This window comes from Janthinobacterium sp. GW823-FHT06H09, from assembly GCF_058794735.1.
Map to the genome: position 1 here is coordinate 56,406 of NZ_JBXAHC010000005.1, position 55,425 is coordinate 111,830.

The 55,425-nt window shown below is 62.2% G+C and carries 56 protein-coding genes, 1 tRNA gene and 1 pseudogene (2 of these 58 running past the window's edge); 21 read left to right on the forward strand and 37 right to left on the reverse strand.

Annotated features, from left to right (window positions below):
- Together AC1Q6X_RS09375 and mscL are read right to left on the reverse strand one after the other, a co-directional pair.
- Window positions 1–564, reverse strand: partial view of a Do family serine endopeptidase gene (locus tag AC1Q6X_RS09375; protein ID WP_071650259.1) — the 5' end (the start) only. The gene continues 597 nt to the left of window position 1, outside the view; the window shows 564 of its 1,161 coding nt (coding positions 1–564); its start codon is at window positions 562–564; its stop codon lies off the left edge, out of view.
- A gap of 41 nt (window positions 565–605) precedes the next feature.
- On the reverse strand, window positions 606–1,055 hold the full coding sequence (gene mscL, locus AC1Q6X_RS09380) for a large conductance mechanosensitive channel protein MscL (protein WP_070223752.1): 450 nt from the start codon (window positions 1,053–1,055) through the stop codon (window positions 606–608).
- Window positions 1,056–1,467: 412 nt separating this feature from the next.
- Here mscL and petA point away from each other — a divergent pair, with 412 nt between their 5' ends.
- The 9 genes from petA (at window position 1,468) to AC1Q6X_RS09425 (ending at window position 7,589) form a co-directional block, all read left to right on the forward strand.
- The gene (gene petA / locus AC1Q6X_RS09385) at window positions 1,468–2,076 is read left to right on the forward strand and encodes a ubiquinol-cytochrome c reductase iron-sulfur subunit (RefSeq protein WP_070313043.1); all 609 of its coding nucleotides are present in this window, start codon (window positions 1,468–1,470) and stop codon (window positions 2,074–2,076) included.
- 2 nt (window positions 2,077–2,078) lie between these two features.
- Window positions 2,079–3,491: a cytochrome b gene (locus AC1Q6X_RS09390; protein WP_070223764.1), complete on the forward strand. Its 1,413-nt coding sequence runs from the start codon at window positions 2,079–2,081 to the stop codon at window positions 3,489–3,491.
- Between the two features lie 36 nt (window positions 3,492–3,527).
- Window positions 3,528–4,292, forward strand: coding sequence for a cytochrome c1 (locus tag AC1Q6X_RS09395; RefSeq protein ID WP_070223750.1), 765 nt, complete (start codon window positions 3,528–3,530; stop codon window positions 4,290–4,292).
- Between the two features lie 120 nt (window positions 4,293–4,412).
- Entirely contained in the window at window positions 4,413–5,024 is a 612-nt protein-coding gene (locus AC1Q6X_RS09400) for a glutathione S-transferase N-terminal domain-containing protein (RefSeq protein ID WP_010394154.1), read from the forward strand.
- Window positions 5,025–5,249: 225 nt separating this feature from the next.
- On the forward strand, window positions 5,250–5,762 hold the full coding sequence (locus AC1Q6X_RS09405) for a ClpXP protease specificity-enhancing factor (RefSeq protein WP_070223748.1): 513 nt from the start codon (window positions 5,250–5,252) through the stop codon (window positions 5,760–5,762).
- A gap of 26 nt (window positions 5,763–5,788) precedes the next feature.
- Window positions 5,789–5,864: transfer RNA gene (locus AC1Q6X_RS09410), tRNA-Thr, on the forward strand.
- A gap of 133 nt (window positions 5,865–5,997) precedes the next feature.
- The gene (locus tag AC1Q6X_RS09415; RefSeq protein ID WP_230504143.1) at window positions 5,998–6,303 is read left to right on the forward strand and encodes a colicin E3/pyocin S6 family cytotoxin; all 306 of its coding nucleotides are present in this window, start codon (window positions 5,998–6,000) and stop codon (window positions 6,301–6,303) included.
- Entirely contained in the window at window positions 6,296–6,622 is a 327-nt protein-coding gene (locus AC1Q6X_RS09420; protein WP_230504145.1) for a hypothetical protein, read from the forward strand. The genes AC1Q6X_RS09415 and AC1Q6X_RS09420 overlap by 8 nt, the downstream gene beginning before the upstream one ends.
- Complete coding sequence (locus tag AC1Q6X_RS09425; protein ID WP_230504147.1) at window positions 6,615–7,589, forward strand: ImmA/IrrE family metallo-endopeptidase; 975 nt, start codon at window positions 6,615–6,617, stop codon at window positions 7,587–7,589. The genes AC1Q6X_RS09420 and AC1Q6X_RS09425 overlap by 8 nt, the downstream gene beginning before the upstream one ends.
- A gap of 14 nt (window positions 7,590–7,603) precedes the next feature.
- Here the strand turns inward: AC1Q6X_RS09425 and AC1Q6X_RS09430 are convergent.
- Window positions 7,604–8,186: pseudogene (locus tag AC1Q6X_RS09430) on the reverse strand (recombinase family protein).
- 324 nt (window positions 8,187–8,510) lie between these two features.
- Here AC1Q6X_RS09430 and AC1Q6X_RS09435 point away from each other — a divergent pair.
- The 3 genes from AC1Q6X_RS09435 to AC1Q6X_RS09445 all read left to right on the forward strand — a co-directional run bounded on the left by AC1Q6X_RS09435 (window position 8,511) and on the right by AC1Q6X_RS09445 (window position 11,135).
- Entirely contained in the window at window positions 8,511–9,281 is a 771-nt protein-coding gene (locus AC1Q6X_RS09435; RefSeq protein ID WP_492496604.1) for a KilA-N domain-containing protein, read from the forward strand.
- Window positions 9,282–9,792: 511 nt separating this feature from the next.
- Window positions 9,793–10,419 (forward strand): NYN domain-containing protein, encoded by a 627-nt coding sequence (locus AC1Q6X_RS09440; protein ID WP_230504151.1) that lies wholly within the window; start codon window positions 9,793–9,795, stop codon window positions 10,417–10,419.
- 509 nt (window positions 10,420–10,928) lie between these two features.
- A complete protein-coding gene (locus AC1Q6X_RS09445) occupies window positions 10,929–11,135 on the forward strand; it encodes a dodecin (protein ID WP_034753599.1) in 207 nt (68 codons plus the stop codon).
- Window positions 11,136–11,150: 15 nt separating this feature from the next.
- Here the strand turns inward: AC1Q6X_RS09445 and AC1Q6X_RS09450 are convergent, their stop codons facing one another.
- Window positions 11,151–11,462 (reverse strand): hypothetical protein, encoded by a 312-nt coding sequence (locus AC1Q6X_RS09450; protein ID WP_070289468.1) that lies wholly within the window; start codon window positions 11,460–11,462, stop codon window positions 11,151–11,153.
- A 150-nt stretch (window positions 11,463–11,612) separates the two neighbouring features.
- Here AC1Q6X_RS09450 and AC1Q6X_RS09455 point away from each other — a divergent pair, with 150 nt between their 5' ends.
- Both AC1Q6X_RS09455 and AC1Q6X_RS09460 read left to right on the forward strand, forming a co-directional pair.
- Window positions 11,613–11,987 carry a hypothetical protein gene (locus AC1Q6X_RS09455; protein WP_070289467.1) on the forward strand — a complete coding sequence of 125 codons (375 nt, stop codon included), beginning with the start codon at window positions 11,613–11,615 and terminating at the stop codon, window positions 11,985–11,987.
- A gap of 199 nt (window positions 11,988–12,186) precedes the next feature.
- On the forward strand, window positions 12,187–13,173 hold the full coding sequence (locus tag AC1Q6X_RS09460; protein WP_230504154.1) for an EDSAP-1 family PEP-CTERM protein: 987 nt from the start codon (window positions 12,187–12,189) through the stop codon (window positions 13,171–13,173).
- A 70-nt stretch (window positions 13,174–13,243) separates the two neighbouring features.
- Here AC1Q6X_RS09460 and AC1Q6X_RS09465 read toward each other — a convergent pair whose 3' ends face one another.
- The 14 genes from AC1Q6X_RS09465 to AC1Q6X_RS09530 all read right to left on the reverse strand — a co-directional run bounded on the left by AC1Q6X_RS09465 (window position 13,244) and on the right by AC1Q6X_RS09530 (window position 26,374).
- Window positions 13,244–14,314: a LytR C-terminal domain-containing protein gene (locus tag AC1Q6X_RS09465; RefSeq protein ID WP_070219075.1), complete on the reverse strand. Its 1,071-nt coding sequence runs from the start codon at window positions 14,312–14,314 to the stop codon at window positions 13,244–13,246.
- A gap of 13 nt (window positions 14,315–14,327) precedes the next feature.
- On the reverse strand, window positions 14,328–15,266 hold the full coding sequence (locus tag AC1Q6X_RS09470) for a type II secretion system F family protein (RefSeq protein WP_070289464.1): 939 nt from the start codon (window positions 15,264–15,266) through the stop codon (window positions 14,328–14,330).
- Between the two features lie 120 nt (window positions 15,267–15,386).
- Window positions 15,387–16,364, reverse strand: a complete 978-nt coding sequence (locus AC1Q6X_RS09475; RefSeq protein ID WP_070219073.1) for a type II secretion system F family protein — start codon at window positions 16,362–16,364, stop codon at window positions 15,387–15,389.
- A 12-nt stretch (window positions 16,365–16,376) separates the two neighbouring features.
- Complete coding sequence (locus AC1Q6X_RS09480; protein ID WP_436542763.1) at window positions 16,377–17,723, reverse strand: TadA family conjugal transfer-associated ATPase; 1,347 nt, start codon at window positions 17,721–17,723, stop codon at window positions 16,377–16,379.
- Between the two features lie 50 nt (window positions 17,724–17,773).
- Window positions 17,774–18,943 carry a CpaE/TadZ family protein gene (locus tag AC1Q6X_RS09485; protein ID WP_070219071.1) on the reverse strand — a complete coding sequence of 390 codons (1,170 nt, stop codon included), beginning with the start codon at window positions 18,941–18,943 and terminating at the stop codon, window positions 17,774–17,776.
- 55 nt (window positions 18,944–18,998) lie between these two features.
- On the reverse strand, window positions 18,999–19,607 hold the full coding sequence (locus AC1Q6X_RS09490) for a TadE/TadG family type IV pilus assembly protein (RefSeq protein ID WP_070219070.1): 609 nt from the start codon (window positions 19,605–19,607) through the stop codon (window positions 18,999–19,001).
- The gene (locus tag AC1Q6X_RS09495; RefSeq protein ID WP_070313047.1) at window positions 19,597–20,079 is read right to left on the reverse strand and encodes a TadE/TadG family type IV pilus assembly protein; all 483 of its coding nucleotides are present in this window, start codon (window positions 20,077–20,079) and stop codon (window positions 19,597–19,599) included. The genes AC1Q6X_RS09490 and AC1Q6X_RS09495 overlap by 11 nt, the downstream gene beginning before the upstream one ends.
- The gene (locus tag AC1Q6X_RS09500; RefSeq protein WP_070289461.1) at window positions 20,076–21,503 is read right to left on the reverse strand and encodes a pilus assembly protein TadG-related protein; all 1,428 of its coding nucleotides are present in this window, start codon (window positions 21,501–21,503) and stop codon (window positions 20,076–20,078) included. The genes AC1Q6X_RS09495 and AC1Q6X_RS09500 overlap by 4 nt, the downstream gene beginning before the upstream one ends.
- Window positions 21,493–21,801, reverse strand: a complete 309-nt coding sequence (locus AC1Q6X_RS09505) for a hypothetical protein (RefSeq protein ID WP_230504157.1) — start codon at window positions 21,799–21,801, stop codon at window positions 21,493–21,495. Before AC1Q6X_RS09505 ends, AC1Q6X_RS09500 begins: the two co-directional genes overlap by 11 nt.
- A gap of 16 nt (window positions 21,802–21,817) precedes the next feature.
- On the reverse strand, window positions 21,818–23,266 hold the full coding sequence (locus tag AC1Q6X_RS09510; protein ID WP_230504158.1) for a type II and III secretion system protein family protein: 1,449 nt from the start codon (window positions 23,264–23,266) through the stop codon (window positions 21,818–21,820).
- A 20-nt stretch (window positions 23,267–23,286) separates the two neighbouring features.
- Window positions 23,287–24,141, reverse strand: coding sequence for a Flp pilus assembly protein CpaB (cpaB, locus tag AC1Q6X_RS09515; RefSeq protein ID WP_070289459.1), 855 nt, complete (start codon window positions 24,139–24,141; stop codon window positions 23,287–23,289).
- Complete coding sequence (locus AC1Q6X_RS09520; protein ID WP_492496611.1) at window positions 24,138–25,511, reverse strand: ATP-binding protein; 1,374 nt, start codon at window positions 25,509–25,511, stop codon at window positions 24,138–24,140. The genes cpaB and AC1Q6X_RS09520 overlap by 4 nt, the downstream gene beginning before the upstream one ends.
- Window positions 25,512–25,604: 93 nt before the next feature.
- A complete protein-coding gene (locus tag AC1Q6X_RS09525; protein ID WP_070219065.1) occupies window positions 25,605–26,138 on the reverse strand; it encodes an A24 family peptidase in 534 nt (177 codons plus the stop codon).
- 53 nt (window positions 26,139–26,191) lie between these two features.
- The gene (locus AC1Q6X_RS09530; RefSeq protein ID WP_034752975.1) at window positions 26,192–26,374 is read right to left on the reverse strand and encodes a Flp family type IVb pilin; all 183 of its coding nucleotides are present in this window, start codon (window positions 26,372–26,374) and stop codon (window positions 26,192–26,194) included.
- A 481-nt stretch (window positions 26,375–26,855) separates the two neighbouring features.
- Between AC1Q6X_RS09530 and AC1Q6X_RS09535 the strand changes: the two genes are divergently transcribed.
- The gene (locus AC1Q6X_RS09535) at window positions 26,856–27,902 is read left to right on the forward strand and encodes a GGDEF domain-containing protein (RefSeq protein ID WP_070219064.1); all 1,047 of its coding nucleotides are present in this window, start codon (window positions 26,856–26,858) and stop codon (window positions 27,900–27,902) included.
- On the opposite strand, the gene AC1Q6X_RS09540 is transcribed toward AC1Q6X_RS09535, so the two are convergent.
- The gene (locus AC1Q6X_RS09540) at window positions 27,899–29,125 is read right to left on the reverse strand and encodes an HD-GYP domain-containing protein (protein ID WP_409027407.1); all 1,227 of its coding nucleotides are present in this window, start codon (window positions 29,123–29,125) and stop codon (window positions 27,899–27,901) included. The genes AC1Q6X_RS09535 and AC1Q6X_RS09540 overlap by 4 nt on opposite strands.
- Window positions 29,126–29,263: 138 nt before the next feature.
- Here AC1Q6X_RS09540 and AC1Q6X_RS09545 point away from each other — a divergent pair, with 138 nt between their 5' ends.
- The 3 genes from AC1Q6X_RS09545 (at window position 29,264) to AC1Q6X_RS09555 (ending at window position 35,249) form a co-directional block, all read left to right on the forward strand.
- Complete coding sequence (locus AC1Q6X_RS09545; protein ID WP_492496945.1) at window positions 29,264–30,193, forward strand: LysR substrate-binding domain-containing protein; 930 nt, start codon at window positions 29,264–29,266, stop codon at window positions 30,191–30,193.
- A 74-nt stretch (window positions 30,194–30,267) separates the two neighbouring features.
- Window positions 30,268–31,410: a hypothetical protein gene (locus AC1Q6X_RS09550; protein WP_492496614.1), complete on the forward strand. Its 1,143-nt coding sequence runs from the start codon at window positions 30,268–30,270 to the stop codon at window positions 31,408–31,410.
- Window positions 31,411–31,652: 242 nt separating this feature from the next.
- Complete coding sequence (locus AC1Q6X_RS09555) at window positions 31,653–35,249, forward strand: indolepyruvate ferredoxin oxidoreductase family protein (RefSeq protein WP_492496616.1); 3,597 nt, start codon at window positions 31,653–31,655, stop codon at window positions 35,247–35,249.
- Window positions 35,250–35,280: 31 nt separating this feature from the next.
- Here the strand turns inward: AC1Q6X_RS09555 and AC1Q6X_RS09560 are convergent, their stop codons facing one another.
- Window positions 35,281–36,291: a substrate-binding domain-containing protein gene (locus tag AC1Q6X_RS09560; protein WP_230504166.1), complete on the reverse strand. Its 1,011-nt coding sequence runs from the start codon at window positions 36,289–36,291 to the stop codon at window positions 35,281–35,283.
- Window positions 36,292–36,726: 435 nt separating this feature from the next.
- Between AC1Q6X_RS09560 and AC1Q6X_RS09565 the strand changes: the two genes are divergently transcribed.
- Window positions 36,727–37,059: a hypothetical protein gene (locus tag AC1Q6X_RS09565; protein ID WP_070219120.1), complete on the forward strand. Its 333-nt coding sequence runs from the start codon at window positions 36,727–36,729 to the stop codon at window positions 37,057–37,059.
- Between the two features lie 6 nt (window positions 37,060–37,065).
- Here AC1Q6X_RS09565 and AC1Q6X_RS09570 read toward each other — a convergent pair whose 3' ends face one another.
- Window positions 37,066–38,109 (reverse strand): MBL fold metallo-hydrolase, encoded by a 1,044-nt coding sequence (locus AC1Q6X_RS09570; protein ID WP_492496619.1) that lies wholly within the window; start codon window positions 38,107–38,109, stop codon window positions 37,066–37,068.
- A gap of 151 nt (window positions 38,110–38,260) precedes the next feature.
- Between AC1Q6X_RS09570 and AC1Q6X_RS09575 the strand changes: the two genes are divergently transcribed.
- Window positions 38,261–38,884: a TetR/AcrR family transcriptional regulator gene (locus AC1Q6X_RS09575; protein WP_070219059.1), complete on the forward strand. Its 624-nt coding sequence runs from the start codon at window positions 38,261–38,263 to the stop codon at window positions 38,882–38,884.
- Here AC1Q6X_RS09575 and AC1Q6X_RS09580 read toward each other — a convergent pair.
- Window positions 38,857–39,966: a WD40/YVTN/BNR-like repeat-containing protein gene (locus AC1Q6X_RS09580; RefSeq protein ID WP_492496621.1), complete on the reverse strand. Its 1,110-nt coding sequence runs from the start codon at window positions 39,964–39,966 to the stop codon at window positions 38,857–38,859. The genes AC1Q6X_RS09575 and AC1Q6X_RS09580 overlap by 28 nt on opposite strands.
- A 2-nt stretch (window positions 39,967–39,968) precedes the next feature.
- Complete coding sequence (locus AC1Q6X_RS09585; protein WP_409027413.1) at window positions 39,969–40,238, reverse strand: MoaD/ThiS family protein; 270 nt, start codon at window positions 40,236–40,238, stop codon at window positions 39,969–39,971.
- Window positions 40,239–40,340: 102 nt separating this feature from the next.
- Between AC1Q6X_RS09585 and AC1Q6X_RS09590 the strand changes: the two genes are divergently transcribed.
- A complete protein-coding gene (locus AC1Q6X_RS09590) occupies window positions 40,341–40,652 on the forward strand; it encodes a hypothetical protein (protein WP_070219056.1) in 312 nt (103 codons plus the stop codon).
- A gap of 18 nt (window positions 40,653–40,670) precedes the next feature.
- On the opposite strand, the gene AC1Q6X_RS09595 is transcribed toward AC1Q6X_RS09590, so the two are convergent.
- The 14 genes from AC1Q6X_RS09595 to AC1Q6X_RS09660 form a co-directional block, all read right to left on the reverse strand.
- The gene (locus AC1Q6X_RS09595; RefSeq protein WP_492496624.1) at window positions 40,671–42,347 is read right to left on the reverse strand and encodes an outer membrane protein assembly factor BamB family protein; all 1,677 of its coding nucleotides are present in this window, start codon (window positions 42,345–42,347) and stop codon (window positions 40,671–40,673) included.
- Between the two features lie 116 nt (window positions 42,348–42,463).
- Window positions 42,464–42,766, reverse strand: a complete 303-nt coding sequence (locus AC1Q6X_RS09600; RefSeq protein ID WP_409027415.1) for a 2Fe-2S iron-sulfur cluster-binding protein — start codon at window positions 42,764–42,766, stop codon at window positions 42,464–42,466.
- Between the two features lie 16 nt (window positions 42,767–42,782).
- Window positions 42,783–43,931 (reverse strand): Gfo/Idh/MocA family protein, encoded by a 1,149-nt coding sequence (locus AC1Q6X_RS09605; protein ID WP_492496627.1) that lies wholly within the window; start codon window positions 43,929–43,931, stop codon window positions 42,783–42,785.
- Window positions 43,932–43,940: 9 nt separating this feature from the next.
- Window positions 43,941–44,993, reverse strand: a complete 1,053-nt coding sequence (locus AC1Q6X_RS09610; protein ID WP_492496629.1) for a sugar phosphate isomerase/epimerase family protein — start codon at window positions 44,991–44,993, stop codon at window positions 43,941–43,943.
- Between the two features lie 93 nt (window positions 44,994–45,086).
- Window positions 45,087–46,055 carry a substrate-binding domain-containing protein gene (locus tag AC1Q6X_RS09615; RefSeq protein ID WP_492496630.1) on the reverse strand — a complete coding sequence of 323 codons (969 nt, stop codon included), beginning with the start codon at window positions 46,053–46,055 and terminating at the stop codon, window positions 45,087–45,089.
- A gap of 61 nt (window positions 46,056–46,116) precedes the next feature.
- Window positions 46,117–47,124 (reverse strand): ABC transporter permease, encoded by a 1,008-nt coding sequence (locus tag AC1Q6X_RS09620; protein ID WP_492496632.1) that lies wholly within the window; start codon window positions 47,122–47,124, stop codon window positions 46,117–46,119.
- The gene (locus AC1Q6X_RS09625; protein ID WP_492496634.1) at window positions 47,105–48,592 is read right to left on the reverse strand and encodes a sugar ABC transporter ATP-binding protein; all 1,488 of its coding nucleotides are present in this window, start codon (window positions 48,590–48,592) and stop codon (window positions 47,105–47,107) included. Before AC1Q6X_RS09625 ends, AC1Q6X_RS09620 begins: the two co-directional genes overlap by 20 nt.
- A complete protein-coding gene (locus AC1Q6X_RS09630) occupies window positions 48,592–49,617 on the reverse strand; it encodes a LacI family DNA-binding transcriptional regulator (RefSeq protein WP_492496636.1) in 1,026 nt (341 codons plus the stop codon). The genes AC1Q6X_RS09625 and AC1Q6X_RS09630 overlap by 1 nt, the downstream gene beginning before the upstream one ends.
- A 160-nt stretch (window positions 49,618–49,777) precedes the next feature.
- Entirely contained in the window at window positions 49,778–50,374 is a 597-nt protein-coding gene (locus AC1Q6X_RS09635; protein ID WP_492496638.1) for a hypothetical protein, read from the reverse strand.
- Window positions 50,375–50,402: 28 nt separating this feature from the next.
- A complete protein-coding gene (locus AC1Q6X_RS09640; protein ID WP_070219046.1) occupies window positions 50,403–51,314 on the reverse strand; it encodes a glycerophosphodiester phosphodiesterase in 912 nt (303 codons plus the stop codon).
- Entirely contained in the window at window positions 51,289–52,929 is a 1,641-nt protein-coding gene (locus tag AC1Q6X_RS09645) for a hypothetical protein (protein ID WP_492496640.1), read from the reverse strand. Before AC1Q6X_RS09645 ends, AC1Q6X_RS09640 begins: the two co-directional genes overlap by 26 nt.
- Before the next feature lies 1 nt (window position 52,930).
- Complete coding sequence (locus AC1Q6X_RS09650; RefSeq protein WP_492496642.1) at window positions 52,931–53,788, reverse strand: hypothetical protein; 858 nt, start codon at window positions 53,786–53,788, stop codon at window positions 52,931–52,933.
- 28 nt (window positions 53,789–53,816) lie between these two features.
- Window positions 53,817–54,842: a hypothetical protein gene (locus AC1Q6X_RS09655; protein ID WP_492496644.1), complete on the reverse strand. Its 1,026-nt coding sequence runs from the start codon at window positions 54,840–54,842 to the stop codon at window positions 53,817–53,819.
- Window positions 54,839–55,425: the 3' portion of a hypothetical protein gene (locus AC1Q6X_RS09660; protein WP_492496646.1), read on the reverse strand. 178 nt of this gene lie beyond the right edge of the window; the window shows 587 of its 765 coding nt (coding positions 179–765); its start codon lies beyond the right edge, outside the window — the gene reads right to left on this strand; its stop codon occupies window positions 54,839–54,841. The genes AC1Q6X_RS09655 and AC1Q6X_RS09660 overlap by 4 nt, the downstream gene beginning before the upstream one ends.

Sequence of the window (55,425 nt, forward strand, 5' to 3'; positions counted from 1 at the left end):
GATGGCCAGCACCACGTCGCCCACGCGCGCCAGTTCCGACTGGCCCAGCACGATGACGGGCAGCTTGTCGAGGTTGATCTTGATCACGGCCAGGTCCGTTTCCGGGTCCAGGCCCACCACCTTGGCGGGCGCCTTGCGGCCATCCGTGAGCACCACTTCGATTTCGTCGGCGCCTTCGACCACGTGGTTGTTGGTCAGCACATAGCCCTCATGGCTGACGATGACGCCCGAGCCGAGGCTGTTTTTCAAGTCCTCGTCATCCTCGCCGTCCGGGTCGCGGTCGCCGAAGAAACGTTTAAAGAAGGGATCGCGCGCCAGCGGATGGGCGCCGCGCTTGGGCACTTGCAGGGTGAGGATGTTGACGACGGCGGGCATGGCGCGCGCCGCCGCGTCGCGGTAGGAACCGGGCGCCAGGCTGCTCGACGCCGTTTCCACCACGGGCACCGGCTTGGCGGGAGAGCCCAGCTGCTGTACCCGGCTGGCCGGGCGCAGCGCGCCGTACACAAAGTACAGCGCCAACGCGATCGTCACGGTTTGCGCAAACAATAACCAGAATCGTCGCATACAGTTCTCTGCCCAGGTCAGCCGGCCGGTGCCGGAACGGCTTATTTTGCCAGATTGTTGCTGTTGCGTGCGTTCTGCTGCAGGGAGTCGCGGATTTCACGCAGCAGCACGATGTCTTCCGGCGTGGCCGGTGCCGGGGCCGGCGCGACCGGTTCGCTGCGGCGGGCCTTGTTCATCAGGCGCACCATCTGGAAGATGATAAAGGCAAGAATGATGAAGTTGAGCAAAATGGTGAGGAAGTTACCGTAGGCCAGCACGGCGCCCGCTTTTTTCGCTTCCACCAGGGTCATCGTCGTCGCCTGTCCATTCAGGGGCAGATAGTAATTGGCGAAATCGAGGCCGCCGAAAATACGGCCGATAGGCGGCATGATCACGTCTTGCACCAAGGAATCGACAATCTTGCCGAAGGCGCCGCCGATAATGACACCGACCGCCAGATCGACGACGTTGCCTTTCATTGCAAATTCTTTAAATTCCTTCATCATTGCCATGAATTTCTCCTTCGGATAGATATAAAAACATGCCGATCATACTATTGATTCCTGGGGATACCAACTTGTGGTTGCCGGCAGGACCAATTCGTGCACAGCCGCGCGCATCTAGTTCGAAAGAACTAGCCACCTCCTGCAAAAGTATATAAATTATGGTACAAGCAACGTTTTTGTTTTATTCGTTGTTTGCTTCACTTATAATTTGCGGTTGCCAGAAGTGGCTTTTTCACTTCCGGATAATCAACAAGAAACTGGCACGGGCTGCGCCATAGTCCGAAGTTCCGCAGGGATGTTGCCACTTTACCGTACAAAGATGCGGGTTGCGGCAATCAGTGGGATAGAGCTTCGGCGACGGGTTTTTCGCGGCTGCCACTCATAATAAAGATTCGCATTTTGACTGATTGGGGTTTGCATGAGTAACGAAAAGCAGGTCGATTCAGGCCGTCGCGGCTTGCTCGTCGCCACGTGCGCGGCGGGCAGTGTAGTTGGATTGGCAACCGCGGGAGCCTTGGTAAGCACCTTCCAGCCGTCGGAGCGCGCGAAAGCGGCTGGCGCGCCGGTCGAAGTAGACATCACCACCTTGCAACCCGGCGAAATGCGCACCGTCGAATGGCGCGGCAAGCCGGTCTGGATCCTCAAGCGCACGCCGGAAATGGTCGCGTCGCTGAAAAAGACCGACGGCAAAGTCGCCGACGCCAATTCCCAGCGCAACCCCGCCGAATTCACGCCGTCGTATTGCATGAACGAATGGCGCTCGATCAAGCCTGAAATTCTCGTCGCCGTCGGCATCTGCACCCATCTGGGCTGCTCCCCTTCCTCGAAATTTGCCCCCGGCCCGCAACCATCGCTGCCCGATGACTGGGAAGGCGGCTTCCTGTGCCCTTGCCACGGCTCCACCTTCGACATGGCAGGCCGCGTGTTCAAGAACAAGCCGGCGCCGGACAACCTGCAAGTGCCGCGCCATATGTACCTGAGCGACACCAAATTGCTGATAGGTAAAGACGAGAAAGGCGAGGCTTGATCATGGCTGCTTTCAAAGAAACGAAGTTCCCGGCAGACGCTCCCGCCGCCGAAAAAGCGCTGGGCTGGGTCGATGACCGCTTTCCCCTGACCAAGCTGTGGAACGACCAATGGGGCAAGTACTACGCTCCGAAAAACTTCAATTTCTGGTACATCTTCGGCTCGCTGGCCATGCTGGTGCTGGTCTTGCAGATCGTCACCGGCATCTTCCTGACCATGCACTACAAACCGGATGCGGCCCTGGCCTTCAATTCCGTCGAGTACATCATGCGCGAAGTGCCGTGGGGCTGGCTGGTGCGCTACATGCACTCGACGGGCGCCTCCGCCTTCTTCATCATCGTCTACCTGCACATGACGCGCGGCCTGCTGTACGGTTCGTACCGCAAGCCACGTGAACTGATCTGGCTGTTCGGTTTCGCCATCTTCCTGTGCCTGATGGCCGAAGCGTTCTTCGGCTACCTGCTGCCATGGGGCCAGATGTCGTACTGGGGCGCGCAAGTGATCGTCAACCTGTTCGGCGCCATCCCGTTCATCGGCCCTGACCTGTCGTTGTGGATCCGCGGCGACTACGTGGTGTCCGACGCCACCCTGAACCGCTTCTTCGCCTTCCACGTGATCGCCATCCCGCTGGTACTGCTGGGCTTGGTTGCAGCGCACTTGATCGCCCTGCACGAAGTCGGCTCGAGCAATCCGGACGGCATCGAAGTGAAGGAAAACCTGGGCGCCGATGGCCACCCCGTCGATTCGATCCCTTCGCATCCTTACTACACCGTGCACGACCTGTTCGGCGTCTCGATCTTCCTCGTCATTTTCAGCGCCGTCGTCTTCTTCGCGCCGGAAATGGGCGGTTACTTCCTGGAATACAACAATTTCCTGCCGGGCGACTCGCTGAAAACCCCGCTGCACATCGCGCCAACCTGGTACTTCACGCCGTTCTACTCGGTGCTGCGTGCCACCACGGCCGACTTCATGTACGTGCTGATGGGTGCCGTGGCCGCCTACGTGGTGTTCATCTGGCTCAAGTCGCGCCTGTCGACGACGGTCAAGTCCATCATCGCCGGCATCGCCATCGTCGCCATCATCGGCATGCTGCCGCAGGTGCTTGATGCGAAATTCTGGGGCGTGGTGTTCTTCGGCGGTTCCGTCGTGATCCTGGCCTTCCTGCCATGGCTCGACCATTCGCCCGTGAAATCGATCCGCTACCGTCCGAACTGGCACAAATATGTGTACGCCATCTTCGGCCTGTCGTTCCTGATCCTCGGCTACCTCGGGACCCAGCCGCCAACGGACTTCAGAACCATCGTGTCGCAAGTGTGCACCCTGATTTACTTCAGCTTCTTCCTGCTGATGCCATGGTGGAGTGCCATGGGCAAGTTCAAGACCGTGCCGTCGCGTGTGACGTTTCACCCGCACTAAGCCGCTCTCACGCCACGCTCAAAGGACATACATCATATGAAGATTGCAAAAAAACTGCTCGCCATCCTGGCACTCGTGCCCGCCATGGCTCTCGCCAGCGAAGGCGGCTTTCCGCTGGACAAGGCGCCTGACCGCCAGACCAACATGGCAGCGCTGCAACATGGCGCCAAATTGTTCGTCAATTATTGCTTGAATTGCCACGCCGCCGTGTCGATGCGCTACAACCGCCTGCGCGACCTGGGCTTGACGGAAGACCAGATCAAGCAGAATCTGTTGTTCTCCGGCGATAAAGTCGGCGACTTGATGACGACCAGCCTGGCGCCGCAGGACGCCAAGGCCTTCTTTGGTGTCGTACCGCCGGATTTGTCGGTAATTTCGCGCGCGAAATCATCTTCCGCTGGCACAGGCGGCGACTACCTGTATACTTACCTGCGTACGTTCTATAAAGACGACACTCGTCCGACCGGCTGGAACAATATGGTCGTGCCGAATGTTGCCATGCCGCATGTATTATGGGAATTGCAAGGTGTCCAGACTGCCAAGTTCGTGGAAGAGAACGATCCGCACGAAGCTGGCAAGAAGATCCACAAATTTACCGGCTTCGAGCAGGTCAAGCCAGGTACGTTGAACAAGATCGAGTACGACAATGCGGTAGCCGACCTGGTCGGCTACATGGAGTGGATGGCCGAACCGGCACAGCAGACACGCAAGCGCCTGGGCGTTTGGGTGCTGCTGTTCCTGTCGGTCTTTGCTCTGCTGGCATGGCGCCTTAACGCGTCGTTCTGGAAGGAAGTCAAATAAGTGAGGCGCCGGCCTTAGGCCGGTTTATGCCTGTTTCTGCGTTGTCCGCATGAGTGGACAAGCGACCTGGGGTGAGCCGTTCGCGGCTTCACCCCCTTTGTTTCTAAGGAACTATAAAAAATGATGGTTCTCTATTCGGGTACAACCTGCCCATTTTCGCAACGCTGCCGCCTGGTCCTGTTTGAAAAAGGCATGGACTTTGAAGTGCGCGACGTCGACCTGTTCAACAAACCGGAAGACATTTCGACCATGAACCCGTATGGCCAGGTGCCCATCCTGGTCGAACGCGAACTGATCCTGTATGAATCGAACATCATCAACGAGTACATCGATGAGCGCTTCCCGCATCCGCAACTGATGCCGGCCGATCCGCTGATGCGTGCCCGCGCGCGCCTGATGCTGTTCAATTTCGAAAAAGAACTGTTCGTGCACGTGCACGTGCTGGAAAGCGAACGCGCCAAGAGCAACGACAAGGCCCACGACAAGGCACGCGCGGAAATCCGCGACCGCCTGACCACCCTGGCGCCACTGTTCCTGAAAAACAAGTACATGCTGGGCGACGAATTCTCGATGCTCGACGTGGCTGTCGCGCCGCTGCTGTGGCGCCTGGACCACTACGGCATCGAACTGTCGAAGACGGCTGCACCGCTGATGAAATACGCCGAACGCATCTTCTCGCGTCCTGCCTACATCGAAGCGCTGACGCCATCCGAAAAAGTCATGCGCCGCTAAAAGATATCCCCATAAAGCTGCTGCGCAGCCCGCTCTCGACTAGGCGTTACCCGCCGTACTGAAGTACGGCTGCGTTACTCAAGCCGATATCGGGCTTGCTCGCGACGCTTTCTGGGGCATCTTGGGCCACGTGTTAAAGTTGTTTTTTGCGCTGTCCCAGTCTTTTGAACTACCGGTGCGCCCGCCTCATGCTGACGGGGGCGCTCCCGCCTCACAGTGCCTATCATGTCTGAAATCTCAACCAAACCTTATATGCTGCGCGCCATCTACGAATGGTGCACCGACAGCGGCTACACGCCTTATCTCGCGGTCAAAGTCGATTCGCGCACCACGGTACCGATGGAATACGTGAAAAAGGGCGAAATCGTGCTCAACATCAGCTTCGGCGCCACCAGCGGCCTGAAGATGGACAACGACGCCATCCGCTTCCACGCCCGCTTTGGCGGCGTCTCGCGCGAAATCTACGTGCCGGTCGACAACGTGATGGCCATCTACGCCAACGAAAACGGCCAGGGCATGGCCTTCGAGCCCGTGCTGGGCAACGATGATCCCGACGCGCAACCGACGGACAGCCCCGCTTCCGCCGACGTGCCGCCGCCCGTGCTCGCCCCCGCCGCCAGCGGCCCGACCCTGTCGTCCGTGCCGGCCAGCTCCCCCGAACAACGCGACAACGCCACGCCCGGCGACGACGAGCCACCAAAAAAAGGCGGCCGCCCGACCCTGACACGCATTAAATAGCGTATAATTCGCAACGCGCAGTTTTTGCCGACTTAGCTCATTTGGTAGAGCAGTTGATTTGTAATCATCAGGTGGCCAGTTCGAAACCGGCAGTCGGCACCAGAATTCAGTAGGAAATCAAAGGGTTACATGCTTCTGCTTGTAGCCCTTTGTCATTTTTCTTTGGCATACCATAGATTGCGTAGGCGCCATGTAGGCATTTTCCGTCGTTACGGTACGCGGATGTCGGATTGACTTGTTTACCTTGCAAGTTAATCGCGATAGAATATATTTCAGCTTACAACTGGGCGCCCTTGAGCGCGTTTTAATGGTACAAATCCCTAAACCAGTACCATCATTTCTCGACAGTTGCGACAAGATCAAAGTTCAAGGGGCCCAACAAGTATGGGCTAGCAAAGACAGAAACAACTACTACACCTGGGACTCTCTCCACGGAGAAATCGAAGGTTTCGATAAGCGCGGCCGCCATCTGGGCGCATTCCATGCTCAATCTGGCGAACAAACAAAAGAAGCAGTTAAAGGGAGGAAGATAAATGTCTAACATGTCATTCATTGACCGCTGCGTTCGTGGTACCGCGTTGCCAGACCAGATTGATGACTACGTAGAGCAGTGGCACGAAGGTCAGATTGGCCAAGATTTGGAACTCCGCGAGTTGCTCGGGATGAATAAACACGAGTATGCAGTGTGGATGCGGGATGCAAACGCAATATATGGCATTGTTGCGGCCAAACGAACTAAGCGTCCTATAGAGGACTTCACTGAAGATTACTTTTCCATGCCCCTAGCTGCTCGTGCTGGGAGTACAGACGACGCTAAGAGAGTAACAGATTGGCTAAGAAAGTTGGGCAAGCTTGATTGACCGCTGGCCTGAAGTTGCGATTGCCCGGCTAATTGCAGAGCGGCATGGATTTACGCCAGGTGAAAGCTTACTTGATTTGGTTTCAGTCTATGCAGATGTCGACTTCTTGCCAATTCCTGTTCAGCAAGTCGACGGAGTATCGCTTCACCTGAAGGCAAAATTGCGACGACCATCGATAATTGTAAATTCACAAATCGCTGCCACTAGAGCTAAATTTACTTTAGCCCATGAGTTCGGTCACGTCCTGATCCCTTGGCATTCCGGTACAATTTTCTCCTATAGTGACTCGGTGAAGCACACAGAAGATGCCGATCACGCTTATTGGGAGATGGAGGCTGAGGCAAATCGATTCGCTGCAGAATTATTAATGCCGCGAGATTGGCTTCGCGACCAAATTCTTACTCAAAAAGACCCGACGAGCGTTATCAGGATGACCCTCGACCTATGCGGTACATCGATGGCCGCCGCAACTATCGCACTGAACAATGCTCTTCCTCCTGGCTATGTTTACGCTCGCACAAATGACGAAGGGTTCGTGGCTACCTCAATAAGTTCGCAAGGCACCTTAGTTAGGCCTTTCGCACAGGGTGAGAAATTCGCTGGCTCGATACGAGTTGAGGAGAGCTCAGCTTGCTACAGTATGGATTTCAAGGGGACGCACCATTGGCTGTATTTTGGCGAAGAAAACGTTCCTGACCAGATTGCGGATGAACGTCCTTGGAGGGAAATATTCGATGAAATTATTCAAGATACTGATGCCATTGCAATTCAAGAGAACATAAAACATAGCGTTAACGCAATTATCTCGGCTTGTAATAAGAAGGATACTTCCGCTGCACTCTTCTTTACCAATGTGCGTCATCGAATGGCCGGACGCACTGAGGTTTATGACAAGATTCTTATGCATCCACTCTTCAACGTTTTCTTGCAAAAGAAGGTTTCAGACTTAATTTCTCGTCGTGCATGAAAAGCTAAGCTAATTCAAGCTGGTTTTACCACCCACAAAATATTAGCGCGCGATATCTCGTACATCCGTGCCAGTGCACTAACGCTCTCACCCTGCTCGTACTTGGCGACAATCTCGGTGCGCTGCTCAGCTGTCGTCTTCGATGGCAGCCCCAGCGTCTTGCCTTCGCTCTTTGCCAGGGCCAGACCTGACTGTGTACGCTCCACAAGCAAATCCCTCTCCATCTCTGCCACCGCAGCCAGCATAGTCAACATCATCTTGCCTGCGGCGGATGCCAGGTCCAGTTTGCCGAGCTGTAGCACGATAACCGAAATTTTCCGGGCGGCCAGGATAATTCCCCAACAGCTTGACGGTGGCACCGACGTCCTGCGCGTCGCGGCCCAAGCGGTCGAGCTTTGACACCACCAGCATTTCCCGGTTGCGAATCTGGGCCAACAGCGTAGCGAACTGCGGACGCTGGGTGGCGCTGGTCTTGCCACTGATGATGTCGGAGAACCAGTAATCGACTTGGTGGCCTGCACCCTCTATTTCGAGACGCTGATTGTCAGCGGTCTGTTCTTTGGTGCTGACGCGGCCGCATACGAAGGTTGCCATAATGATTTCCCGGCAAGTGGTGTTAGAAAAGACTGTTAGAATATCCCTGCCTGTTAGAAATTGTAATCGCTATATTTCCAACATGGATAATCGTTGACTTTGATAGATGTTGAAAAACGGTCGTTTTGTAACAGACAAAAGCAAGTATTGTAGACGGAGTGATATTCCGAGAGAATTTCCTAGTTGCATCACTATATTATGTAGTCGTTATGGAAGATGCTGCTATAGATTTTAAGCCTACGGCAAACACAAGCCAAATTGCAGACACTGAAATAATGTTTTTATATCAATAAAATGCGATTACGTTACCTATACTGAAAGTATTACATGTCGAACCAACTTGCACTTGCACTTATCCCTCACGAAGCCGACGGGTCTATAATTGACCAGCGCGCTGTCGATGGGTACATCAACGCAACTGCCTTATGTAAGGCAAGTCAAAAAAACTGGAGCGATTACAGGCGCAATAGCAATACGATAGCGTTTTTAGTTGAGTTAGAAGCTGACCTAAAAATTCCCGCAGCGCTCCTCATACATACGAACACTGGCGGTGATGTACGCACTCAAGGCACATGGGTCCATCCACAGGTTGCTATCAATCTTGGTCAGTGGCTTTCCGCGAAGTTTGCAGTTCAGGTTACAAAATGGGTATATGAGTGGATGTCTGGCGGCGTTCGTGCTGGGACGCCCAATAGCATGCCAGTTCATCTACAACGCTACATGGCAAATCGCGCGGAAATCCCAGCAACCCATTTCTCGATGCTGAACGAACTGATTTTCGGATTAATCGCCCCCTTGGAAACGGAGGGATATACATTGCCCGAAGGTATGGTTCCAGACATTTCGGAGGGCAAGATGTTTTCGGTGTGGATAAGAAAGGAAAAAGGGGTCAATCCCTCTGACTTCCCTTCGTATCAACACAAATATACCGATGGGCGAGTTGTTAGTGCCAGGCTGTACCCGAATGAATATTTAGCTGATTTTCGAGCCCATTTTAACAACGTGTGGTTACCGCAAAAGGCCACCCAATATTTCGCAGAACGAGATGTGCAGGCGTTGTCTTATTTGCCTAAATTGCTGTCTAGCCCTAAACATTAAATGTTTAAAGTAAGAATCGCAGTTCGCGCGGCACAAAGCGCCAGCGGCATGTGAAAGCGACACAAGATTTCTGGTGTCTGTCTAGATGACAATCCGCTCAAAACTGAGCAGGTCGCCGTAGTTACAGTTGACCAACGCCAGCAACTGGCAATCCACGAAGGCGCTCATTTTCCCCCGAAGATACTCATATAATTCACTAAGCACCTTCGGAATTTTTTGAGCACCATCGGAAATTCGCCTCCCACAGTCGCCAAGCCCAGCCTTCTTCATACCTCCTTTGATTGCCGCCTATAAGTAACAACCTCCGTATAACAGAATGTTGCAACAAAGTAAAATTTCACTCGTAAATAGTTCCCCCTTTTAGGGGACTCTGTTGAGAGATACGAGCAATTTTTTTATCTTTATTTCGGAATTTTACTCGCCACAGCAGATACTTAGAATAGTCAAAAAAATTCAACAATTACGCATGCATAAATAAAAAATACTATATTTATAAATTAATAGGAAAAACATGAGCCAAAAAGTAATTGGTTTTGTAGATGGTGAGAATATGATTTTTAGATTTCAAGACATGGTTAAAGATGGTGCTATAAAAAATAAAGACGTTGTCCACGAAGAAAACCTACTTGTCTGGCATCCAAAAATAACAGAAGAATTTTTCGCTGACTTCGCAAGGATTTCTTACTATCAAACCTTCGTGGGAGATCATAATGCTCTGGATAATGCACGAAAAAAGATATGCGAAACATCTTATACATATGCAGAAAGTGACAAAATTAAAGGGACCGGGTATCTCCAACCTAGAGTATTCAAAAAAGAAGGCAGAACGGCAAAATCAAAAAGTGTTGATATTAATCTTACTGTAGATATGATGCGACACTCATACGATAGAAACTTCGATACCCTATTAATAATTGGTGGTGACGGTGATTACTTACCTCTAATAGAAGAAGTTGCTCGACATGGAAAACAAGTCTGGCTCGCCGCATTTTCTAAAGGGTTAAGCCCATTATTAAAATATTCCGCCGATCAATTTATCGATCTGGATAAAATATTCTTCCGTCAGCCAGCAAAACCTAGAGTGTTAAGGAAACCTGTTGCTCCATCGAAAAACAATGTTGCCATATCTAAGGAATGAAATTTCCACATAAATTAACTACCATTTAAGTTATCATGAAAATAGCATAGTTTTGTTCGCATCTTCTTTAGCCACTTTGAAATCCTGCTAATTTCTCGGCAAGACTATCAAAGCCAAAGCATTGACATTAGATAATTCGGCTAGTACTAGCTACCACTGAACTTCTAGCTAACTTGTAGACGTGACAAACAGGCTACCAATTCCCCGAGAACATCGCTTTGGCATCCCACTTAATGTAGAATGTTCAATCATCAAGTACCAATTCGAAACCGCTAGTCGGCACCAGAATTCAGTAGGAAATCAAGGGGTACAGGCCTATGCTTGTAGCCCTTTTTTCTTTTCTCCCGCCGGGGAGACACTCCCGGAATCCTTGAAACCCATCGAGGCAAGCCGCCCGCATGACGCATGCTGCACCGCGCAATGACTATCAGCACGTTTAGGCGCAAGATGAGCACGTGCTTGCGCAAAGCAGGCTCCCGATGTCTGGCTTGCCTACCTGGGGAAATATCATGTCCGCACACACTTACAAGCTGATCGAACTGGTCGGCACGTCGACCGAGAGCAGCGATCAGGCGATACGCGATGCCATTGCCAAGGCGGCGCTGACGGTCAAGCATATGGACTGGTATGAAGTGACGGAATCGCGCGGCCATATCGTCGATGGCAAGGTGGCGCACTTCCAGGTCACGCTGAAGGTCGGCTTCCGGCTCGAATAGCGTACTGCGGCGCATTCACCGCCGCCCGGCTACTGCCCGGCTCTCCAGCCACTCCCGGCCGCCGGCCTCCAGCGCGGCCTCGATAACCTTTTCCGGCAAGCTGTAGACGGTCGCCCAGCTGGCGCGGCCGTCCTGCGTATTCGCGGGGAAGCTGTGCGTTTCAATCGGCCAGTGGTATTTGCGTTTCAGCGCTTTCACGATGGCGGCCAGCGAGACGCGGCCTTGCAGCGGTTCGGCGCCGGACTGGTCGCGGTTCGACAGCAGCACGGCCAGGACCTGGCCGCGGCCCGTGCGTGCGCCGGGGAAGGTGGGGGTTTTGTTTGCCATGGCCTATTTTACCGGGCAAGCCATGATGTGCCGCACCTTTGATCTGGCGCAAGCGCCGCAGCGGCGTTGCGGCCACGATGAGCATTTCGCCAGGCGTGCCGGCGCCCCTCCGGCAGCCTGGGCTAGCGACAAGGGGCACAGGAGAACATCATGCACAGCCTGAACATCCACGCCATGCAATGGCAGCCCGTCGCCGATATTTCCGCCGTCGATCCGCTGCTGCCCGACGACCTGGCGTGTTTTCGCGAACTGCGCGACGTGCTGCAGCGCTATGGCGCGCTCGACCGCTTCGGCATTTCCCTGATCCACCGCCATTTCGACATCGCCGACGACGAGGAGCTGATGGAGTACACGGATGCGGCCGCCCGCACGTTGACGGTGAAGCCTGTCAAGAAAAGCGACATCGACTGGCAGCACACGACGATTACCAACTGGAAATTGACGGAAGGCGAGGAAGTGGCGCGCATCGGCTGCGGCTGCGCGCGCAATTCGGGTGGCCACCTGGGTTATCACCGGGGCACCTGAAAGCGGCGTCGGCCTTTCTTACACTTTGCTTCCACCGGCTCAGTCTGCTTTACGCAAGCACTTGATTCCATGTGCTTTTTTTGTGTGGCATACAAGCTGCTTATCACTGTCTACGAGATGAATTCAGACAAGTCATTCTGGACATTCTGGATTCTTTCTCCCCCGGATTTCCCGAGACTGACTACGATAAGAGGCTGCGATGAACGTCGATCACACACGAAACAAGACCCTGGGTTGGCTGGGCGCACTGGCGGCGGCAAGTCTGCTGGCCAGTGGTCAGGCGCAGGCAGGTGCCTACGGCCTGGCCGTCAACGAGTTGAACAATTTCCGTATCACCACCAGCGCTGGCGCGCTGTCGCTGGCTGGCGCCAACCGCAATGCCAGCGACAGCGCCTTTTTCCAGGGCGGCGTGGCCGTCAATCCGCGCGCCGTCAATACGGGTCCGGCTGCCAACGCCGACGTGCTGCAAGTGTGCTCCGGCACCGGCTGCAGCGCCTCGCCGCAAAACCACTACGCGCCCACCGCTGCACTGGAGTTCGCGCGCGGCGATGCGCATTCCTTCGGCAATATGCTCACTGCCGCCGGCTCCACCGTCAGCGCCGTGTCAGAAGCGCAGCGCAACACGGTGGGGGCGGCGTCCTCCACGGCCGGCGACACGCTGACCGGCTCCGTCAACCTGACCCTGTCGAGCGCCGGCTTCATCACCTTCAGCTTCATGGGCCGACGCGACCTGCGCACCAGCGTGACGACCATGGGCGACAAGTCGAACGTGTCGATCATGGATATCTTCAATATCTCGTGCAATGCCGCCAGTCCCGTCGGCTGCCTGTCGCATGCGAATGCCGACGGCGTGATCTTCCAGTTCGCGCCTGATGGCGATGCCAGCAATGGCAGCGACATCAACGGCAACCATACGGTCGGTAGCCTGGACCCGTTCAGCCTGAACATGACGGCCGGCACCAACGACCCGGCCACCGGGCGCGCCTTCACGAATGGCTTCGCGATGTTTTCCCTGACCTCGAATTTCGCCCTGCCCGCCGGCAGCTACACCTTGAATTTTTCCAAGTCCACGCGCACCGACATCGTCGTCATCGATCCCTTGCAAGTGCCGGAGCCAGGCACCCTGTTCCTGCTGGGGACGGGATTGGCCGTCCTCGCCTTTACGCGCCGCCGCCAGGCTAAATAAGCACTGGCACGCTCAAAAGCACGCGGCGCCCGCAAAAGGCGCCGCGTTTTTTTATGCCAGCCGATGCGTGTTAACCGAGCCGTGCCAGCGCCTGGCGCGCCAGCTGCAATTGCTGCAGATAATAGCGGTGCAGCATGGCGGGGTCGCTCAAGTCGCGCCCCAGTACCAGACGCAGCTCGCTGGCGGGGCAATCGGCGGCCTGGGTCTGCACCTGGGTCTGCACCTGCGTACCCAACTGGCGGGCCAGCTGGCGCGCCGCCTGTTCCTGCGCGGGCCGGTACTCGACGCGCGTGCGCGCCACCTGGAAGCTGGCTTCATTGGCCAGGCGCACCACCTGCACGGGCGCTCCTGCCAGACTGCGCGCCAGCGCGGCGGCCAGGCCCGGCACGCCGTTGCCGTTGACAATTTCCAGGCGCGGACGCGGCGTGCCAGCCACAGGCGCAGCCGGCACCAATGGGCTAACGGTCAGGCTGCGCACCGCCGCCGGCACGCGTCTCAGGCGGGCCATGCCATCGCTCTGCGTGATCTCCACGCGCGCCATGGCGGGCGCATCGGGCACCGGCGCGGGCACGCCCTGCGGCGGCGCCTCGCCGCGCAACAAGGCCAGATCGCGCCGCACATCGTGTTCCTGCAAGCTGGCCGCCTGGCGCCGCATGACGGCGGCGCGCTCGTGCTGTCCCAGCCGTTCCAGTACCTGCGCCAGGTGCTGCCAGGCCAGCGCATTGAGCGGATCGAGCAGGCATGCCTGTTCCAGCACGGGCAAGGCTTGCGCGTCGCGGCCGCTTAAATAATAGGCGTGGCCGAGATTGCTGAACAGATAGGCCTGCTGCGGCTGCCGTGTACCCGCCTCCTGCGTCAAGGCCAGCCAATGGGCGATCGCCGCGTCATGCTCGCCCCGCTGCGCGTGCAGCACGGCCAGTCCGTTGCGCGCGTTCACGTGGCGCGGCGCATGGCGCAGGGCTTGCTCATAAGCCGCTTGCGCCGCGGGCAGGTCGCCCCGCTCGACATGCTGGCGCCCCGCCGCATAGGCGGCATCGGCGTCAGGCCACTGCGGCGCCGGTGCATGGGCCAGCTGCGTGGTACAGGCGGCCAGGCCCAGACAGGCGCAGGCGGCGGCCAGGCGGGATATCGTCAAGCGCATGGTGAGACTCCTTTCAGCGGCTGGCCATGGCCGGCACGAGCACGCGATAGACTTCGATCACGGCCGGCCCCATCAGCACCAGCATCAGGGTGGGAAAGACGCAAAAAATCAGCGGGAACAGCAGCTTTAACGCGATCTTCGCCGCCGCCTCCTCGGCCAGCAGGCTGCGCTTGCCGCGCAGGTTTTCCGAATGCACGCGCAGCGAATCGCCCATGCTGGTGCCGAAGCGTTCCGACTGGATCAGCATGGCGACCAGGGTATCGACGTCTTCCACGCCGCTGCGCAAGGCCAGGTTGCGCAGCGCCTTTTCCTTGGAAAAACCGGCGCGCATTTCCATCAGCACCAGTTGCAATTCCTGCGCCAGTACCACGCTTTTGATGTGGATCTCGCCCGACACCTTTACCAGCGCGCGCTCCAGGCTCAGGCCCGCTTCCACGCACACGGTCAGCAAGTCGAGCGCATCGGGGATGTTTTCGAAAATGTCGCGCTGGCGCCGCTTGGCCGTGCTGGCCAGCACCAGGTTGGGCAGGTAATAGCCGATGGTGGCGCTGACGCACAGCAGCAACAGCAGCACGCTGCGCAGCTGCGCCGCCATGGCGCTGGCCGCATACAGGCCCAGCACGGTGGGAAACAGCAGGGCCAGCACGCTTTTCGCCGCAAAGTACAGGGCCGGCGCGCTCGCCTGGCGCCAGCCCGCGTTCATGAAACGCGTGCGCAGCGGCGAGCGTTCCCAGCCCTCTTCCGGCAGCGACAGCTTGCTGAACGGCTGCGCCACGCGCACCACCCGCTCGACCCAGCCAGTATCGGCCACCGCCTCGCTGGCGGCCGACGCCGTGGCGCCGAACAGACGCTGGCGCAAGGTACCGGGAAAGAAGATCAGCCACGCCAGCAGGGCCAGCGCCACCACCACGGCAAAGACGATCAACAAGAACAGCAGTTGTGCACCGGTCATGAAGTATTCCTCCTCTGATCGACTGAAAAAACGTTCAGGGCTAGGCGCGTCGCCGAAGACAGTACGGGCGTACGGCGAGGCGACGCAACAACGCCATGGACTTTTTTTCAGGCGCGCCCTTCAAATACGGATGCGGATGACGTTACGCATCCAGACGACACCCAGCGCCACCATGCCAGCCGCGTACCACAACAGTTTGATGCCGCTGGGATCGGTCCACAGCAGGCGGATGTATTGCGGGTTGACCAGGGCCATGACACCGATCATCACCACCGGCATCAGGCCCAGCACCCAGGCCGACATGCGCCCCTCGGCCGACAGCACGCGCACCTGTCCCAGCAGCTTCAAGCGGGCGCGGATGATGCGCGCGATGCTGACCAGCACCTCGGCCAGGTTGCCGCCCGATTCGCGCTGCACCAGCACGGCGATGACGAGGTAGCGCAAGTCCGTCAGCGGGATGCGCGCGGCCAGGTTTTGCAGCGCCTCGTTCATCGGCACGCCGTAATTGATCTCTTCGTGCGCCGTCTTGAATTCGCCGCTGATCGGCTCATTGAGTTCGTCTCCCACCATCTGCAGCACGTTCGAAAACGAGTGCCCGGCGCGCAGCGCGCGGGCCAGGAAATCGGCCGCTTCCGGCAGTTGCGCCTCGATCTTTTTCAGCCGCGCGGCGCGCGCGCGCAGCACGAACAAACACGGTGCGCTCACGGCGCAGGACAGCAGCAGCAAGGCGCCGGGCAAGGGCATGGACCAGGCCGCCAACAGCAGCAAGGCCGCCAGCAGCAAGGCGCCGCTGCCGCCCAGGAATTGCGCCACCGACCAGGACAAGCCCGATTGCAGCAGCAAATGATCCAGCCGCGCCGCCTGCGGCATGCGCCGCAGCAGCCGCTCCAGGCCGGGCGAACGCGCATAGCGGCGCTGCTTGAGGATGGAGACGCGCTCGCCGCCCGCCTCGCCGCGCGCCGCCATCAGCCGCAGGCGCCGGTTGATGCGCCGCGCCGCGCTGCCATGCGTGCCCGACCACCACAGCCAGGCCCCTTCCACCATCAGAATGCAGGCGGCGAACAGCAGCACGGCAAAGCCGTAGAACACCAGGTCCATGATCCCTCCCCCTTACTCATAAATTCGGTCCGGGTCGAACACCGTGTCCGGCACCGGCGCGCCGAACATGCGCAAGCGCTCCGTAAAGCGGGGCCGCACGCCCGTGGCGCAAAAGTGGCCCTGCACCTTGCCGTCGGCATCGACGCCCGTCTGCTCGAAGCGGAAGATTTCATGCATGGCGATGATGTCGCCTTCCATCCCCGTCACTTCCTGCAGGCTGACCAGCTTGCGCGCGCCATCCGTCAGGCGCGACACTTGCATCACCACCGTCACGGCCGAACAGATCTGCTGGCGCGTGGCGCGCGGCGTCAGGTTCACGTTGGCCATGCCGACCATGTTTTCCAGCCGCGCCAGCGCGTCGCGCGCCGTGTTCGAATGGATGGTCGCCAGCGACCCTTCATGGCCCGTGTTCATCGCCTGCAGCATGTCGAGCGCCTCTGCGCCGCGCACCTCGCCCAGGATGATGCGGTCGGGCCGCATGCGCAGCGCATTGCGCACCAGCGCGCGCTGGCTTACTTCGCCCTTGCCTTCGATATTCGGCGGGCGCGTTTCCAGGCGCACCACGTGCGGCTGGCGCAGCGCCAGTTCGGCCGCATCCTCGATGGTGACGATGCGCTCGCTGCCGGGAATGAAGCCGGACAACACGTTGAGCAGGGTCGTCTTGCCGCTGCCCGTGCCACCCGAGATCAGGATGTTGACCTTGGCCTGCCCCAGCGCCTGCAGCACCTGCACCATGGGCGGCGTCAGGCTTTTATAGTCGAGCAGGTTGGCGATCGTCAAAGGCTGCACGGCAAAGCGCCGGATCGACAGGATCGGCCCGTCGACGGCCAGCGGCGGGATGATGGCATTCACGCGCGAGCCGTCCGGCAGGCGCGCGTCGACCATCGGGCTCGATTCGTCGACGCGCCGTCCCACGCGCGAGACGATCTTTTCGATGATCTTCATCAGGTGCGCATTGTCGTGGAAGGTCACGTCCGTCAGCTGCAGCCGCCCGCCCCGCTCCACGTACACCTTGTCGCAGGTATTGACAAGGATGTCGGACACGCTGGCGTCGGCCAGCAACGGTTCCAGCGGACCAAAGCCCAGCATCTCGTGCTGGATGTCGAGCACCAGGCTATGCCGCTCGTGCTGATTGAGGACGATGCGCTCTTCCTCGATCACGCGCTGCACCAGCAGCGCCAGCTCATGCTTGAACTGCTCGGCAGTCAGGCGTTTCAGGCGTTCCAGGTCGATACGGTCGAGTATCGTCTGGTGCATGGTTTTTTTCAGTTCCTGGTAGGCGTGCAGCGCCAGCGCGCCTTGTCCATTGCTGGCGGGGCGCACCGTTTCATTTGCCGCCAGGCGTTCGCGTAAAGTCATCTCGGCTCCCATGATGGCCCCCGGCGGGAGCCTTGACATATGTTTCTGTCCTAAACCTCGCTGCGGCTGAACAGGCGGTCGAACAGGCCGCGGCTTTCCGTCACGCGGCGCGCCGTCACCAGTTCCACCAGCTCGGCCAGGCTGCGCGCCACGGCGCTGGTGCGCGACAGCTGCAGCAGCGGGATGCCCTGGTTGACGGAATCGGTGGCGGCGATGTAATCGTTGGGCACCGTGTGCACCACTTCCGCGCCCAGCGCCTGCTCCAGGTCCGCCAGGCGCAGGCGCCCGCCCTTCTCATAACGGTTGACGATCAGGCGCAGGCGCTCGCCCGGATAGCCGAGCGAGCGGAAAATGTCGAGCAGGCGCCGGCCGTCGCGGATGTCGGGCAAGGCCAGCTGCAGCACCGGATAGATGGCGTCGGCGTTGTCGAGCGCGCGCAGCGACAGCGCATCGATCTGGCGTCCCACGTCGAGCACGATGTAGTCGTAGTGCTGGCGCGCCACGGCCAGGATGCGGTCCATGTGCTCGGGCTGCATGTCGACCTTGTGCGCGGGGTCGTCGGCCGCCGCCAGCACGCCGAAGTTCGGCGTCACGTGCACCAGGCACGAGGCGAGGAAGGCGCCGTCCATGCGCGCGATCTGGGCACAGATGTCGGACAGTGTCATCGCCGGCTTCTGGTCCGAGACATACAGGGTGGCGTCGCCGAACTGGCCATGCAGGTCGATCAGCAGCACCTTGCAGCCGGCCAGGCTGGCCAGCGCGTAGGAAAAATTCGTCGATAGAAAGGTGGCGCCGCTGCCGCCCTTGCACGAGATGAAGGCGAGGACTTTACCGTCGCGCATCTGCGTCACGCCGGCCTGGATATCGACCCGGTCCATCGCCTCGTGGAAGGCCTTGTGCACCAGCGGCAGCTGCAGCACTTCGCGCATGCCGGCGCGCATGGCGCGGATCAGCACATCCTGCTGCTGTCCGCGCGTGAGCAGCATCAGCACGGCCAGCGGATACTGGCGCGCCAGGCGCTCGAGCAGGTCGGCTTCGTCGGCATCGATACCGCTGGCGTCGACGATCACCAGTTCCGGCGCTTCCGGCAGCATGCGCTCGACGGCGTCGCGCAGGCCGCTGCGCCGTTCCAGCAGCCGCAGCACGGGCATGCGGGCCGCCCCCTGCGCAGCAATTTCATCGTGCAAGCTGGCGTCGCGGCTAATCATCAGGGCTTTCATCGCACTTCCTCGCTTCTTTCAGGTCTACACAGTCGGCTGCGCCGCCAAGTGGCGCTCAAGGACAAAAACCGGGATTGTCCGGATAACCCAGCGACTCGGCCACGGCCATGGTGGCGCCGTTGGGCAGGCGTACGGCGCCTGCGCCGGAAGGAAACATCACTGCCAGCAGCGGCAGGATGGGCCGGTACGGCACGCTCTCGCAGCGTCCGCCATCGCCGGGCACGCACAGGCGCGCGCGCACGAAACGGATGCAGCTGGCGCCATGCGGATCGTCCAGGCAATTGATGCGGTTACGCTGCGGACAACCGGGCATCACCGTCACCGGCAATGCCGCCAGCGCGGCGCCGCCGCTGGACTGCGACAGGTAATCGATGCGCACATACGCGTCGCTGATGCCGCCGCCCAGCGGCAGCACGCCAGGCGCGGCGCGCAGCACGGCTTGCGCGCGCACGGCCTGCAGCGCACTTGCATTGCTGAAATCGGTAACGGCGGCGCCGCGCGCGGCACGCCGGGTAATCTCGTGCACCATATTCCATAGATACACGGCGCGCGCCACTTCCAGCATGGCGAACAGGAACAGAAAGAACAGCAGCGCCAGCATGGCGAACTCGACGGCGAAGACGCCGCCCTGGCGCTGCCGGCGGGGGCGCAGGTTAATTAACATAGCGTACTGTCGCATTGGCGCGCAGCGGGATCGGCGCCAGCTGCGGCAGCCACTTGCGGGTCAGTTCGGGCAGGAAATCCACCGGCATGTCGACGGACAACTTGATGCGCACCTGCAGCGGCGCCGCTGCATAAGTGCCGCAGCTGTAGGAATCGTCGGCATACACGCATTCCACGCTGATCAGGTATGGCTGCATGGCCGGCCAGCTTTCCGCCATGGCATCGACCACCATCTGCCGGGCAAACACGGCACCCTGGTTCGCCGTGTCGCCCCTGGCCATCTGCGACAGCGGCATGGTGGCCAGGTAGCGCGCCGCATCGTGCGTACTTTTTTGCAGGGCCGTGTACACCAGCAGCGCGCGGCCGAACAGCAGCACGAAAGGCAGCAGCGCCATGAAAAACAGCAGGATCAGCGCCAGCTCGATGGCGGCGACACCCTCCTGGCGGCGTCGCGCGCGGCAGGGCGGCCTCATTGCAGCAGCTCCGCAGGGCCCGCCAGCGCGCCCTCGGCCACGAGGCCGTCAAATTCGGCGCTCAACACGCCGTTGCTGGCCGGCGCCGTCATGAAGAAGCGGCCGATGCCGCGCACCTGCGCCAGCACGTCGCTGCCGACCGGCACAGGGCAGGCCAGCAGGGCAATATGCAGCAGGCGCCGCTGCGCCACGCCCGTATTGCCGGTCGGCGCCGTCTGGTAAGCCAGCGTCTGGTATGGCGGCGTGGCAGGGTAGCCGGGCTTGGCGGCCGGCGCGGCAGGGCTAGCCGGATACAGCTTGGCCCAGTCACTGGTGGCGAACGGCACGTAGCCGCCGGCCGGCTTCACACTGCTGTACTTGACCGCCTTGCCAAACGACCACAGCGGGCCGTAACTGCCAACGGCAGGCGGCGTCGCGTTCGATTCCGGATCGGCCACGGACAGCAGCGGATTGCCGGTGCTCAGGGCGCTCGGCGCGTCGGGCGTGTTCGTCATCCACCAGTTCGTGGCCGTATTCGGATAGGCGCGGATATTCGTGTCGGGCGGCGCCGTGACGGGATGACAGCCGCTGCCCGCATGCAGGTTGAAGCGCGCGTTGAAGGCCGGCCACAAGGCGGCGGGAAACGGCCGGTGCACATGCACTTGCGCGCTGCCGATGCGCGGGTACAGCACCGTGCCGCTGCACACAAACGGCAGCACGCTGGACTCGCCGACCTGCAGCGACGAGCCCACCACGCCCGGCTGGCCCAGGGGATTGAGCACGAAATGTTCGGCCGCCGGACCGTGCGGATTGAGTTTCAACAGGTTATACGCCACGCCGCGGCGAAAACCATATTCCAGCAGCTCGACGGCCGGCAGCAGCGCCGCATTCGTGCGCGGGCTGGCCGCGCTGGCCGACAGCGCGCACACGGCCAGCGGCGTCAGGTTCAGGCTGGTACGTCCTGCCACGGCGCGCCCCCCCGTGTCCAAGGTGCGCAGCGCCGGCGACAAGGCGCCCAGGAACGCCGTCGCCACCCGCCCCAGCGACGGTGCATTGGCCTGCGTATCGACGCGCACGAACAGCGCCGTGGCGGCGTCGGGCACGGCGCCCGCCGCATGCCATTCGCTGGCGGGCGCGCCGGGCGCGCTGGCGAAGCGGATGCTGGCGTCCGACAGGATCGCGCCCTGCATGCGGCGCCGCCACGCGCTCTTGTCGGCCGCACTCTGCTTGGCCTTGTCCACGGCAGCGAGCAAGCCTTCGGGCGTGCCCACCAGTTCGGCGGCCGCCGCCAGCGCCGCGTTGTCGGCCAGGTTCTGCAATTCCGTCTTGCGGCCGATGACCTGTCCCACGTCGAGCGCCAGGCCGATAAAGCCCAGCACCAGGATAAGCAGGATGGAAAAGGCGATCAGCATCGCCCCGCGCTCGCGCCGGCGTCTATTTGCCATTGGCGCCTCCCAGCATGAACTGCACCGGCTGCGGCGCCTGGCCGTTCGGTTCGGCGAACGAGGCGCGGTAGCGCTGCATGACGGCGTGCGCGCTGGGGCCGTCAAGCCCGTCGGCAGGCTGGCGATTGTCCGCGCTGGCCGGATCGCGCACCTGCTGCGCCATGGCCAGACGCACGGCGTCGCCGAAGCGCGGGTCCAGCTGCGGCGTGCTACTACTGCTGTGCGCACAGGCTGCCAGCTGCAGCGCCAGGGTCAGCGCGCCCAGGCGCCGCAGCCCTATCAGGAGCGAATTCGGCATGGCGTGTCTCCCCGTCTCATTTCAACTCGAAGCCGTTGGCCGCGCGCGGCGGCGGCACGGACGGCGGCGCTGGCGGCACGGTGGCTTCCATCTTGCCGCGCAACATCAATTCCGTGCGCGAAGGCGACGCCAGCTGCGCCGTCGGCAGCACGACATCGGCCGGCAAGGGTTTCACCAGGTGCGCGGTAATGACGAATAACAATTCCGTGCGGTCATGCTGGAAGTCCGTGCTGCGAAACAGCGCGCCGAGGATGGGCAGTTCGCTCAGCCACGGCACGCCCGCGATGTTGCTCACCTGGTTGTTCTTGATCAAGCCGCCGATGGCGTAGCTCTGGCCGTCATACAGCTGCACCGTGGTCGAAGCGCGCCGCGTGGTGATGACGGGCAAAATAGAACGTCCGCTGACGCCGGCGGCGGAAATGCCCACCCCTTCGCGCGACAGTTCCGACACTTCCGGCGCCACCTTCAAATTGATGCGCCCGCCCGACAGCACGGTGGGGGTAAATCGCAGGCCGACGCCATACTCGCGCTCTTCCAGCGTGATCTTGTTGTTGTCCTGGCCGACGGGAATGAATATTTTGCCGCCGGCCAGAAAACTGCCCTCCTGTCCGCTGATCGCCATCACCGTCGGTTCGGCCAGGATGCGCACCAGGCCATCCTGTTTCTGCGCCTCGATGGTCAGCTGCTGGCCATTCGACTTGCGCACGTCGAGCAAGCCGTTGGCCGTGCCGCTCAAGAAATTCGACAGCAAGGTGGTGGCCCAGCTGCCGGAGGCGAAGCGCAGGGTGGCGCCCACTTCCAGCCGCTCCAGCAGCGACTTCGACACTTCGGCGATCTGCACGGCCAGCATCACCTGCTGCGGCGCGCTGACGTCGAGCATATTGATGACGCGGCTGTTCGCGCTGCCCGCGCCGCCGGGTGCAGCGGCCGCGAGCGGCAAGGCGGCGCCATCGGCTGGCTTGGGCAGCGCCAGCGGTGCGGTGGCGCGGCGCACATACGCATGCGCCAGCTCGACGGCGCGCAGCACGGCGCCCGCATCCTGCACCGTGCCCGACAGCACCAGGGTATCGGCCACGGCCGTCACGCGGATGGCTTTTTCTTCCGGCATCAGGGCCGCCAGGGTCGTTTGCAGGCCGGACGGGTCCATGCTGACACTGACGTTCACCACGCTGCACACGCCGCTCCTGCCCTGAATGATCATATTCGTGCTGCCCACGTCGACACCGACCACATACAAGGTGTCGGGTGCGACCAGCATGGCTTGCAGCATGGCCGGATTGCCGACGCTGCGGGCCAGCACCGCCTCGGGCAAGTGCAACATGCTCGACTTGCCCACCTGCAGCTGCAAGTTGCCGGGCGTCGCCGCTTCGCCGCCGCAGCGGGGGCCAGGATCGGCTGCCGCGCCGGCAAGCGGCAACAGCAGGCAGCACAGTGTCAGCAGGGCGCGGTTCATGAGCGTGTCCATGGTTGATCAAGGCAACAAGGCTAAAAACATTCGCGCGACTGGCGCGTCCCATCGATGACGCCGCTGCACTGGCGCTTGGGCTCCGGCGGCGCCTTGGCCACGCGCACGGGACGCGGCGCCACGGCCGGCACGGGCGCGGCGGCGGGAGCAGGCTCGGCTTCATGCGGTCCGCCCAGCAGGGTCAGCTTGGTGGCACCCGCCGTCACGCCCGGCTGCGGGTCGACCTGGTTGCGCAGCACCAGCGACAGGCTGCCCACGCTGCGCGCCAGATCCAGGTTTTCCGCCTGTTCCGGCGTCACTTCCAGGGTCACGGCATTGACCACGCGCGGCTTGGTCTCGTCGCGTCCCACTTCCTGCGCCACGGCCAGCACGAGGATGCGTTCGAGCACGATCTTGGAAATGTTGCGGCTTTGCGGAAACGCGCGGTCGCCGGCATCCTGCTGGGTACTGACGATGATGTCGACATAATTGCCCGGCAAGGCGAAGCCGGCCACGCCGATCACGTCGTTGACGCGCACGGTGATGGCGCGCCGCCCTTCCGTTATCAGGGCCGACAGGCCGCCCAACGTCCCCACGGGCGCCAGCTTGGCTTCGCTCAGCGGCTCGCCGCGCAGCACGCTCGTTTTCAGTACCCGTCCCGCCAGTTTCGCCGGGTCTTGCAGCGCCCCTTGCGGCAAGCTTTCCGCCGGCCATTCGGCCAGGCGCAGCATCTCGGGCGTCAGGCGCTGGCCCAGGTTGACATCGCTGGAGGCGACGACGATCTTGCCCTTGCCGGCCGGCGTCTGGCGCAGCAGCCAGTGCGAGGCCAGCAGCACGGCCAGCAGACCCAGCACCACGGCCAGGCCCATCATCAGCAGGGCGCGCCGGTTTTTCATGCGATGCGCTCGTACAGGCTGGCGGCCGGCATGTCGCAACTGGCAAACAGACTGCTCCAGGCCTGCTCCAGGGCGCCCACCGTCAGGCGCGCCTCGCTGCCGGCAAAGCCGGCGAAGTCGCCTATGCGCGCCAGCAATTCCTGCGGATAGCTGGCCAGCAGGGGCCGTCCCTGCGCGCCATGCAGCTGCAGCAGATGGTTCAGGGCCAGCTCGTCGATGGTCATGCCGGCCAGGCGGCATTGCTGGCGGAACAGGGCGCGATAGGCGTTCTCGGCCAGCGGCCCCACCTGCACCTTGTAGCCGATGCGGCGCAGCAAGGCAGGATCGAACAGCTCGCCCGGCGGCACATTCGTGGCCAGCACGAGGGCGTTATCGAAGGGCACGCTGATCTGCACGCCGCCGGGCAGGCCCAGCTGATCGCTGCCCCGTGCCAGCGGCTGCATCAGCCGCGTCAGCAGTTCTTGCGCGCCCAGGCGCTGGCGGCCCAGGTCGTCGATGATCAGCATGCCATTGTTGGCCCGCACATGGGGCGGCGCCTGGTAGCAGCCGCCGCTGGCGTCGAGGCGCAGCTCCAGCGTGCCGGCGTCGAGCTCGGCGCCCACGTGGATCACGGGACGCTGGCACAGCACCCAGCGGATATCCGTGCTGCGCCGCTCCAGCGCCTGGCGCGCATGGCTGACGTGCTGCGGCGCGGGCGGCAGGTGCTGGGCCGGATCGTACAACTGGATGATGTCGTGGCCGACGACGATGGCGTAGGGCACGGCGACCAGCCCGTGCAGCAATTGCCCCAGCTGCAGCGCCAGGGTCGACTTGCCGCTGCCGGGCGGACCGTACAGCAGCAGCGAGCGCCCCGAATGCAGGGCCGCGCCCACCACGTCGAGCATGCCCGGCCCCGCATGGGCGCCGCCCAGCACGGCGGCCAGGTCATCGCTGCCGACACGCTGTTCCTGTGCCAGCCACGACTGGCGCGCCACCATGGCGCGGTACGCTTCCAGGGTGACGGGAGCGGCGCCGATATACGCGCAGCGTTCAAGAAAAGCGCTGGCGCGCTGCTTGCCGGCGCCCGTCAGCTGGTACTGCACGTCGATGTCGGACTCGCCGCGCCAGGCCACTTCGGCCATCTGCTCCGTCACCATGAAATCGAGCACTTCGCGCAAGACATTGATCGACAGGCGCAAGCGCGTCGTCAGCGCGGACAGATGCGTCTTGCCGCCCACAAACATCAACTTGGCAATCAGTTCGACGACCAGCGGCCGCTCCAGCCCCGTTTCACGCAAGCTCTTCGGCTGCGGCGGCAAGGGCGGCATCAGGTTCGCGTCGGCGGGGCGCGGAACGCTGTCGGTGCTCATGGAATAGTCGACCTCGGTCATGCTGCGTCTCCTAGCCGGTTAAGGCTGCTTTGAACAGAATTCATTCTAGCGAGCGGGCACTGGCGCCCATTGATTCAGAGCAATGAATGCCAATCAGAAATAATGCTGCCCTTGCACCACCAGGCAGCCCAGGGCAATGGCCAGTCCGTACGGCATGTTGCCCACGCTGGCATGGCTGCCCAGTGCGGTCGGCGCCAGGGGAATGCCAGCCATGCGCGCGATCATCGGCCACAGCAGCTGGCGCAGATTGCCGAGGCAGGCGCGCCACTTGCCCTGGTACGTGATCATCAGCACGGCCATCAGGCCGCCCAGGACAAACGTGGCGAAACAGATCTGCAGCACGGGCCAGGGACCGGCAAAGGTGCCCACCATGGCGATCAGCTTGACGTCGCCGGCGGCCATGCCGCGCAGCACATACAGAGGCAGGAACAGAAAGAAGCCCGTCGCCATGCCGCCCAGCACCAGCTGCGGCACGCGGTGTGGCCACAACCACAAATGCAGCGCCAGCGCGGCGAGCATGCCGGCCAGCACCAGCCAATTCGGAATCTTGCGTTGGATCAGATCACTGACGGCGGCCCCCGTCACGAAGCACAGCAACAGCAGGTCGCACAAGGCAGTTGCAGGCATGGCACACCTCACGAAAAAAACCCGCTGCCGGCCGGCCAGCAGCGGGCACCCGCTTAGGGCGTCAACACCAGGTTCGACGAAATGTCGGTGAGGACGGCCAGCAAGTTGGTCTTGATCAGCAAGAATCCGGCCGTGATGGCGGTGGCCATCAAGGCCGCAATCAGGCCGTATTCGATTGCCGTAATGCCATCCTCATCCTTGACAAACTGCTGTACTGCCGACAGGAAGGTATGCATGACAAGCTCCCAAAAGTGAATCACAAGTCCCTGGCGCAATCGGGTGTGAAACATTGCCCTTTCCTGCTAATATGTTTCCTGCCGTAAATTTCTGCGCCATTGCATTGACTATAAAGCGTCCACGTTTTGGCAAATTGACGCGCCACAAGTTTCCATATGGAAATTATCAAACCTTGTCGACATGGCGGCTGGCGCAAACAAATGTTGCGATCCGGATTGAAAGCCTTCGTCAGGGCAAGTTTTTTGCAATGTAGTGCATGAATCTCATGTATTTACATGAAATATTGCATACGTTAATTGCCTATTAGGCAAAAAGACATTATCCTGCTTAGCTCTTCTTTGGAAAGGCCTCTCGCCCGGCGGTACAGAGCGTCATGCCACCAAATAAATCTTGGCTTCTTGTAGACGGACGCGAACATGCTCTTGCTTGATGCAATGCTGGTATGACGACACTTGTGTGACTACTTTCCAGAGAACGACAATGGATTCCCTACTGAAACACATGGTGGACATGACCGGGCACCGCGACCACACGATGCTCGACATTTCCGTGATCTCGGCAGTGCAGGAACTCGCTGCCGCGTCGCAGACCCGTGTGCTGGCCCTGACCACCGTGCGTGGCCAGGTGTTCGTGCGGTCGCGGGCCATCATCGTGGCGGGCAGCGTGGCCCGCATGGAAGAGCATACCGACCCTACCCTGCCAGGCGAACCGCTGTCCGACTACCCGGCCCTGGCCGCCTGCATCAAGCGCCATGAAGCGAGCGCCGACACCCTGTGCGCCGACGGCCGCCACCTGCTGTGGCTGCCCATCTGGATCGGCGACCAGGTCACCACCTGCCTGGAAATCACCAACCCCACGCCCTACACGGGCGCCACCATCCAGGTGATCGGCGGCATCGTCAGCGTGTACCGCAATTTCCAGAACCTGCTCGACTACAGCGAACGCGATTCGCTCACCGGCCTGTTGAACCGCAAGACCTTCGACGACCAGCTGGCGAAAATCCTGCACAGCCGCGGCGAACCGGAAGCGGACAAGCCGCGTCCCGTCGATGAAGAACGGCGCCACCATACGGACACGGAACGGCAATGGCTGGCCGTGATCGACGTCGATCATTTCAAACTGGTCAACGATAAGTTTGGCCACCTGTATGGCGATGAAGTGCTGATCCTGATCGCCAACCAGCTGCAATCGTCGTTCCGCTCGCAAGACCGCATCTTCCGCTTCGGCGGCGAGGAATTTGTCGTGCTGCTGCGCTCGATCACCCTGGAAAATGCGCAGAAAATCATCGACCGCTTCCGCACCAATGTCGAGGCGCACGACTTCCCGCAAGTGGGCAAAGTCACCGTCAGCGTGGGCTTCGTCAGCATCAACGCCTACGAGGCGCCCGTCATCATCCTCGGCCGCGCCGACCAGGCCTTGTATTACGCCAAGAGCCATGGCCGCAACCTGGCTTGCCATTACGACGAGCTGGTAGCGAAAGGTTTGTTAACGACCATTGCCTCGAACGATACGGCGGAATTTTTCTAGGCATCCGCCAGCGATAAAAAGCGCATGGGATCGACCTGCCACTTGGCCGCCGACTCATGGCCGACGATCTTGTCGGCGCCGCCAAAACCGAAGCCGCGCGACAGGTCCACCGTCTCGGGCTTGATGTAGGTCTTGCTCTTCGTACTGAAAAACACATTCACTTTCGGCGCCAGCAGATTGCTTTCGTGCGCCTCGACGACGACGGCCAGGCGGCCCGATTCCAGCATCACCATGGTGCCCACCGGATAGATGCCCACGCAGCGCATGAAATCCTGCGCAAACACGGGGTTGAAATGGAATTTGCTCCATTCATAAATCTTGCGCAGGGCTTCGGCGGCGGGAATGCCCTTGTGATAGCTGCGGTCCGACGTCAGCGCGTCGTACACGTCGACGATGGCGGCCATCTGCGCCAGCTCGCTGATGGCGTCGCCGGCCAGCTGGTCCGGATAGCCGCTGCCGTCGCGCCGCTCGTGGTGGTGCAAGGCGATGTCGAGCGGAATGGCGCCCAGGTCGGGCGACTGCAGCAGGATCTCGTAGCCATCGCGCGGATGGCGCTTGATCAGGGCAAATTCCTCGGACGTGAGGGGACCGGGCTTGTTCAGCACGCTGTCGGGCACCAGCGCCTTGCCCGTGTCGTGCAGCAGGCCACCGAGGCCCGCCTGGTGCGTGGTGGCCGCATCGATGCCGCGCGAGCGGCAAAACGCCACCAGCAGCGCGCACACGCTGACGGAATGCAAAAAGGTGTAGTCATCCTTGGTCTTGATGCGCAACAAGCCGACGAGGGCACCGGGATTGCGCAGGATCGATTCGGTAATATCTTGCACCGTGTGCTGCACGCGGTCGAGCTCGACCGCCTTGCCCAGGCGCACGTCGGCCATCACCGTGCGTACCAGGCTCGCCGCCTGGCGCCGCACCTGCGCGGCGCGCGCCAGTTCCATGCCCAACGACACGCGCGTGACCACCTGCGGCGCCGCGGCGATCTGCACCAGTTCGCGCTCGGTCTCGGCGCGCGCCTGCGCCACGGTGGGCGCATCCTGCACGTCGAGGCCCTTGCCGCTGTCGATCACCACGTCGTGGATGCCGGCCTGCACGATCTTGCGGATTTCATCGTCGCTGCGCAACAGAAAACGGTTGCGCACGAACGGATGCGTCATCCAGTCACAGCTGAGGTCATGAATGTACATGCCCACTTTTAATTGAGACGAATCAACTTTCTTGAGCATGCTGTCATCCCACAAATACGCGGCTGGAGCACCGAAGGCGCTAGAATGAGTATAACAAAATTGTTATTCTGCTGGCCGCGTTCGGCGCTGCGGCGCAACACCCTGTTTTTTCCGCTCACCGCACCGCTATTGGGACCCATGGAACTGCGCCAATTACGCTACTTTGTCGCCATCGTCGACCACGGCTCGCTGTCGCGCGCGGCCCTGATCCTGCACGTGGCGCAGCCGGCCCTGACGCAGCAGCTGCGCCAGCTGGAAGAGGAACTGGGCGTGCAGCTGCTGCACCGCTCGGCCCAGGGCGTGCTCAGCACGGATGCGGGCAAGGTGTTTTACGAACATGCGCAGGCGATCCTGAAACAGGTGGCGGACGCCCGCTCGGCCGTTACGCAAAGCGCCACGCGGCCGTCCGGCAATGTCACCCTGGGCTTGCCGCACAGTATCTCCGGCGCCCTGGCCCTGCCCCTGCTGCTGGCCGCGCGCGAACGCTATCCCGAGATCACCCTGCAACTGACGGAAGAAATCACGGGCAACCTCAATGCACAGCTCAAATCGGGCCGCATCAATCTGGCCGTGCTGTTCGACGATGGCCAGCTGACGCCGTTTTCCTGCTGCCCCCTGGTGGAGGAAGAAATGCGTTTTATCTGCCGCAGCGATTCGCCGTTCGCGCCCCCGGGCACGGCGCTGTCATTCGCGCAGGCATTGAGCGCCACCCTGATCCTGCCGGGCCTGCAGCATGGCGTGCGCCCCCGCATCGACAGCCGCGCCCGCGAACTGGCACTGGAGACGGCGAACGTGATCGAGATCAACTCGATCGCCATCCTGAAATCGGCCATCCTGGCCGGCATGGGCGCCACCATCCTGCCCGCCGCGCCCCTGCTGGCCGAACTGGACAGCGGCGCCATGCGCAGCTACGCCATCCACAGCCCCGTGCTGTCGCGCACGGTGGCCCTGTGCGCCTCAAAAAACATTCCCCTCACCAATGCAGGCAACGCCGTGAAAAACCTCGTGCTGCAAGTGGCCGCCGAACTGTGCGGCAGCGGACGCTGGGTGGGGGCAAACGTGCTGTAGCGTGAATTATTTTTCCAACAATAATTTCTCAAAAGAAATAAAATGATGGTCTTATTCATTTCACCATCGTCATCATGTTCTTGCTTACCACTTCCTTGCGCCGTCTGGCGGCAAGCGCCGCCCTGCTGCTACTGATGCAGGGCGCCCAAGCCGCCCGCCCTCAATCCGAATTTCCCTTGCGCGAGGTGCTGCTCAGCGATGTTGCGCAGCCCATCGAAAGAAAAGAAATCGAGGTGGTGGTATTTATTGCGCCGGAAAGTTGCACGCCCAAGACCCATGAAAGTACCTGGGGTACCATCGTCTCGTCGGACAACACCTCCCTGTTCAAAAGCTGGGCTTGCCGTGCCTATCTCGACACTGCCAAGGATCCGAAAGAAGAACTCGCCTTCGTCCCCATGCCACCCGCGTTCAAGCGACCATCCATCCTCTACACCGTGCAGGGACTGCCTGCCAGCACGACGGGGCGGCGCTACGTGGCGTTGATCGACTGGAAATATGCCGATACCACGCTAGGAAAATGTAATAGCTATGGCTGCCATTCCTCCCTCATCATGCTCATTGAAGCGGTGGTATATGACCGAGTGGCGGGTAAAACCATCTGGCATTCCATAGAAACGACGCGTGCCACCATGAAGGACCTTCACTACGATGCAAAAGAGGCCAGATCCATGGGGCCACTTAACGTCTCTATTGCGCTGAATGGGATCATGGGGCACAAAGCCCAGCACGAAGCAGAGGAACAAGGCATGCGCCGCACGACCGCCCTGGAGCCGTCGAATGCGCTTGGGCAAGCGGGCACGGTACTCAACAGAAAAGCCAATCTGATCCTCTTTAACCGCATGCCGCAAGAAACGGTAGATAGCGAGAAATTCGACAGTGGCAGGAAATTCTATGATATCCAGTCCAGCCATCTGCAGGGCCGCGCGAAAAAAACCTCTTACTATAATGACTCCAAGACCCATGTGGCGCTGGAACTGCCGCCGGGCACGTACGAAATCGCCTTCTACAAAGACCGCAAGACCTTCGATATCAAGGAAAATGGGCCTCCCGTCTACCTGAGCTTTGATAACGGTATCTTCAGCACCATCAGTATCAATGAACTCAGTCCGCAAAAAGCCCTGGAACTGACGCAAGACTCGCTCAATGCCCTGCTGCCCGAGTTGACGCCCGTCGCCTATCCCTTGCGCGCGCGCAAGCTGCAATGGACGCAGCCCTAAGCGGGCACGGCAGACAGGGCCTGTCTTGCGGCGCAAGGCAGGCCATCATTTTTTCTTATACCCCCATCGCCAAAGCGTATTTGCCCCTTCCTCACGGTCGTTCTACACTGACCACATTAACTATTTTAAATTTAAACTAGTTATGTGCCGCCCACACGCGGCCATCCCGTCTGCACAGTACGCGCCTTACCGGGCGCGTCCCTGGTACAGCCGATATCTGAAACACCCTTTTGGAGACAGCCATGTCCGTGACCACGGAAAACGGCTCCGCAGCGTTCGCTAGAAACGCCGGTGCCGCGCCATCTACGCCCCCCGACACTTCCCGTTTGACCACCGTCAGCCTCGACGACAAATACACGGCCACTTCCGGCGCCATCTTTCTGTCCGGCATCCAGGCCCTCGTGCGTCTGCCCATGATGCAGCGCCTGCGCGACCAGGCTGCCGGCCTGAACACGGCCGGTTTCATTTCCGGCTACCGCGGTTCGCCCCTGGGCGGCCTCGACGAAAACCTGTGGAAAGCGAAAAAGCAGCTGGAAGCGCACCACGTGCAGTTCGTGCCCGGCGTCAACGAAGACTTGGCCGCCACGGCCGTCTGGGGTTCGCAGCAGGTCGACCTGATCGGCCCGGCCAAGTACGACGGCGTGTTCGCCATGTGGTACGGCAAGGGTCCGGGCGTGGACCGCTGCGGCGATGTCTTCAAGCACATGAACCATGCTGGCACGGCCAAACTGGGCGGCGTGCTGCTGGTGGCCGGCGACGACCATGGCGCATACTCATCGACTCTGCCGCACCAGTCCGACCATTTGTTCTCCGCCTCGATGATCCCCGTCCTGTATCCATGCAATGTGCAGGAATACCTGGACCTGGGCATCCACGGCTGGGCCATGTCGCGCTTTTCAGGCTGCACGGTGGCCTTCAAGGCCCTGGCCGACACGGTCGAATCGTCGGCGTCCATCGACGCCGACCCGTTCCGCGTGGAAGTCAAGATTCCGCAGGACTTCGTCATGCCCGAAGGCGGCCTGAACGCGCGCCTGTCGAGCATCCCGCTGGGCCAGCAGGCGCGCAACCAGGAAGCGCTGATGCAGGACTACAAGATCTATGCGGCCCTGGCCTACGCGCGCGAAAACAAGCTCAACCATACGACCATAGACAGTCCGAACGCCAAGCTGGGCATCATCGCCTCCGGCAAATCCTACCTGGACGTGCTCGAAGCGCTGGAAGAGCTGGGCATCGACGAGCAGATGGCGGCCAATGTCGGCATGCGCCTGTTCAAGGTGGCCATGCCGTGGCCGCTGGAACCGGATAGCGTGCGCGAATTTGCGCAAGGTCTCGATGAAATTCTCGTCGTCGAAGAGAAGCGGCAAATCGTCGAATACCAGCTCAAGGAACAGCTGTACAACTGGCGCGACGACGTGCGCCCTAGAGTCATCGGCAAGTTCGACGAAAAAGGCGAATGGGTGGCGCCGCGCGGCGAATGGCTGCTGACCTCGAAGGCGGATTTTTCCGTCTCGCAAGTGGCGCGTGTCATCGCCAGCCGCATCGCGCGCCTGATTTCCGATCCCGTCACCTGCGACCTGATCAAGGCGAGACTCAGCTTCCTCGACGCCAAGGATGCGGTATTGAAAAAGGCCGTGAATACGCCGTTCCGCCCCGCGTTCTACTGCTCCGGCTGCCCGCACAATACCTCGACCAAGGTGCCGGACGGCAGCCTGGCGCTGGCCGGCATCGGCTGCCACGTGATGGCGACCTCGATCTATCCGGAAATGAACAAGCTGACCACGCACATGGGCGGCGAAGGCGCGCCGTGGATCGGCCAGGCCGCGTTCTCGGAATTGCCGCATGTGTTCCAGAACCTCGGCGACGGCACCTACTTTCATTCGGGCTACCTGGCCATCCGCGCCGCGCAGGCGGCCAAGGTCAACATCACCTACAAGATTCTGTACAACGACGCCGTCGCCATGACGGGCGGCCAGCCCGTGGACGGCCTCATCACCGTACCCATGATGGCGCAGCAGGTGGCGGCCGAAGGCATCGCCCGCATCGCGCTGGTCACGGAGGATTTGAGCCGCTACAGCGACCGCAGCAACCTGCCCGCCCACCTCACCTTGCACGACCGCAAGGACATGGATGCCGTGCAGCGCGAATTGCGCGAAGTACCCGGCGTGTCCGTGCTGATCTACGACCAGACCTGCGCGGCCGAGAAACGCCGTCGCCGTAAAAAAGGAGAGTATCCCGATTTGCCGAAACGCATGGTCATCAACGACGCCGTCTGCGAAGGCTGCGGCGACTGCGGCGTGCAGTCGAACTGCGTGTCGATCTTGCCGAAGGAAACGGAATTTGGCCGCAAGCGCACCATCGACCAATCGTCGTGCAACAAGGATTACTCGTGCGCCAAGGGTTTCTGCCCCAGCTTCGTCACCGTCGAAGGCGGCAGCCTGAAGAAAACCAAGACGGGTTCAAGTAAAGCAGGCGAGACGGACAACTTCGGTCCGCTGCCGGAACCTGTATTACCCGATTGCGACGCGCCGTACAACATCCTGATCAACGGCATCGGCGGCACGGGCGTCATCACCGTGGGCGCGCTGATGGGCATGGCCGCCCACCTGGAAGGCAAGGGCGCGTCCGTGCTGGACATGACGGGCATGTCGCAAAAGAACGGTTCCGTCACCTCGCACGTGAAAATCGCCAAGTCCCCGGCGCACATCCGCGCGCAGCGCATCGCCACGGGCGAAGCGGACCTGATCCTGGGCTGCGACATGCTGACGGCCGGCGCGCAGGATGCCGTGTCGAAAATGCGTCCTGGCCGCAGCCTGGCCGTCGTCAACCTGCACGAGCAACCGCCGGGCACGTTTGCGCAAAATGCGGACTGGCAATATCCAGCGGCGGAAGTGCGCCAGCTGATCGAGGAATCCGTGGGCGGCGCGGACGCGGCCGACTTCATCAACGCGACGAAATTGGCCACCGCGCTGATGGGCGACTCGATCGCCGCCAACCTGTTCATGCTCGGCTACGCCTGGCAAAAGGGCCGCATTCCGTTGACGGAGGCGGCCCTGCTGCGCGCCATCGAATTGAATGGCGTGGGGATCGAATCGAACAAGAAAAGCTTTTTGTGGGGCCGCCGCGCCGCCGTCGACGTGCGCCGTGTCACGCAAATCGCCACGCCGGCGCAAGCGATCATCGTGCAAATGCCGCAAAGCCTCGATAGCGTCATCAAAAAGCGCGTGGAGTTTCTCACCGCGTATCAAAACGCCGCGTATGCGGATGGTTATGCCACCCTGGTGAAACAGGTGCGCGACCGTGAAAACACCCTGGGACTGGGCCAGAAGCTGTCGACGGCCGTCGCCAGGAGCTATTTCAAGTTGCTGGCCTACAAGGACGAGTATGAAGTGGCGCGTTTGTACACGGATGGGCGTTTCGTCGAGCAGTTGCAGCAGCAGTTCGAGGGTAATTTCTCCGTGAAATTCAACCTGGCGCCGCCGCTGTTTGCCAAGAAAGATGCGAAGGGGCATCTGGTGAAAGCGGAGTTCGGTTCCTGGATGTGGCGCGCCTTCCAGCTGCTGGCCAAAGCAAAAGGCTTGCGCGGCGGCACCTTCGACGTCTTCGGTTATACGGCCGAGCGCAAGATGGAACGCGCGCTGATCGTCGAATACCGCGAACTGCTGGCCGGACTGCTGGTGAACCTGACGGCGGACAACCTTGGTACCTGTGTGGAACTGGCATCCTTGCCCGAGAAAATCCGCGGCTTCGGCCACGTCAAGGAAGCGGCCGTCGATACTTACCGCAAGGACAAGGCGAGGTTGCTGGCCGTGCTGGCGGATGGAAGCAAGCACGCGGCATAAAAGACAACGCAGAGCCTCGGCTCTGCGTTTTTTATTCCGGACAGCGCCCCACGGTCGCCCCCGGCAACAGCACCGGTTGCCAGATTTCCTGCAGCCGTTCCGGCGGCGTGCCGGCCAGCAAAGATTGCAGCATCTCGACCATCTTGGCGCCGGCGCGGCGCAGGTCGGGCTGGTCGATGGTGGTGACGTTGATGCCGATCAAAGTATCTTCCACATTGCCCCAGACGATGACGGAGATCTCCTTGCCGATCTCGATGCCCGCATCCATCAGCGCGCGCACCACGCCCACGCCGGACAGGTGGTTGTCGACGATGACGGCCGTGGGACGGGGCGAGCAGGCCAGCAATTGCTGCATGGCCTGATAACCGCTGCGGCGATCAAAAGTATTGTTGAGCAGATAGGTGGGATCGACCGGCAGGCCCGCCTGCGCCATGCAGCGGATAAAGCTTTCCTTGCGCTCGTAAGCAAAGTGCAAGTCCAGCGGCGCGCTCAGCAAGGCGATGCGCTGGTGGCCATGCGCCGCCAGGAAAGACACGGCCAGGTCGATGCCCGTGTCGTTGTCGTAGTCAAAATACGCATACGGCGCGTCGATGCGCGTGCGGCCGTTCGCGACAAAGGGAAAGCCCACTTTCGTCAAATACGCGATGCGCTCGTCGACCACCTTGGTGCGGCCCACCACGAGGCCATCGACCTGGCGCCCGCGCACCATGTTTTCATATGACGGCTGTTCGTTCTGCGGCGACACGGGGGCGATGATCAAGCTCATCTTCGACGCTTCGACGGCGTCCGACATGCCATTCACGACGGAAAGGAAGACGCTGTCGCCCAGGTCGCTGGGCAGCAGCGGATAGATCATGCCGAGCACATTCGTGCGGCCGACGGCCAGGCTGCGCGCCAGGGGGTTGGGCCGGTAGCCAACTTTCTTGGCGGCGGCCAGGACGATTTCACGGGTGCGGGAATTGACTTCCGGATAGCCGTTCAACGCCCTGCTGACTGTCGTTTTCGACATGCCGAGGGCAATTGCGAGGCTCTTGAGATTCATGTTAACTACCTGTCTGTATGGCAAAAGAAACCAACTCTGACCGTCCATTATAGCCCAGAGCGCCAAACAGGCGGCACATGACCGTGCGCCAACATGGTAGAAAAACAACAACTTATTGGATTTTTAAAAATTGTCTTTTGAAAAACAAGCGTGTTTACCGCGTCAGCAGCATGGCATGATGAATGGCACACAAACAATTGCTGTTATCGATAGCGTGTACTTACTTTATTCTCTATCGCGCCACGTGCGGCATGCCGCTTCGGCACGGCATAGCGCGCACGATAAGATTATCAAGAAAACATAATTCACTGGAACTGTGCGAGAATTTATCCTACTCTTGACTAAGGTAAAGATTGCCTGCAGACATGCCGCAGCCCCTGGCCTGCATTCTTCCTCTTGTGTACACGCCTGGGCATACTTTCAAAGGTGAACAATGTGGTATCGCTAACGTCCGTCAACAATCTGCAAGCCTCGCTGGCCACGGCGCAGCGCCGGGTCGAACAAGGCCAGAACCAGGTACAGCGCGACAGCGAACAGCTGGCGCAAAGCCGCCAGTTGCTGGCGCGGGAGCAGGAATCGCTGAGCCAGACCCAGCGCAGCAGCCAGCAAGCGCAGGCCGATGCCCCGGCCGCCATCAAGGCGCCGCAGCTGGACCAGGCGATCAAGGTAGCCGTGCCGCAACAAGCAGCCCCCGCCGCACCGAAAAGCACGCCCCAGCTGAACGGCTATGGCCAGACCCTGGGACGTCTGATCGATGTGACGGCTTAAGCCAGCTTACTTCGCCATCTCCTCTTCCAGCATCGCCAGCCACCACTTTTCCCCCTTCTTCGGCTGCGCCAGGTCGACCGCCTCGCCCATCTGCGGCGTGGCCAGGTTGACGCCCTGCCTGGCCGCCAGTCCCGTGATGCGGTCGAACGGTTCGTGCCAGGCGTGCAGGCCCAGGTCGAAGGTGCCGTTGTGCACGGGCATGAGCCACTTGCCGCGCAAGTCCAGGTGCGCTTGCAGGGTTTCCTCCGGCTGCATGTGCACGTCCGGCCACAGCTTGTCGTAGGCACCCGTCTCGATCATGGTCACGTCGAACGGGCCGTACTTGTCGCCGATCTGCTTGAAACCGTCGAAATAGCCGGAGTCGCCACTGAAAAACACGCGCACCTCGGGCGCGTCGATGACCCACGACGCCCACAGGGTTTGATTGCTGTCAAACAAGCCCCGTCCCGAGAAATGCTGCGATGGCGTGGCGACGAGTTTCACGCCCGCAATCGTCGTCCCCTGCCACCAGTCGAACTGCTGCACCTTGTCCTTCGGCACGCCCCATTCGACCAAGGTGTCGCCCACGCCCAGCGGCGCGACGAAGTGTTCGGTCTTGGCGGCCAGTTGCAGCACGGCGGCATGGTCGAGGTGGTCGTAATGGTTATGCGACAGGATGATGGCCTTGATCGGCGGCAAGTCGGCGATGCTGATGGGCGGCTGGTGGAAACGTTTGGGTCCCGCCCACTGCACCGGTGAGGCGCGCTCGGAAAACACGGGGTCGGTAAGGAAGAATTCGTTATTCAGTTTCAGCAGCAGGGTCGAATGGCCGAGGCGAAACAGGCTATTGTCCGGCGCGGCCAGCAGTTGCGCCCGGGTCAGCGCTTGCACGGGCACAGCCGCAGCCGGTACCGTGCTGTCGGGCTTATCAAAGAGAAATGTCCACATCAGCTTGAGCGTTGCCGCCGTGCCCAGCTTGTGCATTTGCACGGGATTGCGGAACTTGCCTTCGAGGCGTTGCGGTGATTCGGTCGGCGCGACGGGCGCGGCGCACAAGGTGCAAGAACTCATGATGATCAGAACTCCCAAGAATAAGATGCGGTACATATGCAGCCCGGTCAATAAAATACAAGGATTAAATTACACTACACAGTGTAGTTCCTATTTCTGGCAAAGTAAACCAGGAGGTGTAAAATATTGTTTTCAAAGGAGATTTTCAGCCATGGCCGCACCGCAACGCCTCACCGACCGCAAGCGCGTCGCCATCGTCGATGCCGCCATCGCCGAGTTCCGCGAGCACGGTTTCGATGCGACCAGCATGGACAAGATCGCCGCCACGGCCGCCGTGTCCAAGCGCACCGTGTACAACCATTTCCCCAGCAAGGACGAGCTGTTCGCGGAAATCCTGCAGCGCATGTGGGAAAGCAGCATGGCCCAGCCCGCCGTGCCCTATGTGGCCGACCAGCCGCTGCGCCCGCAAGTGCTGGCCCTGGTCGAGCAGAAGATGGCCTTGCTGTGCGATCCGGCCTTCATCGACCTGGCGCGCGTGATCTTTGGCGAAACCATCCACTCGCCCGAGCGCGCGCAAGCGATGGTGGCGCGCCTGAATGAAAAGGAAACGGGCCTGAATATCTGGATCCGCGCGGCGCAGCAAGACGGACGCATCAAGGCGGGCGAGACGCTGGAAGTGGGACACCTGCTGATGGCTCCATTGAAGACCTTTGCCTTCTGGCCACAGATCACCCTCGGTGAACCGCTGCTGAGCCCGGCACGCCAGCGCGAAGTGACGGCACTGGCCGTCGATATCTTCCTGTGCTATTACGGCGTGGCAAAACAGACGGCATAAACGGGCGGCAAGTGGGCAGACAGCGTCTGCCAATGTTCGCCCTCGTCGCCCGAATACCAGGCGCCGCCCGTCGTCGACGCCATCAATAAACTGCGCCCGTCGTCGGCCAGCGCCAGCCCGTGGCGGTAGATGAGGTCGTAGCAATGCTGCTGCGGCAATCCCGCGCGCAACACTTCAAACGTTTTCCCGCCGTCGCGCGTGCGCGTCACGGCCAGCGCGCCATCGATGGGTATGCGCAGCACGTCCGCCTGCGCCGGCACGAACCAGGCCGTGTCGCCATCGCGCGGATGCACGGCCACGGCAAAGCCGAAATGCGACAGCGGCGCCGTCGTCACTTCCTGCCAGTGCCAGCCCGCGTCAAGCGAGCGCCAGATACCGTTATGGTGCTGGCACCACAACGCGTCCGGCGTGCCGGCGCTGCGCACGATGCGGTGCGGGTCTTGCACGGCCTCGTTTTCATCGAGTTCGGGCGGCATGTAGTCGGCGCGCATGCCCGTCGCGCTCAAGGCCCAGCTGGCGCCGCCATCAGCCGTTTGCCACACGCCGCCGCAAGATACGCCGACCAGCACGGTATTGCTGTCGCGCGGGTCGACGCAGATGCTGTGGATGCCGGGCACGTCGTAGCCGCCGCCAAACCACTGCGCCCGCTGCGGCACGTTCCACAACGCTTCCACCAGTTGCCAGCTGTCGCCGCGGTCGCTGGAACGGAACAGGCCGCCAGGTAAAGTCCCTGCCCACAGCACGCCGGGCTGGTCCGCGCCGCCGGCCGCCAGCGACCAGATCTGCCGCACCGTCCAGTCCACGCTATCGCTGCTGCCCTCGGGCTTGGCGGTATAGGCGGGCACGGCGACTTCCTGCCACGCGCCGGCGCCCGCGTCGAGACGGTGCAGCTTGGCGCCGAAGTGGCCCAGGTTCAGGGCCGCGTACACGGTGCCGTCGCGGCCATCGTGCAACAGCATGGAAACGGGATCGCCGGCAAACTGCACCAGCGCCAGCTGCCAGGCGCCGGCCGCATCGACATCGAACCGGAACAGCCCCTTGCGGGTGCCGAGATACGCGCGCTGCGCCCTGCCTGGTCCCATGATTAACCTCCGGAAAGTGCCTGCAAGATATAAACTTGGCTGTCGGGCCGCAAGGCGTCGTCCAGCACGCTGCGCTCGCGGCAGCGCACGCCGTCGATGAAGATCACCACATTGGGACGCAACGCGCCCTGTTCGTCGAGCACGTAGCCGCGCAGGCGCGGCTGCTGGGCAAAGACGCTGTCCAAGGCGGCACGCAGGCGTGGCGCGGACACGTCCACCGAGGGGACTTTCAGGAAGCGTGCCAGTTGTTGGGTAAAATGCAAGTGCGCCATGCTGCCTTCGACGTCATCGACCTGGACTCATTCTAGTCCGATTCGCCGACGATGCAACGGCGATACCGCTAAAATAGCGGCAAGCACACAAGGAGGCCAGGCATGACGATTACCCCGGAAGAACTAGCGGTGCTGATGCAGGAAGTGGAAGTGGCCGATCCCATCGATTTTGCCGACCTGCCCTTCAACGAGCAGGAATTGCGCGGACTGATCGCCAACCACCTGTGCGAGATGGCCGACGCCATGGAAAGTTTCAGCCCGGAAGACCGCAACCTGGCCCTGCTGGCCGTGGCGGCCAAGCTGGTGCTGGAAAACCTCGTATTGCACGTGCAGTTGCTGCGCCGCCACGGCTTGCCCGTCAGCGACGGCGTGGAAGCGCTGCTGCAGCGTTTGAAGAACCCGGGCAAGCCCTGACTACGGCGCGGCAAGCCGCTATTGCAGGTTGATGGCGGTCAACACCATGCTGCTGCCAGGTAAATCCGTGCCTTGGCGGATGTACAGCACGCCATGCCGCGACAGCGCCAGGCTGCCGCCCATGCGGTAGGTCCAGACGGTCTTGCGGCTGGCCAGGTCGATCGCATAGGTATTGTTGCGCCCGCCAACAAACAGCAGATTGCCGGTGACGATCAGATCGCCGCCAAAATACCCATCAAGGGCCGTATCCAGGGGCCAGCGCCATAGGAGCGCACCGTCAGCGAGCTGGCGTGCTTCGAGCGCCTGACCGGCCTGGTTGCCCACGTACACGACGCCCCGCGCCACCACTGGCTGCGTGCTGAACTGCCCCTGCACCGTCCAGCGCACGGCGCGGCTATCCACGTCAACCAGGCTCAAGCTGTTATCCGCCGCCTCGCCGGCCAGCGGTCGCTGATTGAGCACCAGCACGCTGCCCGCCTCGGCCAGCACGGGCGCCTGGCGCAGGCTGCTCTTGTTCAAGCCGCCCAGCACCTGGCCCGGCACCGCCACGCTGAAGCGCGTCGTGCCATCGGCGATATTGAACGCCGTCAATGCCCCTGCCGCATGGCTGTACACCGTGCTCGCATTGACGGCGGGTGTCCACTCATCAACATTGCCCAGCTTGGACAAGCCCAGGCTGGCAGACCAGCGTGTCTGGCCCGTCGCCGCACCGATGGCACTCACGTCGTTATTCCCGCCCAGGTAGACATTGCCGTCCAAAAAGGTGGGCGCCGTCGCCAGGGAAACACCCAGCAGTGCGCCATTCGTATTCGGCGGACGCACGCCGAGCGGCACGCCACCAGCAAGCGCGTCAAAGACATACACGGTATCGCTGCCCGCCATGGCCAGCTTGCCGCCCGACACGGCCGGCGCGCCCAGGTAACCGTCCGACGTGAGCGACTGGGTCCAGCGCGCCTGGCTGTCGCTCTCGCTGAGCGCCGTCACCGTCGACGTGGTCACATATTTGCTGCTGCCGTCCGCCGGCGCGGCGGACTGCTGGCTGACATACACGAGGCCGTTGGCCGTCACCACGGGACTGCCGACGACCGCGCGCGGGGAGCTCGCGCCCAGCCAGGTCCAGCGGCGCGTGAAGCGGCGGCTGTCGAAGGTGGCCGGCACCAGGCCCGTATGCGCGGCATTGCCATTCACGCCTTCCCAGTCGTCCACGCCGGGCAGGGCTTGCAAGGCGCCCATGCTGCCGGCGAGCGGCGCGACAATGACCTTGTAATCCATGCTTTCCGTCTTGTACAGGCCTACCGTGGCGGGCAAGGACAGCTCGATCTTGCCCGTGTACTCGCCGGGAAGCAGGCCAGGCACCGTTTTGAACGTCAGCCGCCAGCTGCCATCGGCCTGCTTCTGGCGGTCGGCCGCCTGCAGCACGAGCGCCGTGCCGCTGGCGGGTTTTTCCTGCGGCTGGGGACGCGCATCGCTCACGCCATCGGCCAGGCGCACTGTCACGCGAATATCATCGCAGGTGGCGCCAGGCTGGGCAGTACAGCTGCCGCTCACCTCCGCCAGCGTCATGCCGGGTTTTTCCTGCAAGCCAGGCGGCACGCCAACGGCGCTGCCGGAACCGCCGCCACAGGCGGACAAGGTAGTCATGATGGCCAACGCCAATGCGGCGGCCTGCCACAACGAAGGGAATAATGTGCGCATGCAATGTCCATGTTGAGGTTTCATTTCCTCCCCAATGGAGGTGTGCTGGAAACCTGGACTGAATGTTATAGCATGAGAAACATTGTTAAAATCTAACAGATACTCACAACAACGCTTTACTTGCGCACGGCGCGCGCCTGGATGGTGATATCGCTTTCGGCCACGGCCACGCAGGGCAGGATGTAGCCGTCGAGCCGTTCATCGGGGCTGATGCCGGGCCAGTCCACCGTGTAGCGGATCTTTCCTTCGGGCATGTGACAAATGCACGTGCGGCACGTGCCGTTGCGGCAGGAACTGAGCAGGCGGATGCCGGCCAGCTCGGCGGCGGCCAGCACGGTGGTGCCCGCCTCGGCCCGGAATTGCCAGCCTTGCGGGACGATGGTGACGGTAAAGGTGGGGATGGTGAGGGGCGCGCTCATGCGCCCAGTGTAACAGTCAGCTTGCCAGGGTCGTCCAGCGCCCCCCTCCCGCATGGCTGCGCAGCACGGCCTCCGCAAAGGCCAGGCCCGCCACGCCATCGGCCACCGTCGGCAGCCAGCGCGCCGCTTCCGGTATCGGCGTCCCCGCCTGCAGGGCGCGAATGGCCAGGGCCGCATCCAAGTACAACTGGGCGAACGCTTCCAGGTAACCCTCCGGATGGCCGGCCGGCACGCGCGTGGCGTGGCGCGCGGCGGCGCTGTCGACCCGGCCCGGACGCAGCAGCTGGCGGTTGCCGCCCTGCGGCGTGAACCATAACGCGTTCGGCTGTTCCTGGTCAAAGTCCAGCTGCGCCTTGCTGCCGAACAGGCGCAATCGCACCGTGTTTTCGCAACCGGTCGCCACCTGGCTGGCCCACAAGGTGCCCTTGGCTCCGTTGGCATAGCGCAGCATCACCTGCACGTGGTCGTCCAGGGTGCGGTGCGGAACAAAAGTCGACAGTTCCGCCAGCACGGCATGCGGCGTCAAGCCGCTGACGAACTGCGCCAGGTGATACGCGTGCAAGCCCACGTCGAGCAGGGTGCCGCCCGGCCCCGCTTTCAGCGGGTCGTTGTGCCAGTTGCCTTCGCTCATGCCGCCGGCAGCAATCGAATCGGCCAGCCAGTCCTGTGAATATTCCACCTGCACGAGGCGCAGCTCGCCGATCTCGCCCGCCTCGACCATGGCTTTCGCGTGGCGCAGCAGCGGATAACCACTGTAGGTATGCGTGAGCGCAAACAGCAGATTTTTCTGCTTGGCCAGCGCCGCCAGCGCCTGGCCTTCCGCCAGCGAGATGCCCAGCGGCTTGTCGCAGATCACGTGGATGCCCGCTTCCAGGAACGCCGTGGCGACGGGCGCGTGCAGGTGGTTCGGCGTGACGATGGCCACCGCCTCGATACCGTCCGCGCGCGCGCTTTCGGCCTGGGCCATGGCGCGGTAATCGCTGTAGCAACGGTCGGGCGCCAGGTGCAGCGCCGCGCCGCTGTCGCGCGCGCGCTGCGGGTCGGACGACAGGGCGCCCGCCACCAGTTCGTACTGGTCGTCGATGCGCGCCGCGATGCGGTGCACGGCGCCGATGAATGCGCCCTGCCCGCCCCCTACCATGCCCAGCCGTAAGCGTCGCTGCATGTCGTCTCCCTATTTCAATCCCAACAAATGGTTGATCTGGCCCTGGTCTACGGCGCTGCCCGCGAAATCGTCGAACGCATGTTCGGCCACGTGGACGATGTGGTCACGGATGAAACGTGCGCCCTCTGCCGCGCCATCTTCCGGGTGTTTCAGACAGCATTCCCATTCCAGCACGGCCCAGCCGGGGAAGTCGTACTGCGCCATCTTCGAGAAAATCGCCTTGAAATCGATCTGCCCGTCACCGAGCGAGCGGAAGCGTCCAGCCCGGTCTTGCCAGTCGCCATAGCCGCCATACACGCCCTGGCGCCCGTTGGGCCGGAACTCCGCGTCCTTGACGTGGAAGGCCTTGATGCGCGCATGATAAATGTCGATGAACGCCAGGTAATCGAGCTGCTGCAGCACGAAGTGACTGGGGTCGTACAGAATCGATGCGCGCGGGTGGTCGTGGACGGCGGCCAGGAAACGCTCGAACGTCACGCCGTCGTGCAAGTCCTCGCCCGGATGCAATTCATAGCAAAGGTCCACGCCGGCCGCATCGAACGCGTCGAGGATGGGCAGCCAGCGCCTGGCCAGTTCCGCGAATGCCGTTTCCACCAGCCCGGCGGGGCGCTGCGGCCACGGATACAGATACGGCCAGGCCAGCGCGCCGGAAAACGTCACGTGCGCCGTCAGGCCCAGGCGTTGCGAGGCGGTGGCAGCCCACAGCAGTTGCTGCGTGGCCCAGGCCGTGCGCGCGGCAGGATTACCGCGTACTTGTTCTGGCGCAAAGCCGTCGAACAGCGCGTCGTAAGCGGGATGCACGGCGATCAGCTGGCCCTGCAAATGCGTCGACAGTTCCGTCACCTGCAAGCCGTGGCGCGCCAGCAGGGCGACCACGTCGTCGCAGTACTGCTGGCTGACAGCCGCCTGCTCCAGGTCGAACAAACGCGGCGCCGTCGGCAGCTGCAAGCCCTTGTAGCCCAGGCCGGCCGCCCATTGCGCCAGGTGCTCGAGCGAGTCGAACGGCGGCTCGTCGCCGAGAAACTGGGCCAGGAAAATGGCCGGGCCCTGGATGGTTTTCATGTCAATGTCCTGTTGGAGAAAGCCGGGGGCAGACCCTCAATGCCGCTAACGTAAAGGTCATTGCTGGCGGGCGAGGGGGTCTGACCCCATAATTTAAAAAGGCGAGTTCGGAAAGTAAAACTGCTTGGCGTTCTCGCGCGTGATCAGCACCGAGGGGATGATCGTGTTGGCCGGCAATTTATCACCTTTCAGGCGCGCTTCCGTCGTCAGCTTGATGGCGTCGTACATGAACTTCGGCGAGTAGGACACGTCGGCCACGATCAGCGGGTCGGAACCGTCCATGATCTTTTTCACCGCGCCTTTCGCGCCCGCACCGCCGAACACTTGCTTGATGTCCGTGCGCTTGGCTTGCGCGATGGCTTTCTGCACGCCGATGGCCATGTCGTCATCGGCGGCCCAGACGGCATCGATCTGTTTGAAACGGGTCAGATAATCCTGCATGACCTTGAAGGCATCGTCGCGGTTCCAGTTGCCGTACTTGGCATCCAAGACCTTGATATCGGGATGGCCCTTCATGACGGCGGAAAACGCGTCAAAGCGCTCGTTGTCCAAGGTGGTCGGCATGCCGCGCAGCACGACGATATTGCCCTTGCCATTCAAACTTTTCGCCAGATATTCGGCCGGCAGCTTGCCGAAGGCCGTGTTGTCGCCCGCAATGTACGCATCCTGCGACTGCGTGTTCGTCAAGCCGCGGTCCACCACCGTCACGTACACGCCCTTGTTCTTCACCTGCGCCACGGGCTGCGTCAGCGAGGCCGATTCGATGGGGAAGATCACCAGGGTGTTGATCTTGTTCACCGTCAACATATCCTGCAGCTGGTTCGCCTGTTCGGGCGCCGTGGCGGCCGTCTTGACGATGATTTTCACGCCAGGATGGGCTTTTTCCAGCTCCGCCTTGGCCTGGTTGGCCCACCACACGATGCCCGAGGTAAAACTGTGCGTGGCCGTGGGGATGGCCACGCCGACGACGAGCTTGTCAGCGGCTTGCGCCGGCCCCATCGGCAGCGCCCACGCCTGCATCACCAGCACTGCCATTCCTGCTACCCGTATAAAGCTCTTCATGCTGCTCTCCTCCAAGGTTGTGGGCGCCCGTTGGCCGCCCTTTCAGAACGCCGCTGTGTTTTTATTTGCGGCCTCGCTGCAGGAAGGCGACGGCGATGATCACCACGCCTTGTACTGCGGCATTCAGGTAGACACTGATGATGCTGGTCAAATTCAGGATATTGCTGATCACGGACAGCAGGATGGCGCCGATCACGGTACCGACGATGCGCCCTTCGCCGCCCTTCAGCGCCGTGCCGCCCACGACGACGGCGGCGATCGCTTCGAGTTCCCACAGCAAGCCCGTGGTCGGCGTGGCCGAGCCCAGGCGCGGCACGTACAGCACCGTGGCGATGCCCACGCAGATGCCCAGCAGCATGTAGGTGGCGATTTTGACCCTGTCGACGTTGATGGCCGCGTAGCGCGCCACTTGCTCGTTGGAACCAATCGCCTGCACGTGGCGGCCAAAGGTCGTACGGTTGAGGATGATGGCGCCGGCGGCGGCGACGAACAGGAAAATCCAGATCGGGATGGGCGCGCCCAGCACGCTCGTGTAGTAGACGGGGCTGTACAGCTCGGACAAGGTGGCGTCCAGGGTCAGTGCGCCGCCATCGGCCAGATACGTGAGCACGGCGCGGAAGATGCCCAAGGTGCCCAGGGTGACGATGAACGGTTCGATATTGCCCTTGCTGATCAATAAGCCGTGCATCAGGCCAAAGCCGGCACCGAGGATCAAGGCCATGGCGATGCCCAGCACCAGCATGGTGATCGGTGCCAGGTCGCCGCCCTCGCCTTGCGCCAGCGCATTCATGAAATAGATCATGCAACCGGCAATCAGGGCCGCCATGGAGCCCACCGATAAATCGATGCCGCCGGAAATGATGACGAAGGTCATGCCCACGGCGATGATGCCGATGAAGGCCGTGCGCGTAAGCACGTTCATCAGGTTGTCCACGGTGGCGAAGTCGCCATTGAGCAAGGTGCCCGCGATGCACAGAGATAACAAGCCCAGCACGGGGCCGAAGCCCTTGATGCGCGCGCCGAATCGGGAGATTGGGGATACGGTGGTGTCAGTGCGTGCCGGTTGCATGGGCAATCAACTCCTCTTCGGTCAGGTGGTCAGCAGACAGGGTGGCTTGCAAGGTGCCGGCGCGCATCACGGCGACCCGGTGGCACAGGCCGATCAATTCGATCAATTCCGATGAAATCACGATCACGGCGCGCCCTTCGGCGGCCAGGCGGTGGATCAGGAAGTAAATATCGCGCTTGGCGCCCACGTCCACGCCACGGCTCGGTTCATCGAGCACGACGACGCGGGGGTCCGAATGCAGGTATTTCGCCAGCGCCAGCTTTTGCTGGTTGCCGCCGGACAGCATGCGCGCGCGGCTGTCCAGGTCGCCCGTGCGGATATTGAAATCCTCGACAGCCCTGGCCAGCGCCTGTTTCTCGCCCTTCACGTCGAGCCACGGCCGCGCATAGCGCTCCATCGTCATCATCGTGAGGTTTTCGCGCAAGCCCAGGTTTACGTGCAGTCCTTTTCCCTTGCGGTCTTCGCTCAGATACGTCATGCCGTGCTGCATCGCTTGCCTGGGCGTGCGGATGTCCACGGGCTGACCATTGAGATGGATCGTGCCCGCGCTGCGCGGGCGCAGGCCCAGCAGCGCCTCGAACGATTCCGTGCGCCCCGCGCCCACCAGGCCCGCAAAGCCCAGCACTTCGCCGGCGCGCACCTCGAAGGACAAGTCCCTGGACCAACCCGGCACCGTCAGCCCCTCGACTTTCAGCAACACAGGAGCTTCTTTCGGCAGCGCCACCTTGGCGGGGAACATGTCGGACAATTCGCGCCCCACCATCAGGTTCGCCATCTGCTGACGCGTGAGGCTGGCCGTCGGCTCGCGCGTGACGAAGCGCCCATCGCGCATGACGATGACTTCGTCCGTGTTGCGTTCCACTTCGTCGAGCTTGTGGGAAATGTAGAGGATGGTGACGCCGTCCGCCTTCAGCTGCGCCATCACGGCGAACAGGCGCTGGGTTTCCGACGACGTCAGGGTGGCCGTCGGCTCGTCCATGATCAGGAAGCGGGCGCGGCGCGACAGGGCCTTGGCGATTTCCACCAGCTGTTTCTCGGCGACGATCAGGTCGCGTATTTTGGTGTCGGGCGACACGTCCAGCCCCACCTGTTTCAGATAGCGCGACGCTTCTTCGCGCATGGCCGCCTCGTCGAGCAGCCAGCCGCGCGTCTTTTCGTGGCCTAAAAACATGTTTTGCGCCACCGTCAGATGCTCGGCCAGGTTGAATTCCTGGTGGATCAGCACGATGCCGGCGCTCTCCGCCGCGCGCGAACTGGCGAAGCGCCGGGGCTGGCCATCGATCAGCAGCTGGCCTTCGCTCACGCTCTCGTAGCCGGCGAGGATTTTCATCAGGGTCGACTTGCCGGCGCCATTTTCACCCAGCAAGCCATACACGCGTCCGGGCGCCAGGGTAAAACTGACGCCATGCAAGACGCGCACGGGGCCGAAATCCTTGCAGACCCCCTCGAAACCGACGGCAACGCTCACTATGCACTCCCTCGCAAGACCAAGTTATGTTCCAGCAGCACGCCCGGCACGCTGGCTGCCGGGTTAGCCAGCCGCTGCAGCAGCAAGCGCGCCGCCGTCTCGCCCAGCTCGCGCATCGGCTGCGCGATGGTGGTCAAGCCCGGATCGATCTGCGCGGCGATGGCGATATCGTCGAAGCCGATCACGGCCACGTCTTCCGGCACGCGCTTGTTCAGCTGGCGCAGCGCGCTCAGCACGCCGATGGCCAGGGTGTCGGAGACGGCAAAGATGGCCGTCGGCGCATCGGGCCCCGCCATCATGCGCAACGTGGCGGCCGTGCCAGCTTCATAGTCGAGGCTTTGCACCGTGTGCACCCATTGCGGCTGCACGGGCAAGCCGGCAGCCGCCAAGGTGTCCAGATAGCCTTGCTGGCGTTGACGCGCGTACAGATAGCGTTCGTCAGAATTGATCAGGCCGATGCGCGTATGGCCGCGCGACAGCAGATGCGCGACGGCATCCGAGGCTGCCCGGTGGTTGTCGATGCCGACATAGGGCACGGCCACGCCGGGGTCGAATTCGCAGCAGGCCACCCACGGCAGGCTGACGGATTCATGCGACAGCGCATGCTGCACCGTGTCCGGGTCCAGGCAGATGGCGCCGTCGGCGCGGTGCATGCGCAGCAAGTCGAAATACGAGCGCTCGCGGCCCGCATCGGCGCCCGTGTCGCACAGCAATACAAAATAGCCGTGTTCGCGCGCCACCGTGTCGATGCCGCGCACGATCTGCGCATAGAAAGGGTTGCCCACGTCGGGCACCATGGTCAGCAGCATGCGGCTCTCGGCCGTGCGCAGGCTGCGCGCCAGGTGGTTCATGCGGTAGCCGAGCGCCGCCACGGACGCGAGCACCTTGTCGCGCGTGGGCGCCCGCACCCCTGCCTGCTCGTTCATCACACGCGAGACGGTGGCCACCGACACGCCCGCATGCGCGGCGACGGCGCTGATGGAAACGGTTTCTGTCGGCAAGGAAGACGGGACGGCTGGCGGCATGGGGCTTTTCACATAAATGTAATCGATTACATTTATAGGCCAGTCGCGCGCGCGATGCAAACATTATCGATGCTGCAATGCGCAAAAAACAGGCAGGAAAAGAGAAAAAACGGAGACCGAACGGGGATAAAAACGGCCCTGCGCGGGCCGTCTGACGCAGCTACTTCTGGACTTGGAAGGTGTTCTGCTGCACGGCAAAACCGGCGCGCACGGCGGACAGGGCCGCCACCCACAGGATCAGGCCGGCACCGAGGCAGCCGACGGGATGGATGGGGCCATGGCGCACGGTGAACGGATAGCCGATGGCCCACACGCACAAGGCCATGCCGATGGCCACATGGCGGCGCGCCTTGAACAGCCAGGCCAGCGGAAAGAAATGCAGGCCCACGATCAGAATGACGGCGGGAATGAACCACGCCTGCAAGCCCACGTTTTTCAGGACATTGCCGACGATGAAGATGGCGATCCATTGCCCCGCGTTCACGATATTGAACAGCCGGCCCGCGCGCTTCGCTTCCGGCGTCTGTTCCGCCGCCGCATGCGCGGCCCGGTAGCGGCTGAACTGGCGCCACGCCAGCATGAACAGCAGGACGGTGATGGCGGCAATGGGCAGCAGACGCAAAGGCTGGGCGCCATACGTCTGCACGCACCAGGCGGCAACCCACAGGCCGCCAAACACGGAAAAGAACATGGCGCCGATGGCGCTGCGGGCAATGGCGGCGGCAGGGTCGGTCTGTGCGGTCTGTGTCAGGGTCATGGCAGGGTCTCCCGGTCAATCAAAGTGATTACTTCATCATCGCGCAAAACGTTTCCGGATTGCCGTCAAGGATGACGCCGCTGGGCCAGCGGTGGCTGCGCTGCTGGGCGCGCAGCAGGGACGCGGCCAGGGCCGAGTCGCCGTCGACGGCATACACGAAGACGGGCATGTTCAGGCTGGCCGCATCGGCCAGCAAATTCGGATTGGCGTCGAGGCTGCGCGCGTCCACGTGCACGCCCGTGGGCATGCCGATCTGCTGCTGCACGCGCTGCAGCCAGGGCTTGTCCAGCTTGGGCGGACGGGCATTTTTCGCGATATAGCGGCTGACCCGGTTGGCGCCGGCCGCCTGCGCATTGCGCGCATCAAACACGAGCAGACCGAGGTAACCGTGCGGATCGGCGCGGCGCGCGCAAGCGAGGTTGTTCGGCACGCCCGAGGTCAAAAACCAGTTGCCGTGCTTGATGTTGGCGCGCAACTGCGCCACCAGCGTATTGATGGGCGCGCACGACGGCACGACATCCTTGATTTCCGCATTCAGGGTCTTGGCCGGGAACGCCGTGGCCAAGTCGGCCACATCGCTGACGAACGGCGGCGTTTCCGGCGTGGCCACGCCACGGTTCTTCATGCTGGCCGCGCGCCAGTCGTCGGCCGTCAATTGTTTCACGGTGCGGGGCGATCCCGTGTCGACGACCCGGCCCGTGAGCAGATCGTGGTGCACCACCCAGCTGCCGTCACCGAGCAGCTGCAAATCCGTCTCGACGCCGTCCCAGGTGCCGAAATACGTGTTGCGCAGCGCGCTCAGCGAGTTTTCCGGCGCATTGCCGGCGCCACGGTGGGCATGCACCTTCATGCCCAGGCAGTCGGCCTGGACGGCCGTGCTGGCCATGCACAGCAGCAAGGCCAGGGCGGCCGCCTTATTTCTTTTCCGGGTGATAACCATATTCGAGTCCCTGCAAAATATTGATGCGGATCGCTTCGTTGACGGGATAGCTGTAGCCCTGCCCCACCGCCACCACGTGCGTGATATTGGCCAGCAAGCCCTTGCCGGCGATTTGCCAGCGCGTGCTGTCGCCGTCGGCCTGGCGGTTCCAGTCCAGCATCTGGCGGAACAGCTCGCTCTTCGTGACATTGTTGTCCGACAGGGTAAAAATGCCCCAGGTTCCCAGGAAGGCGCCGGCCAGCACGCCCGTGGCGATCCACGCGGAACGGCGGCTCAGCTGGCCATCGGCGCCCGCCTGCTCGCCCCGGCGCGCCGCCAGCACCAGCAAGCCCACGGTGGCGATCAGGTACAGCAGTTTCGAAAAGTGGCCGATGGCGCCCAGGAGCGAAAAGAACAGGGCCACGGGCGGCACGATGGCCGCGCGCGCCGCTTCCTTGCCCTCCGCATAATACTTGCCATTCACTTCGAAGTCGCTGCGGCTGGCGCGGTACTCCACCAGCTTTTCCGCCGTCTGGCGCGCGGCGAACTGGTCGAACAGACGGCTGAACTCGGCGGGACTCGCATACGCGTCCTGCACCACGGCGCCCTTCGGCAGCCGCAAGCCCTTGCTCGCCTCGCTGCCGTCGCCGCCGTCCGGCCCGTCGCGCAGCACGGCCTGGATGCCGGGGCGCGCGACGAAGGCGGGGAAGGACAGGCCCGGCGGAATGCGGTCGCCCTTGATATTCAAGCCCTTGCCGGCCGCTTCCGACGCATAGCGGCGCTTGACGGCCAGGCGGAACGATAGCTGGTCGGCCGGGTGCCAGTTGGCCGACACGGGCACCTTTTTACGCACATTGTTGACCACGGCCGCCTTGCGCCGCGCCGGCACGGAATGCGGCTGCCAGCCGTGGCGCGACAGGCTTTGCCGGTAATCGTTCCACGCCGATTCCTGCTGCTGGCGCAAGCCCGCATCGTCGTCGGGAATGATACCCGAATACAATTTCCACTTGTCATGCACTTCGCCGATCGCTTGCTGGTACTTGTCGTAGTACCCGGCCGCGCCGCCTGCGATCTTGCGGACATTAAAGTTGATCAACTGTTCCTTGGCCGGCTCCATGCGCTCGTCGAGGTGGCCCACCGACACGGCCAGAAACGGAAACAGGGCGAGGAAAGCCTTGCCTTCGGGCTTGGCAAACAGGGTGGCATCGTCGACCAGGCCCTGCAATTGCAGGCTGCCGCCCACCAGCGAGCGCTGCATCAGGGTGGTGTTGAAGGCCAGGCGGCGAAATTGCGCATCGCGCGTTTCCACCAGCACCGTGACCGTCGTCTTCAGGATGCCGAATACGACCGCGGCCGTGGCGATGCAGCAAAAGATGATCTTTTTCCAGCTGGGGCCGCTGCCATTGTTCTTCAGCCGGCGGCGCCACATCAGTTGCAGCACCACCAGCGCGGCGGCGATGCCCGACAGGCTGCGGCCATAGAATTCCACGCCTTCCACGTCGTGCGGCTTGACGTCGCCGCCCACCACATCGAGCAAACGGGCATTGAAGCCCAGCTCGCAGCACAAATAAATGATCGTCAGGACGATCAGGATCAAGGTCTGCCGGATTTGCAGACTGCGCAGACTCGCGGCCATCTTATTTCCTCAGATCGATGACGACGGGCTTGATCTCTTCAGCCTGGAAGATCATCGGCGCGGACGCCGGCGCGGCACCGCGCGGGGCGGGCACGCTGATGGCGGGTGCCGCCGCCCTGGCCGGAGTTTCCTGGCGGCGCGGCTTGGCGCTGGCGCGGCTGCCCGCTTTCGGCGCGGCGGCCGGGGCCGATGCCGGGGCCGGGGGCGCGGGAATCACGCGGCCGCTGTCGCTGCCGCTGCCAGGCACGGTGGCGATGGCGGGGCCGGTAGCGCGCAAGCCGTCGTCGGCAAACGGCTGGGCGCGGGTATCGACGCCGGGCGGCACGGCCACGCTGGCGTTGAGCAGGCGGTTGTCCGTGTAGATCATGCGCGACAGGCGGTTGTAGTTGGGAAAGTCGATATTCAGCGATTTCGCGTCCGCCGCCAGTTCCACGCGGGGGCGGTCCTTGCAATTGCCCACCGTCCACTGCAGCACGTCCGTGCCCTGGAACGCCAGCACTTCATAGCGGTAGGCGCAGCCGCGCTCCTGCGTTTCCACGATCACCACGGTGCGCTCGCCCACGTTTTCCACGCGCGCCACGCGGGCCGTGATCGCGTTGGCCAGCGGCACGACGCGAAACGCCTGCGACAGCTTGATCGAATACTTGCCTTGCGGATCCTTGCGCAAGGTGCCTTCCGTGCCGTCGCGCAGGCGGAAGGTGGACAGCGGCGTGCCGAACAGCTCGGCCGTATCGAGGCCCATCATCACGCCGCCACGGCCGTTCGGCGTCATGGCGCAACCCGTCAGCAGGATGCCGGCGGCCACGCTCAGGGCCAGCTTGCGCCAGTGCGCGGATGCAAAATTCTTATACGTTGTCATGCTTGATAACTTTCTCTTATTTCAAGATTCAGGGATTGATGACGGCCAGCGGATTGCCCGGGCCTGGCGGCGGCAAGACTTTCTGGCGGTTGCGCGACAGCACGGTGAAGGCGCCCAGGGTGTCCGGTCCGGCGACGATTTCCAGCTGCTCGCGCTGCAGCCAGGTGCGGATCTCCGCTTCCGTCGCTTCGGCGCGGAACAGCACGCGCGTGCGCACGCCCGTCTCGACGCCGCTGCCACTGCCGCTGCGGAATTCCGCATTGCCGACGACAGCCTGATCTTTCGGCAGGAACAGCCACGCCGATTGCACCACCATCACGCTGGCGGCCACGGCCGTGACAATTTTCAGCCAGCGGTTCGCATTGGCTGCCTTGATTGGCGCCGCCTGTGGCGCGGCGGCATCGGCCGAAGCGATCTGCAACTGCTGCAAGCCCTGGCGCAGCAATTGCCGGTAGGCCACGCGGCCATCCTTGCCCAGCTCGCTCGACAGGGGCGTGCCCGTCAGCGCATAGCCGTCGCCAGGCAAGGCCACGCGGGCGATCACGCCGGGCGCCGCCGTGGCCCCATTGGAACGGCCATGCAGCTCCAGCCAGCGCGCCGCCTGCAGGCGCTCCTGGCTGAACACGCCCAGGCAGGCGCCCAGGTCCGTCACGGCCAGGGTCACGGGCATGTCGCACAACACCAGGCCCGCGCGGGGGTCGGCGGGCGCGTCGCGCTCCTCGACCACGAGGCCGCAGGCATCCGCATACGCCGCGTCCGGCGTGACGAGCCAGCCGCGCCAGCGCTGCCGCGTGCTGTCCCAGGCGTCAAGCAGCACGGCGCCAAAACCGGGAAGGCGCGCCAGCAGGTGGATCTGCCCGCCCGCGATGGGCCGCGCGGCCAGCGGCGCGGAATCGCTGCGGCGCTCGAAACGCTGCAGCAGGTGTTCCGGCACGGCAATGCCGCGCCAGTCGGGGGTAGTGCCCGCCACCTCGTCGTCCAGCAGTTCGGCGGAAGATGGGGGCGACGGCAGGCGCGCGGCAACGATGGCCAGCGAGGGCGTCAATGCGTTCATGCCGTTGGCCTTTCATCAGGGTTCGGGTGGGTGGACGCGGGGTCCATGTGCAGGGATAACGCGGCCACGCACAAAATATCCAAAACTATTTGCGCCGCCTGCATATCGCGCGCGGCCAGGGCATCGCCCACGCGCAGCTTGAGCAGGTTCAAGACCCAGCTGCCCAGCAAGGTGGCGCGGTGGGCCGGCTCGACCACCTGGCGCCCGGCGCTGGCGGGATCGCCCTTCTGCCGGTGCACGAGGCCTAATTTTCCGCCATGGTAATGCGCGGAAGCGATCTGCTCGGCCAATTCCTTGACGGGCATGCCGCCGCAGCCGCAATGGCGCAGCAGCAAGATCAAATCGTCGGGCAAGGTGGTGATGAACACGTCGGCCGCGGCGCGCACTTGCTGCGGCGTGAGCTGGTAGTCGCGCAGCGGTTCCGCATACGCATCGGGCGCGCGCAGCTCGCAGCCCTCTTGTGCATCGGCATCTTCGTCATCGCGCTGCTTGCGCAGCTGGTCGATGATGAAACGCTTGAAGTACAAAAACAGGGCACCGATGTGGTGGGGCGCGGCCTCGCTGTCGCCGTGCAGGACTTTTT

Coding starts and splice junctions, on each gene's coding strand:
- mscL (WP_070223752.1), bottom strand. CDS start 1,055: ATGGCAATGATGAAGGAATTTAAAGAATTTGCAATGAAAGGCAACGTC.
- petA (WP_070313043.1), top strand. CDS start 1,468: ATGAGTAACGAAAAGCAGGTCGATTCAGGCCGTCGCGGCTTGCTCGTC.
- AC1Q6X_RS09390 (WP_070223764.1), top strand. CDS start 2,079: ATGGCTGCTTTCAAAGAAACGAAGTTCCCGGCAGACGCTCCCGCCGCC.
- AC1Q6X_RS09395 (WP_070223750.1), top strand. CDS start 3,528: ATGAAGATTGCAAAAAAACTGCTCGCCATCCTGGCACTCGTGCCCGCC.
- AC1Q6X_RS09400 (WP_010394154.1), top strand. CDS start 4,413: ATGATGGTTCTCTATTCGGGTACAACCTGCCCATTTTCGCAACGCTGC.
- AC1Q6X_RS09405 (WP_070223748.1), top strand. CDS start 5,250: ATGTCTGAAATCTCAACCAAACCTTATATGCTGCGCGCCATCTACGAA.
- AC1Q6X_RS09420 (WP_230504145.1), top strand. CDS start 6,296: ATGTCTAACATGTCATTCATTGACCGCTGCGTTCGTGGTACCGCGTTG.
- AC1Q6X_RS09435 (WP_492496604.1), top strand. CDS start 8,511: ATGTCGAACCAACTTGCACTTGCACTTATCCCTCACGAAGCCGACGGG.
- AC1Q6X_RS09440 (WP_230504151.1), top strand. CDS start 9,793: ATGAGCCAAAAAGTAATTGGTTTTGTAGATGGTGAGAATATGATTTTT.
- AC1Q6X_RS09445 (WP_034753599.1), top strand. CDS start 10,929: ATGTCCGCACACACTTACAAGCTGATCGAACTGGTCGGCACGTCGACC.
- AC1Q6X_RS09450 (WP_070289468.1), bottom strand. CDS start 11,462: ATGGCAAACAAAACCCCCACCTTCCCCGGCGCACGCACGGGCCGCGGC.
- AC1Q6X_RS09455 (WP_070289467.1), top strand. CDS start 11,613: ATGCACAGCCTGAACATCCACGCCATGCAATGGCAGCCCGTCGCCGAT.
- AC1Q6X_RS09460 (WP_230504154.1), top strand. CDS start 12,187: ATGAACGTCGATCACACACGAAACAAGACCCTGGGTTGGCTGGGCGCA.
- AC1Q6X_RS09465 (WP_070219075.1), bottom strand. CDS start 14,314: ATGCGCTTGACGATATCCCGCCTGGCCGCCGCCTGCGCCTGTCTGGGC.
- AC1Q6X_RS09470 (WP_070289464.1), bottom strand. CDS start 15,266: ATGACCGGTGCACAACTGCTGTTCTTGTTGATCGTCTTTGCCGTGGTG.
- AC1Q6X_RS09475 (WP_070219073.1), bottom strand. CDS start 16,364: ATGGACCTGGTGTTCTACGGCTTTGCCGTGCTGCTGTTCGCCGCCTGC.
- AC1Q6X_RS09480 (WP_436542763.1), bottom strand. CDS start 17,723: ATGACTTTACGCGAACGCCTGGCGGCAAATGAAACGGTGCGCCCCGCC.
- AC1Q6X_RS09485 (WP_070219071.1), bottom strand. CDS start 18,943: ATGAAAGCCCTGATGATTAGCCGCGACGCCAGCTTGCACGATGAAATT.
- AC1Q6X_RS09490 (WP_070219070.1), bottom strand. CDS start 19,607: ATGTTAATTAACCTGCGCCCCCGCCGGCAGCGCCAGGGCGGCGTCTTC.
- AC1Q6X_RS09495 (WP_070313047.1), bottom strand. CDS start 20,079: ATGAGGCCGCCCTGCCGCGCGCGACGCCGCCAGGAGGGTGTCGCCGCC.
- AC1Q6X_RS09500 (WP_070289461.1), bottom strand. CDS start 21,503: ATGGCAAATAGACGCCGGCGCGAGCGCGGGGCGATGCTGATCGCCTTT.
- AC1Q6X_RS09505 (WP_230504157.1), bottom strand. CDS start 21,801: ATGCCGAATTCGCTCCTGATAGGGCTGCGGCGCCTGGGCGCGCTGACC.
- AC1Q6X_RS09510 (WP_230504158.1), bottom strand. CDS start 23,266: ATGGACACGCTCATGAACCGCGCCCTGCTGACACTGTGCTGCCTGCTG.
- cpaB (WP_070289459.1), bottom strand. CDS start 24,141: ATGAAAAACCGGCGCGCCCTGCTGATGATGGGCCTGGCCGTGGTGCTG.
- AC1Q6X_RS09520 (WP_492496611.1), bottom strand. CDS start 25,511: ATGACCGAGGTCGACTATTCCATGAGCACCGACAGCGTTCCGCGCCCC.
- AC1Q6X_RS09525 (WP_070219065.1), bottom strand. CDS start 26,138: ATGCCTGCAACTGCCTTGTGCGACCTGCTGTTGCTGTGCTTCGTGACG.
- AC1Q6X_RS09530 (WP_034752975.1), bottom strand. CDS start 26,374: ATGCATACCTTCCTGTCGGCAGTACAGCAGTTTGTCAAGGATGAGGAT.
- AC1Q6X_RS09535 (WP_070219064.1), top strand. CDS start 26,856: ATGGATTCCCTACTGAAACACATGGTGGACATGACCGGGCACCGCGAC.
- AC1Q6X_RS09540 (WP_409027407.1), bottom strand. CDS start 29,125: ATGCTCAAGAAAGTTGATTCGTCTCAATTAAAAGTGGGCATGTACATT.
- AC1Q6X_RS09545 (WP_492496945.1), top strand. CDS start 29,264: ATGGAACTGCGCCAATTACGCTACTTTGTCGCCATCGTCGACCACGGC.
- AC1Q6X_RS09550 (WP_492496614.1), top strand. CDS start 30,268: ATGTTCTTGCTTACCACTTCCTTGCGCCGTCTGGCGGCAAGCGCCGCC.
- AC1Q6X_RS09555 (WP_492496616.1), top strand. CDS start 31,653: ATGTCCGTGACCACGGAAAACGGCTCCGCAGCGTTCGCTAGAAACGCC.
- AC1Q6X_RS09560 (WP_230504166.1), bottom strand. CDS start 36,291: ATGAATCTCAAGAGCCTCGCAATTGCCCTCGGCATGTCGAAAACGACA.
- AC1Q6X_RS09570 (WP_492496619.1), bottom strand. CDS start 38,109: ATGAGTTCTTGCACCTTGTGCGCCGCGCCCGTCGCGCCGACCGAATCA.
- AC1Q6X_RS09575 (WP_070219059.1), top strand. CDS start 38,261: ATGGCCGCACCGCAACGCCTCACCGACCGCAAGCGCGTCGCCATCGTC.
- AC1Q6X_RS09580 (WP_492496621.1), bottom strand. CDS start 39,966: ATGGGACCAGGCAGGGCGCAGCGCGCGTATCTCGGCACCCGCAAGGGG.
- AC1Q6X_RS09585 (WP_409027413.1), bottom strand. CDS start 40,238: ATGGCGCACTTGCATTTTACCCAACAACTGGCACGCTTCCTGAAAGTC.
- AC1Q6X_RS09590 (WP_070219056.1), top strand. CDS start 40,341: ATGACGATTACCCCGGAAGAACTAGCGGTGCTGATGCAGGAAGTGGAA.
- AC1Q6X_RS09595 (WP_492496624.1), bottom strand. CDS start 42,347: ATGCGCACATTATTCCCTTCGTTGTGGCAGGCCGCCGCATTGGCGTTG.
- AC1Q6X_RS09600 (WP_409027415.1), bottom strand. CDS start 42,766: ATGAGCGCGCCCCTCACCATCCCCACCTTTACCGTCACCATCGTCCCG.
- AC1Q6X_RS09605 (WP_492496627.1), bottom strand. CDS start 43,931: ATGCAGCGACGCTTACGGCTGGGCATGGTAGGGGGCGGGCAGGGCGCA.
- AC1Q6X_RS09610 (WP_492496629.1), bottom strand. CDS start 44,993: ATGAAAACCATCCAGGGCCCGGCCATTTTCCTGGCCCAGTTTCTCGGC.
- AC1Q6X_RS09615 (WP_492496630.1), bottom strand. CDS start 46,055: ATGAAGAGCTTTATACGGGTAGCAGGAATGGCAGTGCTGGTGATGCAG.
- AC1Q6X_RS09620 (WP_492496632.1), bottom strand. CDS start 47,124: ATGCAACCGGCACGCACTGACACCACCGTATCCCCAATCTCCCGATTC.
- AC1Q6X_RS09630 (WP_492496636.1), bottom strand. CDS start 49,617: ATGCCGCCAGCCGTCCCGTCTTCCTTGCCGACAGAAACCGTTTCCATC.
- AC1Q6X_RS09635 (WP_492496638.1), bottom strand. CDS start 50,374: ATGACCCTGACACAGACCGCACAGACCGACCCTGCCGCCGCCATTGCC.
- AC1Q6X_RS09640 (WP_070219046.1), bottom strand. CDS start 51,314: ATGGTTATCACCCGGAAAAGAAATAAGGCGGCCGCCCTGGCCTTGCTG.
- AC1Q6X_RS09645 (WP_492496640.1), bottom strand. CDS start 52,929: ATGGCCGCGAGTCTGCGCAGTCTGCAAATCCGGCAGACCTTGATCCTG.
- AC1Q6X_RS09650 (WP_492496642.1), bottom strand. CDS start 53,788: ATGACAACGTATAAGAATTTTGCATCCGCGCACTGGCGCAAGCTGGCC.
- AC1Q6X_RS09655 (WP_492496644.1), bottom strand. CDS start 54,842: ATGAACGCATTGACGCCCTCGCTGGCCATCGTTGCCGCGCGCCTGCCG.